The organism is Streptomyces sp. NPDC028419, from assembly GCF_055565515.1.
Genome location: NZ_JBVHUE010000023.1, coordinates 109082 through 149468, shown reverse-complemented (window position 1 = coordinate 149468; position 40387 = coordinate 109082). Strand labels below are relative to the sequence as shown.

Sequence of the window (40387 nt, the reverse complement as noted above, 5' to 3'; positions counted from 1 at the left end):
TACTCCCTTTCTTCCCCCCCCCTCTTTTCTTTGGTTGTGGTGTGGGGGCGACCCCCCAGGAACCCGGCTCCGCCGGGCACCGGGCTCCGCCCGGACCCGCGCCTCAAACGCCGGCGAGGCTGACTTTGGCCGGGCCGCTGGAATGGCGGGGCTGACTTCGGCCGGGCCGCTGGAATGGCGGGGCTGACCCTGGCGGAGCCGGGCGGCGGGGAGCGCGAGGCGCGGCCGGCCGGGCCAGGGGCCGGGACGGCTCAGACGCGCCAGGGGAGTTCCGCCGTCACCGTCGTGCCCCCGTCGACGGGGGAGTCGACGACCAGGACGCCGTCCACCGCGTCCAGCCGCTCCGCGAGCCCCGCGAGCCCACCCCCCACGGCCGTACTGGCCCCCCCGCACCCGTCATCCGCGACCTGGATCAGCAGCCGATCCCCGGACTTCCACACGTCCACGCTGGCCACACCGGCCCCCGCGTGCTTGCTCACGTTCTGCAGCAGCTCGGAGACCGTGAAGTACGCGATCCCCTCGACCGCGGCCACGGGCCGCCCCGGCAGCTCCACCTGCACCCGCACCGGCACGGCACACCGCGAGGCCACCGAGGACAGGGCCGCGTCGAGCCCGCGGTCGGTGAGCACGGCCGGATGGATCCCCCGGGCGAGGTCCCGCAGCTCCTGGAGGGCGATCTTCACCTCGCCGTGCGCCTCGTCCACCATGCGGGCGGCGGCCTTCGGGTCCTCCAGCAGCTTCTCCTTGGCCAGGCCGAGGTCCATCGCCAGCGCGACCAGCCGGGCCTGCGCACCGTCGTGCAGGTCCCGTTCGATGCGCCGCAGATCGGCGGCCGCGGTGTCCACGACCACCCCGCGGTCCGACTCCAGCTCGATGACCCGGTGGTCCAGCCGGGACGGGCCGAGCAGCCCGCCGATCAGCACCCGGTCGACGGTCGCCAGGGCGTGGATCACCCACGGGGTGCCCAGGGTGAAGCCGAGCCCCACCACTGAGGCGAGGGCGATCAGCAGCGGCGAGTCCAGGTAGAAGGTGTAGTGGTCGCCGTTCGTGAAGAGCTGCAGGCCGGGCTCGTCGGTGAAGGTGGGGAAGACCCAGAACCAGAGCGGGTAGAGCAGCATCGACCAGCCGTAGGTCCACAGGGTCAGCGCCAGGGTGAAGCTGAAGATCGCCCACGGGAAGTGGATCACCGAGTACAGGGCGTGCCGCCAGGCGCTCCCGCTCTTGAGCACCGCGCCGGTGGCGGCCAGCACGCCGCCGCCCTCCTTGACCCGCACCGGCGCCGGGTCGCCGATGTCCATCCCGAGCAGGACCCGCGCCCGGGACCGCTCCAGGTGCCCGAACTGGCGGGCCATGGCCAGTACGCCCGCCAGCACGGGCACGCCGATGAAGGTGACCAGCAGCCCGGCCCCCAGCGAGATGCCGGTGATGACGAGCGAGAAGTACAGGGTGCTCAGCGGCAGCCCGAGCAACAGGTGCCCGAACTCGCGCCAGGTCCGCCCCGCGAAGGGCGCCGTGAGCAGCGAGGGCGCCCGCGTCGCCGCACCGTTGCCGCTCGTGCCGTAGCCCGTGCCGTAGCCGATCGCCATGATCCCGTCCCGTCCCGTCCCTGTGCCTGCCTACTTCCCCCACCCTGTCGCGTCCGGCCCCGCGCGACCATCCGGTACGTCGGCCTCCCCACCGGGGGGTTATCCCCCCTTCGGCGCAGCCGGCCCCGGCACGCCGAAAGGGCCTCCCGCCGCGGCGGAAGGCCCCGTTGACGTGCCGGGCGGTGCGTCAGACGCCCCGCGGCCGCCAGGGCAGTTCCGCCGTGACCACGGTTCCGTCGCCCTCCGGGGACTCCACGACGAACAGGCCGTCCACGGCCCCCAGCCGCTCCGCGAGCCCGGCCATGCCGGTGCCGCCGCCGCTGATCCTCGCCCCGCCGATCCCGTCGTCCGAGACCCGGATCATCAGCCGGTTCCCGGACCGCCACACCTCCACGCTCGCGAGCCGCGCCCGCGCGTGCTTGCTGACGTTCTGGAGCAGCTCGGAGACCGTGAAGTACGCGATCCCCTCGATCGCCTCCGCCGGGCGCTCGGCGAGGTCGACGTCCACCTTGACCGGCACCAGGCACCGCGAGGCCACCGAGGACAGGGCCGCGTCCAGTCCGCGGTCGGTGAGCACGGCCGGATGGATGCCGCGGGCGAGGTCCCGCAGCTCCTGGAGGGCGATCTTCACCTCGCCGTGCGCCTCGTCCACCATCGCGGCCGCGGCATGCGGGTCCTCCAGCAGCTTCTCCTTGGCCAGGCCCAGCCCCATCGCCAGCGCGACCAGTCGGGCCTGCGCGCCGTCGTGCAGGTCCCGTTCGATGCGCCGCAGGTCGGCGGCCGCGGTGTCCACGACCACCCCGCGGTCCGACTCCAGCTCGGCGATGCGCCGCTCCAGCTCGTCCACGGGCGAGAGCAGGCCCCGTACCATCGCGCGGTCCAGCTGGGTCATGGCGCGCGTCAGGTACGGGAGCACGGGCCACAGCACGAAGAGGCCGATCAGCGTGATCGAGAAGGTCAGCACCCCCCACGGCAGCCGGATCAGCCCGTACAGCGAGGTCCGCCAGCCCACCGGGTCCTTGAGGCTCGACCACAGCCAGGGGAAGAACCCCCCGGAGCGCTTCGGACCGGGGATCGGGGTCGGTTCCTCCACCCGCGTGCCCAGCAGGGCCCGCGCCCGGGCGCGTTCGGTGCGCCCCAGCGCGCGCGAGCCGATCAGGCCGCAGGCGAGCAGCGGCAGTCCCATCGCGGTGACCGCCAGACCGCCGCCCATGGACACCATGAACACCGTGTAAACAAATCCGACGATCGTCGTCGGCAGGTTCAGCAGGAGGTACGCGACCTCCCCCCAGGTCTCGCGTCCGAACGCGGGGCGGACCGGCGGAGGGCGGTCTTCGTCGGCGGCTGGAGTGGTGCGGGTGTTCGCGGTCATGCCCCACAGCGTGTCAAGCGCGGCCCGCCGGTGCCATGGGGGGACCGGGGGGAGTGAACGGGGGATAACCCCACCCTGTGAAGCCAGGCCCTAGACTCCCGTGCGTAACAGATCATCGACAGTGACCGGGAGCGAGGAGCGGACGTGCCCGAACCCGCTGTACCGACGGCCGTGACCGTGCTCGCAGCCGACTATTTCCGGAGTTATTCGGTCGTCGGGCTGCTCGCCGCCCTGGGCGTGCTCTTCGTGGCCGTCGCCTTCGGCGCGGGCCGACTGCTGCGCCCCTCCGTGCCGACCCCGGAAAAGCTGCTGACGTACGAGTGCGGCGTGGACCCCGTCGGCGAGGGCTGGGCGCACACCCAGGTCCGCTACTACGTCTACGCGTTCCTCTACGTCATCTTCGCCGTCGACTCGATCTTCCTCTTCCCCTGGGCGACCGTGTTCGCCGCCGCGGGTTACGGGGCCACGACGCTCGTGGAGATGTTCGTCTTCCTGGGCTTCCTGGCCGTCGGCCTGCTCTACGCGTACAAGAAGGGCGTCCTCGAATGGACGTGACACCGGCCGAGCCCCAGCTGCTCCCGGAACCGAAGCGCCTGGGCGTGCTCTCCCGCCTGGCACCCGAGCCGATGAAGGTGGTCCTGAACTGGGGCCGCCGCTACAGCCTGTGGGTCTTCAACTTCGGACTGGCCTGCTGCGCGATCGAATTCATCGCCGCGTCCATGGCGCGCCACGACTTCATCCGGCTGGGCGTGATCCCCTTCGCGCCCGGCCCCCGTCAGGCCGACCTGATGATCGTATCGGGCACGGTGACGGACAAGATGGCCCCGGCCGTGAAGCGGCTGTACGAGCAGATGCCGGAGCCGAAGTACGTCATCTCCTTCGGTGCCTGCTCCAACTGCGGCGGGCCGTACTGGGACTCGTACTCCGTGACGAAGGGCGTGGACCAGATCATTCCGGTCGACGTGTACGTACCCGGTTGCCCGCCCCGGCCCGAGGCGCTGCTGCAGGGCATCCTCAAGCTCCAGGAGAAGATCGCCCGCGAATCGCTCGCGGAGCGCTATGCGCAGGGGCCGTCCGTGGCCCAGCTGACGAGCGGTCTGGTCACGCCGCCGGTCCTCCCGACGGAGGAGAGCCGCGCATGAACCTCTACGAGACCCTCCCCGAGGGCGCCCCGCAGGTCTTCGGCGAGGAGGCCCTCGGGTCCTACGCCTACGACGTCCTGACGGTCGACGTGCCCGTCGGCAGCTGGATCTCCGCGCTGGAGATCGCGCGCGACAAACTGGGCTGCACCTACTTCGACTGGCTGAGCGCCGTCGACGAGCCGGGCACCGGCTTCCGGATCTGCGCGCACGTCGTGGCGTTGGAGAACCACCGCGTACGTCGCCTGCTGCTGCGCACCACGGTCCCGCACGCGGCGGCTTCGCTGCCGTCCGCGGTCGCGGTGTACGCGGGTGCGGCGTGGCACGAGCGCGAGACGTTCGAGATGTTCGGCGTGACCTTCACGGACCACCCGAACCTGATCCCGCTGCTCCTCCCCGAGAACTTCGAGGGCCACCCGCTGCGCAAGGACTTCGTCCTGGCCGCGCGGGTCGCCAAGGCCTGGCCCGGGGCCAAGGAACCGGGCGAGGGCGCGGACCCCGACGGTCCCAAGCGCCGCCAGATGCTTCCCCCGGGCGTGCCGGACCCGAACGAGTGGGGCCCCCTCAAGGGCCAGCTCCCCCCGGCCCCCACCCGCCCGGCCCGCACCCCCCGCGCGGCCGGCGAGGGCGCCCCGGTGCGCCGAGCGCGCTCGGTGTCGGACGGCTCGACGAGCCAGACGACCCCCGAGCCCCCGCGCCCGCCCCGCCGCACCCGCTCGGTCTCGGACGGCTCGGCGAGCCAGACCCCGCCGGAGTCCACCCCCGAGCCCCCGGTGCGCCGCACCCGCTCGGTGTCGGACGGCTCGACGAGCCAGACCCCGCCGGAGTCCACCCCCGAGCCCCCGGTGCGCCGCACCCGCTCGGTGTCGGACGGCTCGACGAGCCAGAGCCCGGCAGACGCCCCGGCCCCCGCCCCGCGCAGCCCGGACGCCCCCTGGCACGACCCCAAGCCCGCCTTCACCCCCGCCCCCACGCCCCCAGCGACGCCGACCGGGACGTCGGCCGAGCCGACCTCGCCTTCCCCGGCCACGCCGGCTCCGGCCGAGCCGACTTCGGCCACGCCGACCACGGCCCCGGGCGGGCCGACTCCGGCCACGACTCCGGCCGAGCCGACTCCGGCCGCACCGGCCCCGACGCCGGCCGCACCCGAGCCGGGCCCCGCCGCCCCCGCCGGAGGCGAATCCGGCCGGGCGGAGTCGGCCGGGGCCGCGCCGACCCCGGCCCCGGATCCCACTGAGCCCTCCGCAGGAGGTCCCGCGTGAACGACGTCCTCGACGTCGCCCTGCGACTGATCGTCGTCTTCGTCTGCTTCCTGGTCCTGCCCCTCGTCGTCGGGCAGGCCGAGCACAAGGTGATGGCCCACATGCAGGGCCGCCTCGGCCCCATGTACGCGGGCGGCTTCCACGGCTGGGCCCAGCTCGTCGCCGACGGCGTGAAGTTCGCGCAGAAGGAGGACATCGTCCCGGCCAACGCCGACCGGCGGATCTTCCAGCTCGCGCCCGCCGTCGCGCTGCTGCCCTACCTCCTCGTCCTCCTCGCCATCCCCATCGGCCCGGGCGACGGCGCGGTCGGCCAGGTCATCGACGCGGGGGTCTTCTTCGCGCTCGCGGTCATGGGCATCGGCGTGCTCGGCAGCCTCATGGCCGGCTGGGCCTCCGCCAACAAGTTCTCGCTGCTCGGCGGCCTGCGCACGGCCGCCCAGCTGCTCGCCTACGAGCTGCCGATGCTGCTCGCCGCCGCCTCCGTCGCGATGGCCGCCGGAACCGTGTCCCTCACCGGGATCGTCGGCGCCTTCGAGTGGTGGTGGCTGCCCTGGCAGATCGTCGGCGCCGTGGTCTTCTTCACCGCCGGCCTCGCCGAACTCCAACGGCCGCCGTTCGACATGCCCGTCGCCGACTCCGAGATCATCTTCGGCGCGTACACGGAGTACACCGGACTGCGCTTCGCCCTCTTCCTCCTCTCCGAGTACGCGGGCATCGTCGTCCTGTGCGGACTGACCACCGTCCTCTTCCTCGGCGGCTGGCACGGCCCCTTCGGCGGTGACGACCTCGGCTGGGTCTGGACCCTGCTCAAGGTCGCCGTCCTCGCCTTCGTCGTGATCTGGCTGCGCGTGACCTACCCACGGCTGCGCGAGGACCAGCTCCAGAAGCTCGCCTGGACCGTACTCATCCCGCTCGCGCTCGCCCAGATCGCGCTCACCGGCATCGTGAAGGTGGCGATCCAGTAATGCCTCCCGTCCCCGGATCCGGCCTCGCCAAGGGCCTCGCCGTCACGCTGCGCACGATGGTCAAGCGCTCGCACACGGCCCAGTACCCCGAGGTCCAGCCCGCACTGCCGCCGCGCTCGCGCGGGGTCATCGGGCTCTTCGAGGAGAACTGCACCGTCTGCATGCTGTGCGCCCGCGAGTGCCCCGACTGGTGCATCTACATCGACTCGCACAAGGAGACGGTCCCCGCGGCCGCCCCCGGCGGACGCGAGCGCAGCCGCAACGTCCTCGACCGCTTCGCGATCGACTTCTCGCTCTGCATGTACTGCGGCATCTGCATCGAGGTGTGCCCCTTCGACGCCCTCTTCTGGTCGCCGGAGTTCGAGTACGCGGAAACGGACATCCACGAACTCACCCACGAGCGCGACAAGCTGCGCGAGTGGATGTGGACCGTCCCGGCCCCGCCCGCGCTCGACCCCGCGGCCGAGGAGCCCAAGGAGATCGCGGCCGCCCGCAAGGCCGTCGAGAAGGCCGAGGCGGCCGCGGCGGCAGCGGCCGCCGCCGCCGCGACGCCGCCCGAGACCACCCCGGAGACAGACGCGTGAGCCCCGCCGCCACCCTGGCCGCCACCACCGCGGCAGGACCCGGATTCCTCTCCCCGACCGGCGTCGAGATCGCCTTCGTCCTGGTCGGCCTCGCCACCCTCGGCGCGGCCCTCATCACGGTCACGACCAAGCAGCTCGTGCACGCCGCCCTCTGGCTGGTCGTCGCCCTCGGCGGGATCGCCGTGGAGTACCTGCTGCTCACCGCCGAGTTCATCGCCTGGGTCCAGGTCCTGATCTACGTCGGTTCCGTCGTCGTCCTCCTGCTCTTCGGGCTGATGCTCACCAAGGCGCCCATCGGCCGTTCCCCGGACGCCGACTCCGGCAACCGCTGGGTCGCGCTCGGGGTCGCCGTGGCCGCCGCCGCGTGCCTCGTGTGGGTCGTCGTCGACGCCTTCCGCACCACCTGGATCGACCTCGACGGCCCGGCCCAGGGCTCCACCGCGGTGACGGGCGGCTTCCTCTTCCAGCACTGGGTGCTGCCCTTCGAGGCGCTGTCGGTCCTGCTGCTGGCCGCCCTGGTCGGCGCGATCGTGCTCTCCCGGAAGTCCGACCCGGCCGCGGACCCTGCCGCGGACCGGGCGTCCGGACCGGCCGGCGGCACCGAAGACAAGGAGCGGCAGCGCTGATGCACCTCGCCTATCCCGCCGTACTGGCGGCGCTCCTCTTCTGCACCGGCCTGTACGGAGTGCTGGCCCGGCGCAACGCCATCCTGGTCCTGATGTCCGTCGAGCTGATGCTCAACGCGGTCAACCTCAACCTGGTCGCCTTCGACGTCTGGCTGCGCGACAGCCTGCACGCCGGGCAGGCGCTCACCCTCTTCACCATCGCCGTCGCCGCCGCCGAGATCGGCATCGGCCTGGCCATCGTGCTGATGGTCTACCGCAACCGCGGCACCGCGGACGTCGACCGGCTGCGCGACACCGCGGAGCCGACGGCCGCCCACGACGCCCGGACCGCACCCGGCGCCCCGAACAGCCAGAGCGAGGTCACCGCGTGAGCACCACGACCCTCGCCGTCCTCGTCCCGCTGCTGCCCTTCCTGGGCGCGCTGGCCGGACTGCTCCTCGGCCGCAAGGCGCCCGGATTCGTCCGCCCGCTCGCCGTCCTGCCGACGCTGGCCGCCGCCGTACTGGCCGTCCTCGTCGCCGTCCGGCACGGCGGCGGGCAGGCCATCGACGCCGCGACGGAGCTGACGCCGACCGGCTCCGTGCCGATCGAACTGGCGCTCCACCTGGACGGCTTCGCCGTCCTGGCGGCCGTCCTCGTCGGTGTCGTCGCCACCTGCGTGCAGATCTTCTCGACGGCGTACCTGCGCGAGGACCCGCGCTACCCCTCCTACGCCGGTCTGGTCTCGCTGTTCACCTCCGCCATGCTGCTCGTCGTCTACTCCGGCGACCTGATGGTGCTGCTGGTGGGCTGGGAGATCATGGGCATCTGCTCGTACTTCCTGGTCGGCCACTACTGGGAGACCGAGGCCGCCCGGGCCGCCTCCCTCAAGGCCTTCCTCGTCACCAAGCTCGGTGACGTGCCCTTCCTGATCGGCCTGTTCGCGCTCGCCGCCGACGCAGGTTCCTTCCGGATCACCAAGATCCTCGGGGCCGTCACGGCGGGCGGGCTCGACCACCCGACCCTGATCGCGCTGCTCCTGCTCGCCGGAGTCGCGGGCAAGTCCGCGCAGTTCCCGCTGCACACCTGGCTGCCCGACGCGATGGCCGGTCCCACCCCCGTCTCCGCGCTGATCCACGCGGCGACCATGGTCGCCGCCGGCATCTACTTCATCGCGCGCCTGCTGCCCGTCTTCACGGCCTCCCGGGCCGCGATGGTGGTCATGGCCGTGATGGCGGCCGTGACGATGGTCGGCTCCGCGCTGGCCGCCCTCGCGCAGGACGACATCAAACGGGTCCTCGCCTACTCCACGATCGGCCAGCTCGGCTACATGACCGGGGCCCTGGCCGTCGGCGACCGCGGGGCCGCCGTCTTCCACCTCCTGTCGCACGGCGCCTTCAAGGCGCTGCTGTTCCTGGGCGCGGGCGTGATCATCCACGCCGCCGGTACGAACTCCCTGGCCGCCATGGCCCGGATGGACGGCCTGGCCCAGCGCATCCCGGACGCCTTCTGGACGATGACGATCGCGCTGCTGGCGCTCGCCGCCGTGCCGCCCTTCGCCGGGTTCTTCTCGAAGGAGACCGTGCTGGTCGCCGCCGAGGAGGCGGCCGCCGGGCACGCCGCCGCCGCCCCGACGACGGCCGGCTGGCTGGTCCTGGTCGCGGGCGTGCTGACGGCCCTGCTCACCGCCGCCTACGCCACGCGGCTCTGGCTGCTGGCCTTCCGCGGCCGGGGCGAAGCCGCCCCCGAGCACCACAAGGACCCGCTCGGCATGACCGGCGTGCTGTGGCTGCTCGCCCTCCCCTCGCTCGCCTTCGGCCTGGCCGCGTGGGCGCTCCCCGACTGGTTCGACGGCGGGGAGTTGAAGCCGACCCTGCTCACCGTGGTCCTCGGTACGGGCGCGGCGGTCATCGGCGCGCTGCTCACCTACGGCCTGTGGCAGCGCGGCCGCTCCCTCGCACCGGCCGGCGCACCCGCCGCCGATCCCGGCAAGGCGCTCCTGGGCCCCCTGCACCGCCACGCGGCCGCCGGCTTCCACCTGGACGCCGTCTACGAAGCGCTGTTCGTCCGCCCCGTCCGGGGCGCCGCGAGCCTCGTCCGCTTCCTGGACCGCGAGGTCGTCGACACCTACGTCCGGGGCGCGGGCAGTGCCCCCCGGCTGCTCGGCACCCTCGTACGCCGCGCCCAGACCGGCAACGTGCAGAGCTACCTGAGCGCCCTGCTCGCCGGCGCCGTGGTCCTGGCGCTCGCCACCGCCGTCCTCGCCAACGTCAACGCCGGATCGTGAGCCGTGAGTCAGCCGTGATTGATATCAGCGCATCCGTGATGCAGTTCCTTCTGGCGTTCATCGTGGCCGCACCGCTCCTCGGTGCCGTGGCGGCGCTGCTCCCGGCCCCGCCCGGTCTCAGGGGGCGCGGCCCCGAACAGGCCGTGCTGCGCCACGGCGTGACCGTGACCGGCGTGATCCTCGCCGCGGCGATCGCCCTCACCCTGGGCTTCGACCACGACGCCCCGTCGCGCTTCCAGGCGACGACGGACATCAGCTGGATCCAGGCCCTGAACGTCCGGATCCACCTCGGCATCGACGGCATCTCGCTCCCCCTCCTCCTGATGACCGCGCTGCTGTTCTTCCTCTGCGCGCTCTACAGCTACTTCAAGCTCCCCGCGGGCCCCTCGCCGAAGGCCTTCGTCGCGCTGCTGCTCGTCCTGGAGTCCGGCACCCTCGCCACCTTCGCCGTCCTGGACCTGCTGCTGTTCTTCCTCGCCTTCGAGATGGTCCTCATCCCGATGTACTTCCTCATCGCCCGCTGGGGCGGGGCGCAGCGGCAGGCCGCCGCCTGGAAGTTCATCCTCTACACGCTGCTCGGCTCCGTGGTCATGCTCCTCGGACTGCTGCTGATCGGGCTCGACAGCGGCACCTTCGACATGGTGGCGCTGGCCTCCGACAACGGCCGCGGGCTCTCCCACACCACCCAGCTGATCGCCGTCCTCACGATCGGCATCGGGCTCGCCGTGAAGACCCCGATGTGGCCGCTGCACAGCTGGCTCCCGGACGCCCACACGGCCGCCCCGACCGTCGGCTCCGTGCTGCTGGCCGGCGTCATGCTGAAGATGGGCACCTACGGGTTCGTCCGGATCCTGTTGCCCGTCGCCCCCGACGGCATGCACACCTTCGCGCCCTACCTGGCCGCCTTCGCCGTCATCGGCATCGTCTACGGATCGCTGGCCTGCCTCGCGCTGGCCCGCAAGGGCGCCAAGGGCGACCTCAAGCGCCTGATCGCCTACTCCTCGGTCGGCCACATGGGCTTCGTGCTCCTCGGCATCGCGACGATGACGCCGACGGGGGTCAACGGCGCGCTCTTCGCGAACATCGCCCACGGCCTGATCACCGGCCTCCTCTTCTTCCTCGTCGGCGCGCTCAAGGACCGCTACGGCACGAGCGACCTCGACACCCTCGCCGGAGCCACCGGCGCGGCCCTCTACGGCCGCGCCCCCCGCTTCGGCGCGCTCCTGGCCTTCGCCGCCGTGGCCTCCCTCGGGCTGCCCGGCCTCGCCGGGTTCTGGGGCGAGATGCTGACCCTGTTCGGAGCCTTCGACCCGGCCGCGGGGCTGTCCCGGCCCGCCTTCCTCACCTTCATGGCGATCGGCGCCTTCGGCACCCTGCTCACCGCCGCCTACATGCTGGTCGTCGTACGGCGCATCTGCATGGGCGACCCGCTGGCCCGCCCCGCGGACCAGGCCCCGCTCGCCGTGGCCGACATCCAGCGCTACGAGTTCGCGGCCTGGACCCCGCTCGCCGCCCTCACCGTCCTTGCCGGCCTGTGGCCCGCAGTCCTCCTCGGCCTCACCGACCCGGCCGTCCAGAAGCTCCTCGCAGGAGGCAACTCATGACGGCCCTGTACGCGGCCACCGTGGCCACCGCGGCCGCCGCCCCGCAGCCGGGCGCGCCCAGTGTGGTCCAGTCCGTCGACTGGCTCGCGATCGCGCCGGTGGTCATCGCGGCCGCCGTCGGGCTCGTCATCCTGGTCGCCGACCTCTTCGTGCCCGAGCGGAAGAAGTCGCTCCTGGGCTGGAGCGCCGTCGCCGGCCTGGCCGTCGCCACCCTCGCCCTGCTGCCGCTGCGCGCCGGGGACCGGTCCACCTTCTGCCTCGTCGGCGACGCGGGCGCCTGCAGCTACACCGCCGACCACTTCACGCTGGTCGTGCAGTTCCTGGTGCTCGGCGGCGCCCTGGTCACCGCCCTGCTGTCGGTCACGGCCGTCGAGGAGGGCCGGCTGCCCGCCGGGGAGTTCTGGTTCCTGCTGCTCTCCTCCGCCGCGGGCGCGGCCCTGTTGCCCGCGGCCCGTGACCTGGCGACCCTGATCATCGCCCTGGAAGTCGCCTCGCTGCCCGCCTTCGCGCTGGTCGGCATGCGCCGGGGCGACCGGCTCTCCTCCGAGGCCGCCCTCAAGTTCTTCCTGTCCTCGGTGACGGCCACCGCCGTCTCCCTGCTCGGCGTCAGCTTCGTCTACGCCGCCACGGGCAGCCTGCACCTGAACCGGGTCGCCGACGGCCTCCAGCACGTCCCCGGCCAACTCGACACCCTGGCGATGGCGGGCGTCGCGCTCACCCTCGTCGGCTTCGCCTTCAAGACGGCCGCCGTGCCCTTCCACTTCTGGGTGCCCGACACCTATGTCGGCGCCCCGCTGCCCATCGCCGCCTACCTCTCGGTCATCGGCAAGGCGGTCGGCTTCACCGGCCTCATCCTCGTCACCGTGATCGCCTTCCCGGCGTACTCCGACGTCTGGGGCCCGGCCCTGGCGGTGCTGGCCGCGCTCACCATGACCCTGGGCAACGCCGCCGCGCTGCGCCAGGCCAAGGACCGCGCGCACAGCGCCGTCCGCCTGCTGGCCTGGTCCTCGGTCGGCCAGGCCGGCTACCTGCTGGTCCCCATCGCGGCCGCGGCACACGCGGGCCGGGAGCAGATCGGCTCCACCGTCGCCTACGCCCTGATGTACGCCGCCGTGAACCTGGGCGCCTTCGCCGTGGCCGCCCTGGTGGCCCGTACGAGCCCGCTGGGCCGGATCAGCGACTACCGCGGCCTCTACGCGACGCGGCCCTTCGCCGCCCTGTCGCTGGCCTTCTTCCTGCTGTGCCTGGCGGGCCTGCCCCCGGGCATCATCGGCCTCTTCGCCAAGGTCACCGTCTTCCGCTCGGCCGTGGACGCCGGGCTGGGCTGGCTCGCGGTCGTCATGGCGGTGAACGTCGTCGTGGCGCTCTACTACTACCTCCAGTGGACGGCGCTGCTCTTCCGCTCCCCGGACGCGGACTCCGCGCCGGCCCCGGCGACCCCGGCGACATCCCGCCCCAAGGCCCCGCTGCCCGTCGTCGCGGCCATCGCCCTCACCGCTGCTGTCGCTCTTGTGTTGTCGGGCGCCCCTCAGCTGGTACTACGTTTCGCATCCACCGCACTGTTCCCGCAGTAACCCGTACGGAGTAACGCCCGCCCGGCGTCCCGCCCCCGCCCGCCGCCCGGCCCGCCCCCGCCCCCGCCCGGGGCCGCGGCGGGAACCCGTCGCGCCCGCCTGGCGTTGACCAGGGAGGAAGGGTCCACTGGACCGGAGACCCTCGGATCCGCCGATCCAAAAGATCCACGACTCACAGATCCACAGCTCACAGATCCATCGATCCACCGATCCTGGACGGGTCCCCTGCCGCACCACTTGGAGGGCGTACCGTGCACCGCCGGCACAACGGGCTGAAGACCGCCGTACTCCTCGGCGGGCTGTCGGCACTCATCATCGTCATCGGTAGTTTCTTCGGCCGGACCGGCCTCGTCGTGGCCGTCGTCGTCGCCCTCGGGACCAACGCGTACGCGTACTGGAACAGCGACAAGCTGGCTCTACGCGCGATGCGCGCCCGCCCCGTCAGCGAGTTCGAGGCGCCCGAGCTCTACCGGATGGTGCGCGAGCTCTCGACCTCCGCGCGCCAGCCCATGCCCCGCCTCTACATCTCCCCGACCGAGGCCCCCAACGCCTTCGCCACCGGCCGCAACCCGCGCAACGCCGCCGTGTGCTGCACCGAGGGCATCCTGCGCATCCTCGACGAGCGCGAGCTGCGCGGGGTCATCGGCCACGAGCTGAGTCACGTCTACAACCGGGACATCCTGATCTCCTCGGTCGCCGGAGCCCTCGCCTCCGTGATCATGTTCCTGGTGAACTTCGCCTGGCTGATCCCGGTCGGCCGGTCCAACGACAACGAGGGCCCGGGCCTGATCGGCATGTTGCTGATCATGATCCTCGGCCCGGTCGCCGCGTCCGTGATCCAGCTGGCCATCAGCCGCTCCCGCGAGTACGAGGCGGACGCCTCCGGGGCCCAGCTCACCGGTGATCCGCTGGCCCTCGCGAGCGCCCTGCGCAAGCTCGACGCGGGGACCAAGCAGCTGCCGCTGCCCCCCGAGCCCCGGCTGGAGACCGCGAGCCACATGATGATCGCGAACCCCTTCCGCCCGGGCGAAGGAATGTCGAAGATGTTCTCGACCCACCCCCCGATGGCCGAGCGCATCGCCCGGCTCGAACAGATGGCAGGCCGTCAGCAGTGAAAACCATCCTGAACATCATCTGGCTCGTGCTGAGCGGCTTCTGGCTCTGCATGGGCTACGCCCTGGCGGGTCTGATCCTCTGCATCACGATCATCGGCATCCCCTTCGGCATAGCCGCCTTCCGGATCGCGATCTACGCCCTGTGGCCCTTCGGGTACACCACGGTCGAGCGTCGGGACGCGGGCGCCCCGTCCTGCATCGGCAACGTCCTGTGGCTGGTCCTCGCGGGCTGGTGGCTCGCGCTGAGCCACATCGTCACCGGCCTCGCGCTGTGCATCACGATCATCGGCATCCCGTTCGGCATCGCGAACTTCAAGATGGTCCCGCTCGCCCTGCTCCCGCTAGGCCGCGAGATCGTCCCGACCGACGCCCCCTTCGCCTCGCGCTGAGCCCACCCCACCCGCCCCCATACCGAAAAGGGCCGGCCCACCGCCACAGCGGTGGGCCGGCCCTTTCGTTCGCCCGTGGAGGGGGAACGGCTCAACACATCAACGAATCTTGTAGATCGCGATCCGGTCGTTGTCGAAGACCCGGTCGGCCAGCTTCGCCAGGCCGCCCGACTCGGCTCCCGCCTTGCGGTTGACGAAGAGGAACCGCACACCGTGCCGGTCGCGCAGCTCGTTCAGCAGGGCGGGCGTGGGTGTGTAGAAGGCGGCGTCGTTCTTCTTGAGCAGGTCCTGGTCCCAGAATTCGGGGGTGCCCGCCGCCATGACCCGTGGTGCGAAGGCCCAGCCCTCGACCAGCACCGACCGCTCCGAGTAACCGCTGACGGCGAAGGTCCGGTAGTCCGTGCAGGAGGCCTTGGGGTCCTTGAAGTCGTCCGGCGACCAGCAGTGCTCATTGGTCGCGACGACGTCGGAGGGGTCGCTGTGCGCGCGCAGCCAGCGGGCCGCCTCGATCTTTCCGGCGGGGAGCGGGAAGGATCCCCAGACGGTGGCGTCCCACTTCGGCGTCCGCAGGTCCCAGACCAGCGTCGGCGCACCCGCCAGCAGCGCGGCGCTCAGCAGGACGACCGTGCCGCGCTGCCGCAGGAACGAGAAGCGGCGGGCCGCCAGCCACCACAGGAGAGCGCCGACGGCCGCGAGGAGGACCAGTACGAGCCCTGCGGCGACCATCGGCGCCAGCGCGGCCGCGGGCCCCATCCCGGAGGCCGAGGTGGCGAAGGCGCCCAGGAGCGAGTCCGTGCCCGGGTGCCGGGTCGAGAGCGCGTGCGTGACCCGGTGCTCCCAGCCGGTTCCGTGGACGACGAACACCCAGACGAGGGCGAGGGTGAAGAGCGCCGACGCGGCGGCCAGGGCCCAGCGGCCGCGTGCGGACAGCTTCGCCCGCTCGAAGGCCTCGGCGTAGCCCCAACCGGACAGGAGCACCCCGAAGGTGAGTCCGGCGTGGGTGAAGTAGCTGGAGTTCCAGCCGTTGAGGAGCAAGTAGACGGCCGGCCCGGCGATCGTGCCGCCGAGCAGGAACCACTGGACGGAGTCGAGCTTCAGCTTCCCCCGCCACAGCAGCGGCAGCGCGCCCGCCAGCCGCAGCTGGGTGTTGAGGAGGAAGGCGAACCACACCAGGGCGACCAGCACGAACTGACCGAGCCCGGACCGGAGGTCCATCGGGTCGGCCCACAGCGCCTGGATGTTGGACAGCGGGGCGACTTCCAGGCCGTAGCTCTTGAAGTTGAAGATCACTGCGGTGGAGAACAGCTGGGCCGCGCCCACCGCACCGCCCATGACGACGATCAGCCAGGGGATCCGGCGCGTCCGGACGAGAACCACCAACCCGGCCAGCGCGAGTCCGGCCAGCGTCACCGGTACGGACGTGGCCTTCGCGGCGCAGGAAGCCACGGCGAACAGCGCGACGAGCGTGACGACGGCGGTACGGCCCAGGGCGGGCACGGGATCGTCCGCCGACCGCTCGCGCAGTCCTTCGCCGACCGCGCCGATCAGTGCCAGCAGCAGCGGGATGCTGTAGGTCATCGAGATGCTCGCCCACACCATCAGCGTGGTCTGGGGCGAACCGAACGGGGTCCAGGCCGGGCCCCCGTTGAACTCGCCGACGAGGAAGATCAGCAGGGCGGCGACCGGGCCGGCCCAGGCCTTGCCGGACAGGCGCCAGGCGACGACCGCGGTGATGACGACGGTGAGGGCGACGAGCGCGGGGATCATCAGCCGCAGCTGGACGACCGGCAGGTCGATGTGGCCGACCATGCTGGTCATGGCCTCGTGGACGAAGGCGAACCAGTGGTACTCGAGCGGCTCGCCGGAGACCTGGGGGAGCGTCAGCGGGAAGTTGTGCTTCGCGTTGCCCGCCAGGGACATCTGGTAGGAGATGTCGACGAACTGCCGGGTCTGGTCGGTGAGCGGAAGGACCGGGTTGCGGTCCATGTAGGCCCGGTAGAGGTAGCCGGTGGTGGCGGCGACCATGGCCGCGATCGACCAGGACCACCCCATCGGCACCGGCGTGTAGCCGCGTACCCGCCAGTGCCGTCGCAACCGGGGCACGAGGGCGAAGGGGATCACGACCGCCAGCGGCCACAGGGTCACCGCGGACTGGAGTCCGAGGGCCATGAAAACGGCCCAGGCGGCCAGTTCGAGGGCAAGACCGGTGACGGCGCCGAAGGCGAGGTCCTCGACCAGGGTGTGGGGGCGGCGCCGCAGCGAGCGGTAGACCAGGGTGCCGGGGAGCAGCACGCCCCACAGGACGTAGAAGGCGTACCTGCCGATGTCGCCGACCGAGGTGTCCGAGGCGAGCAGGGCCGCGACGAACACGGCTACGGCGGCGAGGGCGGGCAGGGACCGCAGGAGCAGCGTCCGGGGTCCGGCCGCGGTGCCGGAGTCCTGCCCGGGCCCCGCATGGGGACCCTCACCGGTCGTCGCACCGGAACCGGGCCCGGTCCCGGGTATGGGGGGGCTGCTGTGAATCGTGCCCATCAGACGCTCTGCTCCTGTTGTCTCGCCGACTGGATGCCTGTCATGAACATCCCGCCGGCCGGCAGGGGCGTCACACGTACAGCCGCCAAGCGCGCGGCAGTGACAAGAGCGTGGGCGGAGGGCAGGTCGCCGCACTGGGCTGCCGCGGAGCTGCGTACCAGCCATGGCATCGCAAAGGACCCAGGGGCGCATGAAAGCTGTCAGGCTAACGAAAGGCTATCAGCCGGCTCGTCGTCGCCGCCTGCCTCACGGGGCGGCCCGCTTCGGGGCAGGAGAGGGCAAGGTGCCCCTTTGTACTATGATTCGCTGTTGATACCCAGGCACCATCAGGTCACACCACGGGCAGGATTACCCATGTCGGAAGCGTCGTCCACGACGACCCTGTCGGTTGTCGTTCCGATGTACAACGAGGAGGAAGCCCTCCCCGCGCTGGTGGAACGCCTGCGGCCCGCCCTCGACGGTACGGGTGTCAGCTACGAGGTCGTCGCCGTCGACGACGGCAGTGCCGACCGCACCGCCGAGCTGCTGGAGGAGTTCCGGCAGACCTGGCCCGAGCTGCGCATCGTCAAGCTGCGCGGCAACTCCGGCCACCAGGCCGCGCTGACCGCCGGTCTGCACAGCTCCAAGGGCGCGTACGTCGCGAGCATCGACGCCGACCTCCAGGACCCGCCGGAGAAGATCCCGGAGATGCTCGACCTGGCCGTCGCCGAGGGCCTCGACATCGTCTACGGCGTCCGCAGCGACCGCAGCACCGACACCGGCTTCAAGCGCCGCACCGCGGGCCTCTACTACTGGCTGATGCGCCGCATCGTCGGCAAGCAGGTCCCCTCGCAGGCCGGCGACTTCCGCCTGCTCAGCCGCGAGGCCGTCGAAGCGCTCAAGGCGCTGCCGGACCAGCACCAGGTGTACCGCCTGCTCGTGCCGTGGCTCGGCTTCCCCAGCGGCGAGGTCACCTACCACCGCGACGAGCGCGTGGCGGGCGAGACCAAGTACCCGCTGAGCAAGATGATCCGGCTCGCGGTCGACAGCATCACCAACTTCTCCGCCGCCCCGCTGCGGCTGGCGACCTGGCTCGGCGTCTTCAGCTTCTTCTCCTGCTTCGTGCTGATGGCCGTGACCTTCGTCATCTGGCTCATCGGGCACACCGTCCCGGGCTGGACCTCGCTCTTCGTGGCGATGCTCTTCCTCGGCGGCGTCCAGTTGATATGCGTCGGACTGCTCGGCGAGTACATCGGGCGCATCTACACCGCCGTGCAGCGCCGTCCCACGTTCTTCATCGGCTACGACTCCGACACCGCCCCCGCCAAGGGTTCCGGTGCCAAGGGCCGGGAGAACGCGGGCGTCTGATCGGACCGTCCCCTCCCGCGCGGCTACCTCGCCGGCCCGGATCCCGCAGGGGGTCCGGGCCGTCGTCGTACGCCGACGCCGTACAGCAGCGCGCCCAGCGCCAGCACCCCCGCGCCCGCCACCACCGAGGCCGGCGGCAGCGCGCAGGCCAGCGCCACGCACCCGGCCAGCCCCGCGGCCGCCACCACCCGCCCACCGCGGTCCACCCCGCGACCGCCCGCGCCGGGCCCCTCACTTCCGCCGAGCGTCCACGCCGAGGCGTTGGCGATCGCGTAGTACACGAGCACCCCGAAGGACGAGAAGCCGATCGCCCCCCGCAGGTCCACGGTCGCGGCCAGCACCGCGACCACCGCCCCCACCGCGGCCTCCGCCCGGTGCGGCGTCCCGTGGCGAGGGTGCACGGCCGCCAGCGCGCGCGGCAGGTGACCGTCCCGGGCCATCGCCAGCGCGGTCCGCGACACCCCCAGCACCAGCGCCAGCAGCGAGCCCAGGGCCGCCAGTACCGCCCCGGCCCGCACCACGGGCGTCAGCCCGCTCCACCCCGCGGCCCGGACCGCGTCGGACAGCGGCGCCGCCGACCCGGCCAGCCCCTCGACCCCCAGCACCGACAGCACGGCCACCGCCACCGCCGCGTAGACCGCCAGCGCGATGCCCAGCGCCAGCGGCACGGCGCGCGGGATGGTCCGCCGCGGATCGCGGACCTCCTCGCCCAGCGTGGTGATCCGGGCGTAACCGGCGAAGGCGAAGAACAGCAGCCCGGCCGCCCCCAGCACCCCCCGCACGCCCCCGGAGCCGTCAGGACCCGACCCGCCCCGCCCGAACGCCCCGGCGACGTCGGCCGCGCCGGAGGTCAGGCAGGCCGCCACGACCCCGGCGAGCACCGCCAGTACGACCGCCACGATCACCCGGGCGATCCGGGCCGACTTCTGCACGCCGCCGTACCCCGCGGCGGCCAGCGCCACCACGGCGACCACGGCCACCACGTGCTCCCGCCCGGGCCACAGGTACGCGCCCACCGTCAGCGCCATCGCCGCGCACGAGGCGGTCTTGCCGATGACGAAGGCCCACCCCGCCAGGTACCCCCAGAACGGCCCGAGCCGCTCGCGCCCGTACACGTACGTCCCCCCGGACGCCGGATGGCGGGCGGCCAGCCGGGCCGAGGACCAGGCGTTGCAGGAGGCCACCACGGCGGCCACGGCGAGCGCGGTGAGCAGGGCGCCGCCCGCCGCCCGGGCCGCCGGGGCCAACGCGGCGAAGATGCCCGCCCCGACCATCGCGCCCAGGCCGACGACGACCGCGTCACCCACCCCGAGACCGCGCTTGAGCCCGCCGGTCGCCGCGCCCGCCGACCCGCCGTTCGTTCCACCCTCTGTGCTCGTCACGGCCGGGACACTAACCGAGCCCGGTGACGCCCCCGTGACCAGGAGCCGAAGCGACGCGCTTCGCCCGCTGCGCCTGCCACCCGTCCAGCGCGGTCAGACACGCGTGGTCGAGGTGGCGCAGCCCGCTCAGGTCGAAGCGCACGGCCCGGTCGCCGGGCAGCGCGTCGAGCACGTCGAGCAGCCGCGGCAGCCGCAGGAAGCTGGCGTTGCCCGCCACCCGCAGGCACAGCACGTCCCCCTCCCACACCTCCTCCACGTGCACGCTGGAGGTCTCCCAGGCCGCCTTGGCGACCGCGAGGACCAGCCCCACCAGCACCCCCTCGAAGAGGTTGGTCGCCACGATCGCCCCCGCCGTCGCCAGCAGCACCACCGCCTCCCCGCGGTGCGAGCGCCACAGCGCCGCCACCCCGCGCACCGGCAGCAGCTTCCACCCCGCGTGCAGCAGTACGCCGGCCAGCGCGGCCAGCGGTACGACGGCCAGCGCGTGCGGCAGCAGCACGGCGAAGAGCAGCAGCCACGCCCCGTGCAGCACCCGCGAGGCCCGGGTGCGCGCCCCCGCCTCGACGTTGGCGGCGCTGCGCACGATCACGGCGGTCATCGGGAGCGCGCCGAGCAGCCCGCAGACCGTGTTGCCGGCGCCCTGGGCGATGAGTTCGCGGTCGTAGTCGGTGCGCGGCCCGTGGTGCATCCGGTCCACGGCGGCCGCGCTGAAGAGGGTTTCGGCGGAGGCGATCAGCGCGAAGGCCGCCACCGTCCCCAGGGCGCCCGCGGAGCCCAGTACGGCGAACTGCCCCCAGCCCGGCGTCGATACGGCGTCCAGCACCCCCGTGACCTCCACCGTGGCCACCGGCAGCCGCAGCGCCGCGGTGGCCCCGGTCGCCGCCGCGACCGCGACGAGGGCTCCCGGCACCACCCGGACCTGCGCCGGCAGCCGCCGCCAGCCCACCATCACCAGCACGGTGGCCACCCCGAGCGCGATGGCGGCCCAGTCGGCCTCCGCCAGCAGCCGCGCGAGCCCCGCGAACTTCGCCAGCGTCCGCGCGGGCGCGTCCACCCCGGCCACGGCGTACAACTGCCCGGCGATCAGCACCAGCCCGATCCCGGCGAGCATCCCCTGGACGACGGCCACCGAGATCGCCCGGAACCACCGCCCCAGGCGCAGCGCCCCCATCGCCAGCTGGAGCAGCCCGGCGGCGAGGACCAGCACCCCGAGCGCGGCCACGCCGTACGTCCGCACCGCCTCGAAGACCAGCACGGTGAGCCCCGCCGCCGGACCGCTGACCTGGAGCGAACTCCCGCGGAACCAGCCGGTGACCAGCCCGCCCACCACCCCGGTGACGATCCCCAGCTCGGCGGGCACCCCGGAGGCCACCGCCACTCCTACGCACAGCGGCAGCGCCACCAGCGCCACCACGACGGACGCTCCCACGTCCTGACGGAAAGTGCCGTCCCCTGGCATTCGGGTCCCCCTGCCCACGCGGTGTATGGATGGCGCCCAGCCTGGTGGGGCGCATCCCGCCGGGCCCAGTCCGCACCGAAGCCCCCCGGGGCCCGCGCGCCGCACGCGCCCCGCGCACACCCCGCCGAGCGCCGCCCCCACCGGGCGCCGCCCCCCGAACGCCCGCCCGAACGGCCGAGGGCGCAACGGGAGGATCCCCATTGCGCCCTCGGCGGCCGTACCCGGTTGCCCGTGGGTCAGCGGTAGTTCACGAACTGGATCGCGAAGTCCAGGTCCTTGCCCTTGAGCAGGGCCTGGACTTCCTGGAGGTCGTCGCGGCTCTTCGAGGTGACGCGCAGCTCCTCGCCCTGGACCTGGGCCTTGACGGCCTTGGGGCCCTCGTCCCGGATGATCTTCGCGACCTTCTTGGCGTTCTCCTGGGAGATGCCTTCCTCGATCGTGGCGAAGATCTTGTACTCCTTGCCGGACAGCTGCGGCTCGCCGGCGTCGAGCGCCTTGAGCGAGATGCCCCGCTTGACCAGCTTGGTCTCGAACACGTCGAGGACGGCCTTGACGCGGTCCTCGGAGTTCGCCTCCATGACGATCTTCTCGCCGGACCAGGCGATCGTGGCGCCGGTGCCCTTGAAGTCGTAGCGCTGCGAGAGTTCCTTGCCGGTCTGGTTGAGGGCGTTGTCGACCTCCTGCCGCTCGACCTTCGAGACGATGTCGAAACTGGAGTCGGCCATGTGCTGTGGCTCCTTGAAGTCGGCTGTGATGGCCCACAGGGGCACGCGCCGGACGTTCCCCGGCCGCGCCGTCAAGCCTAGGCCCTGTCTCCCGGATCGGACCGGACAGCCCGGGCGTCGGTGTCCGATCCGCCACCCGCACGCACCCGCGGACCCCCTGCGGAGCACGTCACCGGCCGGGCGGCGGAATCGGGTGGCGAAGCACCCCTGTCCATCGGGTATCGTTTACGTCGTTGCCAGAGAGCACCGCCGCAAGGCGGAAATCAAAGGCTTCCTCCCATGGCGGTGTGCCCGAGTGGCCAATGGGAACGGACTGTAAATCCGTCGGCTTAGCCTACCCAGGTTCGAATCCTGGCGCCGCCACGTGGTAAAGAAGTCCCCCTGATCAGCGGAAACGCAGATCAGGGGGACTTCTTCGTGTTCCGGGGGCGCCGGGGTCAGATGACGTCCCGGCGGGTCTCCTCCACGACGGGGATCGCGCCCGCGGCGCGGCGACGCTTGTAGATGCTCGTGTACACGGCGAGGCCGATCGCACCCACCGCCATCATGATCAGACCGACCAGGGGGAGGTTGACGCTCTCCAGCTTCCAGTCGGTGGCGAAGGTGAGGATGGCGCCCACCACGATCAGGATGATGCATCCGCCGATTCCCATGAGTTGCCTCCGCTGTTGGGTTGCCTGACGGCGCGGCTACCCGGCTTCGGCGGGTGAAAACGCCCCGGGGGCCCGGTGGTCGGGGTCCCGCGGCGGCCGTCGGGCGCTTCGGCCGGATGCCACGCGCGGGGCGCGGCGGCCGCAACGTCGCGGGCCGACGGTCGTTCACCCGGCGTGATGTGGACTACTGACACCCGCGGGAAGGTCGGCGGCGGGGTGCTGCTCGCCCTGCTCGGAGCGGGCATCCCGGCCCTGGTCGGGGCCGCGCTGCAAGGGCACACGGGCGATCCCTACCGCGAGACCCGGCTCTACTTCGGCACCGCGCGCCCCGGCGGGGCGCCCCCGGTCGCGGAGCGGGAGTTCGACCGCTTCCTCGACCGGGAGGTCACCCCGGCCTTCCCCGATGGGCTGACCGTGCAGCCGGGCCACGGGCAGTGGCGCGGGCCCGACGGCAAGGTCGTCCGCGAGGCCTCCTACGAGGTCGTCCTGCTCTATCCGGAGAAGGGCGCGGACGAGCGCGGCGCGAGCATCGAACGGATCCGCCGGGCGTACGAGAAGCAGTTCGCGCAGGACTCCGTGCTGCGCTCCGACGACCAGGTGAACGCCGACTTCTGACGGTCCGACGGTCCGACGCTCCGACGGCCCGCCGGCTCGGCGGGCCCGGTGGCCTCCCGGGCCGGCCGTCAGTTGCCGGCGACCGCCTTGACGGCCACCGCGACCGGCGTCGTGCCCGACACCAGCTCCAGGGTCAGTCCGGCCGTCGCGGGCGTCTCCACCAGCTCGGCCAGCACCGCCGCCACGTCGTCGCGGGAGACCGGCCCGCGGCCCGTCGTCGCCTCCAGGCGGACCAGGCCGGTCCCCGCCTCGTCGGTGAGCGCCCCGGGCCGCAGGACCGTCCACTCCAGGCCCAGCCGGGTCCGTACGTGGTCGTCGGCCTCGCCCTTGGCGCGCAGGTAGACGTCGAAGACGTCGTCGCCCGGGTGGTTCGCGTCCGCCCGGATCGAAGACACCATCAGGAACCGCGGTACGCGCGCCCTTTCGGCCGCGTCGGCGAACAGCACCGCCGCGCCCCGGTCCACGGTGTCCTTGCGGCCGACGCCGCTGCCCGGGCCCGCGCCGGCCGCGAACACCGCGACCTGGGCGCCCTGCAGGATGCCCGCGACGTGCTCGACGGTCGCCGACTCCAGGTCGCACAGGACGGGTTCGGCACCGGCCGCCCGGAGATCGTCGCCCTGTGCCGGATCACGGATGATCCCGGCGACCTCGTATCCGCGTGCGGCGAGCAGGCGCTCCAGCCGCAGCGCGATCTGACCGTGTCCACCAGCGATGACAATGCGCATGAGTCGACCGTACGTCGACGCGCGCGCCCCCGCGCCCGAAGTCGGCGCCGACGCTCAGGGACCGGGCTCCGTACGGCCCTGTCGGGGCAGGTCCAGGGCGACCGCGACCGCCGAGTCGCAGTACTCGCGCACGGCGCTGGTACGGGCCACCACCCGCCCGCGGTGGATCACGATCCGGCTGTAGGCGAGGGACAGCACCGCCGAGATCCGCTCGCCGCGCACGGCGAGCAGCTCCGCCGGGAAGCCGGCCTCCACGCGGACCTCCGGCAGGCCCATCGCCTCCCGGGCCGCCGTGCTCACCGCGTGGTAGGCCTCCGCCGCCCGCAACCCGCCCTGCGAGGCCAGCAGGTACGCGGCCTCCAGGGGGTCCCCGCGACCGACCGGGTTCCCGGCGTCCCGCAGGGCCCCGCTGCCCGCCGCGACCCGCACCCCGGCCGAGCGCAGCAGCCGTACGGGCGCCGTGCGCAGCCCGCGCCGCTCCAGGGCCGCGCAATCCCCCTGGGGCAGGCAGGTGACCCGTACGCCCGCCGCGGCCAGTTGGTCGGCGGCGCGGGAGGCCAGGTCCAGGGGGAGCCGGGAGAGGCCGCCGCAGGGGCCGATGGTGACGCCGGGGCGCAGCCCGCCGGCCATGGCCGCGAGCCGGGCGAGGCGGGCGGGATCGTCACCGTCCGTGTGCAGGTCCACCGGGCAGCCGTGCTCACCGGCCAGCTCCAGGACGGCCTCGACGAAGCCGGTCGGGTCCGGGTCGAGGTCCGGGCAGCCACCGACGACGGCCGCGCCCATCTTGACCGCGTCGCGCAGCATCGCCAGCCCCTCGGCCCCCGCGATCCCGGTCAGCCGGCGGGGCACGGCGACCGCCGTGAGGTCGGCGAGCCCGCGCAGCGAGCGGCGGGCCTGGAGCACCGCCTCCATCGGGCCGAGGCCGTGCCCGTCGGTGATGCGGACGTGCGAGCGGATGGCGGTGGCGCCGTGGCCGAGCTGGAGCAGCGCCGCCTCGGTGGCCCGGCGCTGGACCTCGTCGGCCGTGTGGGACACGGGTCCTTCGCCGTCGGCGGTGAGCGCGGTGTCGCCGTGGGCGTGCGGTTCGGCGGGGGCGGGGAGCAGCAGGTAGCCGGTCAGGTCGACCCGCGAGGGGGTGGGGGAGTGCAGGCTCCCGGCGGCGGCGACGGCCTGGATGCGACCGCCGCCGAGCCGTACGTCGACCGTGCGCCCGTCGAGGAGGCGGGCGCCGGCCAGCAGCAGGGTGGTGGTGTCGGCGGGGGTGGGAGCGGGGCCCTGGCCGCCGCCCTCGCCGCGGCCGCCGCGCGGGGAATGGGACGGCTGCGGCGGCTGGCTGTCGGACATCGCGCTCCTGCGGGGGGCTCGGGCGGTTCCTGGGCCCCGTGGCCGCGGCCCGCGGCCCAAGATCACGCAGCGTGTTCAGAGCCTAGGGCGCGCCGAGCCCCCCTGCGGGGAGCCCCGCAATAGTCGTACCGGCGTGGTGCCTCCCCCGCCGGTACGGGCCGGGCAGAGCCGAAGCCGGCCTCGCGCGAGCCGCTCCAGCCCGACTGGACGGAGCCAAACCTCGCCGGGACCGAGCCGAAGTCAGCCTCGCCGGGGCCAAACCCAGCCTCGCCGGAGCCGCTCCAGCCCGGCTGGGCGGAGCCAAACCCAGCCTCGCCGGAGCCGCTCCAGCCCGGCTGGGCGGAGCCAAACCCAGCCTCGCCGGAGCCGAGCCGAAGTCAGCCTCGCCGGAGCCAAACCCAGCCTCGCCGGCGTTTGAGGCGCGGGTCCGGGCGGAGCCCGGGGCGGCCCGCCAGGGCCGTTGTCCCCTGCGGGGCTCCTGGGGCTCCGCCCCAGACCCCGCGCCTCAAACGCCGGCGAGGCTGAGGGTGGCGCCGATGGCCCTGGTGGGGCCGGGTTGACCCCGGCGAGGCTGTAATGGCGCCGGTGGCGCCGGTGGGGCCGGGTTGACCCCGGTGGGCGGCTGTGATTTCGGTCCGATCCGGGCGCGGTCCGAGTTCTGGATCACGGCCCGAGGCCAGGCGCCGCAAAGGATTTGGGCGATCGGCGGGCAACCGTGTAATGTCTTCATCGCTCGCCCCAATAGCTCAGTCGGTAGAGCGTCTCCATGGTAAGGAGAAGGTCTGCGGTTCGATTCCGCATTGGGGCTCTGGTGAGAAAGCCCCCCCACCTGCTTTAGGGTGGGGGAGCAATCAACACCAAAGCGGCGTAGCTCAGTCGGTAGAGCAAGCGGCTCATAATCGCTGTGTCACCGGTTCAAGTCCGGTCGCCGCTACACACAGTAGCCGATTGCGGGGTCGGTCTCCCGGTCGGCTACTCTTGTATGCGTTCATCCGTCCAAATTTCCGTCAAGGAGCACTCACGTGGCTGCCACCGACGTCCGCCCGAAGATCACGCTGGCCTGCGTGGAGTGCAAGGAGCGGAACTACATCACCAAGAAGAACCGGCGTAACAACCCGGACCGTCTTGAGATGAAGAAGCACTGCCCGCGCTGCAACTCGCACACCGCGCACCGCGAGACCCGCTGACCCCAGCGGTTTCTCGAATACAGGCTCCGTCATAAGGTCGTCCCCTGCAAGGGGGGCGGCCTTGTGTCGTTTCTGCGTGTCCTTTCGTATCCAACACAGGAGGTAGTGAGCCATGGCGCTCGACCAGTCCTTCGTGGGGCGGAGCTACCCGCCCACCGATCCGTACGAGGTCGGCCGGGAGAAGATCCGCGAATTCGCGGAGGCGGTGGGCGACGCCAATCCTGCCTACACCGACCCCGAAGCGGCCAAGACGCTGGGTCACCTCGACGTGATCGCGCCTCCGACTTTTGTGTTTGCCATCACGTTCAAGGCGGCCGGTCAGGTCATCGAGGACCCGCAGCTCGGCCTGGACTACAGCCGTGTGGTGCACGGCGACCAGAAGTTCGCCTACACCCGGCCCGTGCGGGCGGGCGACCGGCTGCTGGTGACGTCCACCATCGAGGCCGTGAAGTCCCTCGCGGGCAACGACATCATCGACATCCGCGGTGAGGTCCACGACGAGACCGGCGAGCACGTGGTGACGGCCTGGACGAAGCTGGTGTCCCGGGCCCCCGCCGAACCGGCCGCCGTCACCGAGGAGGTCTGACATGGCTGCGCTGATCCAGTACGCGGACGTGGAGGTCGGTACCGAGCTGCCGGCCGCGAGCTTCCCGGTGCAGCGGGCCACCCTGGTCCGTTACGCGGGGGCGTCGGGTGACTTCAACCCGATCCACTGGAACGAGAAGTTCGCCAAGGAGGTCGGGCTGCCGGACGTGATCGCGCACGGCATGTTCACCATGGCCGAGGCGATCCGGGTGGTCACGGACTGGGTGGGCGACCCGGGTGCGGTGGTCGAGTACGGGGTGCGCTTCACCAAGCCGGTCGTGGTGCCGAACGACGATCTGGGCGCGGTGATCGAGGTCACGGCCAAGGTCGCGGCGAAGCTGGACGACCACCGGGTCCGGGTGGACCTGACGGCCACCAGCGCCGGCCTGAAGATCCTGGGCATGTCCCGCGCGGTGGTCCAGCTGGCCTGACGGGCCGGCCCTGCCGCGGCCCTGCCCCGGGCCGGCCCTGCCGCGGCCCTGCCCCGGGCCGGCCCTGCCGCGGCCCTGCCCCGGTCCGGCCCCGCCCTCGGGCCTGGCCGGGTCGGGGCGGTGGGCGGTGGACGGTGTGGGTGGGCGGTGTGGCCCGGCCGGGGATTGTCGTGGGGGCGACTGCTGGTTGACGTAGTTAGTGATTGGCCACTAACTTAAGAGCATGGTCAGGATGAGCGCGGACGAGCGGCGAGAGAGCGTCATTCGCGCGGCGATGCACGAATTCGCCCGCGGTGGTTACTACGGGACCTCCACCGAGGCGATCGCCAAACGCGTCGGCGTCTCCCAGCCCTACCTCTTCCGTCTCTTCCCCAACAAGCAGGCCATCTTCCTCGCCGCGGCCGCCCGCTGCGTGCAGGACATCCGCGTCGTCTTCGAGGACTCCTCCAAGGGGTTGCGGGGCGAGGAGGCCCTCGATTCGATGGCCGCGGCCTACATGCGGCTGATCGCGGAGCACCCCGACAAGCTCCAGATGCAGCTCCAGCTCTACGTCACCGTCGCCGCCGCCGAGGCGGCCGGGGAGCCCGCCTTTGGCGAGATGGTCCGCAGCGGCTGGATGGAGCTCTGGGAGACCGTCGAGGCGGCCCTCGGCGACGGCCCCGGCGGGGTGACGGAGTTCATGGCCTGCGGCATGTTGATCAACACCCTGGCCGCCATGGGGTTTCCGTCCGGCCACCGGGTCTGGGAGGGGTGCTACCCGTCCGCCCGCTCGGACCGCCCCGAGGCGTGAGGGTCGGGAGGTGCGCGTTCCCGTGCATCTCCCTTTTTTTGGGCACGAAAGTTAGTAATTGATAACTAACGTTCCAGGGGGAACCGTGAACACTCCAGTCCAGCCCGCCACCGACACCCGGCTGCGCGGCCCCGCCGTCTGGGCCCTCGTCCTCACCGGCGTCGCCAGCTTCATGGCCGCCCTCGACAACCTGGTCGTCACCACCGCCCTCCCCGCCATCCGCACGGATCTCGGCGGCGCGCTGGAGGACCTCGAATGGACGGTGAACGCCTACACCCTCACCTTCGCCGTCCTGCTGATGTTCGGCTCCGCCCTCGGTGACCGGTTCGGCCGCCGCAAGCTCTTCATCGCCGGCCTCACCGTCTTCACCGGCGCGTCCGCCGCGGCCGCCCTCTCGCCCGGCATCGACGCCCTCATCGCCGCCCGCGCCATCCAGGGCATCGGCGCCGCGGTCATGATGCCGCTCACGCTCACCCTGCTCACCGCCGCCGTCCCGGCCGCCCGCCGCGGCATGGCCCTCGGCATCTACGGAGCCGTCACCGGCCTCGCCGTGGCCAGTGGTCCGCTCATCGGCGGCAGCCTCACCGAGCACATCTCCTGGCAGTGGATCTTCTGGCTGAACGTGCCGATCGGCCTCGCCCTGATCCCCCTCGCCCGGCTCCGCCTGGCCGAGTCCACCGCGCCCGACGCGCGCCTGGACATCCCCGGCACCCTGCTGATCAGCGCCGGCCTCTTCGGCATCGTCTACGCCCTGGTCAACGCCAACGCCGACGGCTGGACCAGCCCCCCGGTCCTGACCGGCCTGATCGTCGGCGGCCTGCTCGTCGCCGGCTTCGTCCACCACGGCTCCGGCAACCCCCGGGCGATGCTCCCGATGCGGCTCTTCCGCGACCGCGGCTTCCTCGGGATCAACCTGGCCAGCCTGCTGATGTTCCTCGGGATGTTCGGCTCGATCTTCCTGCTCAGCCAGTTCCTCCAGGGCGCCGCCGGCTACTCGCCCACCGAGGCGGGCCTGCGCATGCTGCCCTGGACCGGGATGCCGATGATCGTCGCCCCGATCGCCGGAATCCTCTCCGACCGGATCGGCGGCCGCCCGGTCGTCGCCGCGGGCCTCGCCTTCCAGGCGCTCGGGCTCGGCTGGTTCGCCGCGGTGCTCAGCGCCGACGTGACGTACGCCGCCCAGCTCCCCGCGCTGATCCTCAGCGGCATCGGCATGGCCCTGTACTTCGCCCCCGCCTCCAACGTCCTGATGTCCACCGTGAGCGTCGCCGACCAGGGCAGGGCCTCCGGAGCCAACAGCGCCCTGCGCGAGCTGGGCGGCGCCCTCGGTGTCGCGGTCCTGGCCTCGGTCTTCGCCTCCCAGGGCGGCTACGAGACGCCCCAGACCTTCACCGACGGCACCGTCCCGGCCCTGTGGATCGGCGCGAGCGCCGTCGCACTGGCCGCCCTGCTGGCCCTGCTGCTGCCCCGCAAGCCCAAGCAGCCGCAGGAGCCGCAGCAGTCGGGGCCGTCCCCCGTCGCGGCCATGGCGACCGACCGGACCGGTCTCGCCGCCGCGCCCGAGAAGGTGTCGACCCACTGACCCGCCCCACCCCGCACCCGCCCCGGATCCGCCGAAGCCCGGTCCACGCCCCACCGGGCGGAGCCCGACGCCGAGGAGAAGCGGAACCACCCGAGCGGAGCGCGTACGGTCCGTGGCCCCGCATCGACAGGGGGACGCGGACCGTACTCTTGTCCACGTGCAGGAACTCCACGATGCCCCCCTCGCCCCGCTGACCACCTTCCGCCTCGGCGGCCCGGCGACCCGGCTGGTCACCGCGACCACCGACGCCGAGGTCACCGCCGCCGTGCGCGCCGCCGACGAGAGCGGTACGCCGCTCCTCCTCATCGGCGGCGGCAGCAACCTGGTCATCGGCGACCGGGGCTTCGACGGCACCGCCCTGCGCATCGCGACCACCGGCTTCGCCCTCGACGGCACCACCCTCGAACTCGCGGCCGGCGAGAACTGGAGCGACGCCGTCGCCCGCACCGTCGAAGCCGGCCTCGCGGGCATCGAATGCCTTGCCGGAATCCCCGGCTCCGCCGGTGCCACCCCGGTCCAGAACGTCGGGGCGTACGGCCAGGAGGTCTCCAGCACCATCACCGAGGTCGTCGCCTACGACCGCACCCTCGGCGAGACGGTCACCCTCTCCAACGCCGAGTGCGCGTTCTCGTACCGCCACAGCACCTTCAAGGAGCACCCGGAGCGCTACGTCGTCCTGCGCGTCCGCTTCGCCCTGGAGGCCGCCGGCGGGCTCTCCGCGCCGATCAAGTACCCGGAGACCGCCCGCGCCCTCGGCGTCGAGGCGGGCGACCGGGTCCCCGCCGCCACCGCCCGCGAGACCGTCCTGCGGCTGCGCGCCGGCAAGGGCATGGTGCTCGACCCCGCGGACCACGACACCTGGTCGGCCGGGTCCTTCTTCACCAACCCGGTCCTGACCGAGGAGGCCTTCGCCGACTTCCTCGCCCGCGTCCACGACCGGCTCGGCCCCGACACCGCCCCGCCCGCCTACCCGGCCGCCGACGGCGGTACGAAGACCAGCGCGGCCTGGCTGATCGACAAGGCGGGCTTCACCAAGGGCTACGGCACCGGCCCCGCCCGCATCTCCACCAAGCACACCCTCGCGCTCACCAACCGCGGTGGAGCCACCACCGAGGACCTGCTCGCCCTGGCCCGCGAGGTCGTCGCGGGCGTCCACGCTGCCTTCGGCGTCACCCTGGTCAACGAACCGGTGACGGTCGGCGTCAGCATCTGAGGAGCCCCGGCCGCCCATGCTCTGTCCCCTGCACGGGGCCGGTATCGACCCCACCCGGCTCGTGGGGCGCGCGATCAGCAGCGTCGTCGCGTCCTGGCACGTCTACGAGGGCGAACGCTCCGAGGCCCCGCTCGACGTCTGGTTGATCGACAGCGAGGGCGACTGCACCCGGATCACCACCGGCTCCGACTGGTGCCTCATCGTCGAGTCGGCCCGGCCGCACGAGCCGTACGACATGGGGGAGTGGGGCCGCATCGAAGTCGGCGACGACCTCGGCGACCACCCCTTCCTGCGGCACCTCGGCGACACCGTGGCGACCGTGGCCGAGTTCGCCGTGCCCGAGCAGGGCCGCACCCACCTGGAGATCGGCTTCACCGACGGCTACCGGGTGCGGGCCGACTGCTGGGAAGGCGACCTGCGCCTCACCCGCTGAGGGCCGCCGGGCCGGTCCTCACCCGGTCAGCCAGTGGTCGATCCCGGCCAGCAGCTTGGCCTGGACGTCCTCGGGCGCGGCCGAACCGCGCACCGACTGGCGGGCCAGCTCGGCCAGCTCCTCGTCCGTGAAGGCGTGGTGGCGGCGGGCGATCTCGTACTGCGCCGCCAGCCGCGAGCCGAAGAGCAGCGGGTCGTCGGCGCCCAGCGCCAACGGGACCCCGGCCTCGAAGAGGGTCCGCAGCGGGACGTCCTCGGGGCGTTCGTAGACCCCCAGCGCCACGTTGGACGCCGGACACACCTCGCAGGTGATCTGGCGGTCCGCCAGTCGCTGGAGGAGCCGCGGGTCCTCGGCGGCCCGGACGCCGTGCCCGATGCGGGCGGCGCGCAGGTCGTCCAGGCAGTCCCGGACGGAGGAGGGGCCGCTGAGTTCGCCGCCGTGCGGGGCCGCGAGCAGACCGCCCTCCCGGGCGATGGCGAAGGCCCGGTCGAAGTCGCGGGCCATGCCGCGGCGCTCGTCGTTGGAGAGCCCGAAGCCGACGATGCCGCGGTCGGCGTAGCGGACGGCGAGCCGGGCCAGGGTGCGGGCGTCCAGCGGGTGCTTCATGCGGTTCGCGGCGATGACCACGCGCATGCCGAGGCCGGTCTCGCGGGAGGCGGCGTCCACGGCGTCCAGGATGATCTCGACGGCCGGGATCATCCCGCCGAGGAGCGGGGCGTAGGAGGTGGGATCCACCTGGATCTCCAGCCATCCGCTGCCGTCCCGGACGTCCTCCTCCGCGGCCTCGCGCACCAGGCGCCGGATGTCGTCGGGCTCGCGCAGGCAGGAGCGGGCGGCGTCGTAGAGCCGCTGGAAGCGGAACCAGCCGCGCTCGTCGGTGGCCCGCAGCTTGGGTGGCTCCCCGCCGGTCAGCGCGTCGGGCAGCCGCACGCCGTACTTGTCGGCCAGCTCCAGCAGGGTCGACGGGCGCATGGACCCCGTGAAGTGCAGGTGGAGGTGGGCTTTCGGCAGAAGCGTGAGATCGCGTACGTGCTCCATCCGGTGATCCTGCCGTACCGCGGCGCTCGGCGGGAGGGGGTTTATCGATCGGGGGCCTGCCCGAACGCGCGCGCGGGGCCGGTGGAGGGTGCGGGGGGCCGCTGCGCGGGGCTTCCCGGGCTCTGCCCTGACCCGGTCCTCAAACGCCGGACGGGCTGAAAATCCAGCCCCGCCGGCGTTTGAGGCGCGGGTCAGGGCAGAGCCCGGGGAACGGTGGAAGGGCGGGTAGGGGACAAGCCCCGCGCAGCGGCAGGCCCGGGTCCGGGCAGGAAACGCCCGAGCGGCGGCTCCCCGAGGGGAACCGCCGCTCGGACCTGGCTGCAGCCCGCCCTAGGGCTAGGCCTTCGCCTCGGCCAGGAGGTTCTGGATCCGGGTCACGCCCTCCACCAGGTCCTCGTCACCGAGGGCGTACGACAGGCGCAGGTAGCCCGGGGTACCGAAAGCCTCGCCCGGGACGACCGCGACCTCGGCCTCGTCCAGGATCAGGGCCGCCAGCTCGACCGAGGTCTGCGGGCGCTGGCCGCGGATCTCCTTGCCGAGCAGCTCCTTGACCGAGGGGTACGCGTAGAACGCGCCCTCCGGGGTCGGGCAGAAGACGCCGTCGATCTCGTTCAGCATCTTGACCATGGTCTGGCGGCGGCGGTCGAAGGCCTTGCGCATCTCGGCGACCGCGTCCAGGTTCCCGGACACCGCGGCCAGCGCGGCCACCTGCGCCACGTTGGAGACGTTGGAGGTGGCGTGCGACTGGAGGTTCGTCGCGGCCTTGATGACGTCCTTGGGGCCCACGACCCACCCGACGCGCCAGCCGGTCATGGCGTACGTCTTGGCCACGCCGTTGACGACGATGCAGCGGTCGGCGAGCGCGGGCACCAGCACCGGCAGCGAGGTGAACTTCGCGTCCCCGTAGACCAGGTGCTCGTAGATCTCGTCCGTCAGGACCCACAGGCCGTGCTCGGCGGCCCACTCGCCGATGGCGCGGGCGTCGGCCTCGGAGTACACGGAACCGGTCGGGTTCGAGGGGGAGACGAAGAGCACGACCTTCGTACGGTCGGTGCGCGCGGCTTCCAGCTGCTCCACGGAGACCCGGTAACCGGTGGTCTCGTCGGCGACGACGTCCACCGGGACACCGCCCGCGAGGCGGATCGACTCGGGGTAGGTGGTCCAGTACGGGGCCGGGACGATGACCTCGTCGCCCGGGTCGAGGATCGCGGCGAAGGCCTCGTAGATGGCCTGCTTGCCACCGTTGGTCACGAGGATCTGGGCCGGGTCGACGGCGTAGCCCGAGTCGCGCAGCGTCTTCTCCGCGATGGCCTTCTTCAGCTCCGGCAGGCCGCCGGCCGGCGTGTAGCGGTGGTACTTCGGGTTGCGGCAGGCCTCGACCGCCGCCTCGACGATGTACTCGGGGGTCGGGAAGTCGGGCTCACCGGCGCCGAAGCCGATCACCGGACGGCCCGCGGCCTTGAGGGCCTTGGCCTTGGCGTCGACGGCGAGGGTGGCGGACTCGGAAATGGCGCCGATACGGGCGGACACCCGGCGCTCGGAAGAAGGCGTTGCAGAGGTCATGCGGCCAATCGTCCCAGACTGCAAACCGGCGCCGCACAACGTTTCAGGTACCGGACGGAGCAGCTCCGACGGCTTCTGTTCGACGTCGGCGCCGCGACCACGTATGCTCACCTGTCGTTGGACCTCACCAACCGCCCCAAAACGCGTGCACTCCGTGCACTCGTCCGGATGCGGTAGGTTGGGGGACGCAAAGGGTCGTAGCTCAATTGGTAGAGCACTGGTCTCCAAAACCAGCGGTTGGGGGTTCGAGTCCCTCCGGCCCTGCTCCACACTCCTTCGCCGGATGTGTGCGCAGGTACCTACATCTATGCACCGCCGTGCGGCTCAACCGGGGCGCGGCACGGCCATGACCCGGATTCAGGTGAGAGACGTGACGGACGCCGTGGGCTCCATCGACATGCCTGACGCCGAGGACGAGACCCGCGAGAAGAAGGCCCGAAAGGGCGGCAAGCGCGGCAAGAAGGGCCCTCTGGGTCGTCTCGCGCTCTTCTACCGGCAGATCGTCGCGGAACTCCGCAAGGTCGTATGGCCGACTCGCAACCAGCTGAGCACCTACACCACTGTGGTGATCGTGTTCGTGGTCATCATGATCGGTCTGGTTACCGTGATTGACTATGGCTTCAACGCGGCCATCAAGTTCGTCTTCGGCTAGTCCCCGCGGGGGGCGGCACCTTGATGGGTGCCGCCCGTTTTCGCATGTTCCACCCCATTTTGTATCCAGGAAGAAGCAGCCACCGTGTCTGACCCGAACCTGAACGCGAGCCCCGACTCCGTCGAGTCCGTCGAGGACGCGCTCGACATCGTCGAGGCGGCGGACGCTGCGAACCCTGACGAGGCCGAGATCGCGGACGCCGACGCCGGCGTCGCCGCCGAAGAGGCTGCTGTGCACGTCGTAGAGGCCGACGAGATCGACGCCGACGATGAGGCCGTTGAGCTCGACGACGCCGACGAGGCCGACGAGATCGACGCCGACGAGGCCGACGAAGACGCTGTCGAGGACGACGCCGAGGTCGAGGACGAGGCCGCCGACGAGGACGAAGAGCCCGCCGAGCCGGTCGACCCGATCCAGGCGCTGCGCGACGAACTCCGTCTGCTGCCCGGCGAGTGGTACGTGATCCACACCTACGCGGGCTACGAGAAGCGCGTGAAGGCCAACCTGGAGCAGCGCGCCGTCTCGCTGAACGTCGAGGAGTTCATCTACCAGGCCGAGGTGCCCGAGGAAGAGATCGTCCAGATCAAGAACGGCGAGCGCAAGAACGTCCGGCAGAACAAGCTGCCCGGTTACGTTCTCGTCCGCATGGATCTGACGAACGAGTCCTGGGGCGTCGTCCGCAACACCCCCGGCGTCACCGGCTTCGTGGGCAACGCCTACGACCCGTACCCGCTGACCCTCGACGAGATCGTCAAGATGCTCGCCCCCGAGGCGCAGGAGAAGGCCGCCAAGCTGGCCGCGGAAGAGGCCGGCCTGCCCGCGCCCGCCGTCAAGCGCACCATCGAGGTCCTGGACTTCGAGGTCGGCGACTCGGTCACCGTCACCGACGGCCCGTTCGCGACGCTCCAGGCGACCATCAACGAGATCAACCCGGACTCGAAGAAGGTCAAGGGTCTCGTCGAGATCTTCGGCCGCGAGACCCCGGTCGAGCTCAGCTTCGACCAGATCCAGAAGAACTGATCCAGCAGAGCTGATCCAGCGGGTCTGGATCCGTCCTTCTGACACACGCTTCCGGCCAGGTCAGATCGCCCCGAAAAGGGTGGTCTGACCTGCTGGGTTTTATGCCCCGCCCTGATACCCGTTATCGTGGTGCGGTATGCCTCCATCCGGATGACCGGTTGGCGGCGAAACACTCTCACAGGACCCGGAGAGAGCAATGCCTCCCAAGAAGAAGAAGATCACGGGGCTCATCAAGCTCCAGATCAAGGCCGGTGCGGCCAACCCGGCGCCGCCGGTCGGCCCCGCGCTCGGTCAGCACGGCGTCAACATCATGGAGTTCTGCAAGGCCTACAACGCCGCGACCGAGTCGCAGCGTGGCATGGTCGTGCCGGTGGAGATCACGGTCTACGACGACCGCTCCTTCACCTTCGTGACGAAGACCCCCCCGGCCGCGCGCCTCATCCTCAAGCACGCGGGTGTGGAGAAGGGCTCGGGCGAGCCGCACAAGACCAAGGTCGCCAAGCTCACCGGCGCCCAGGTCCGCGAGATCGCCACGCTGAAGATGCCCGACCTGAACGCCAACGACCTGGCGGCCGCCGAGAAGATCATCGCCGGCACCGCTCGTTCGATGGGCATCACGGTCGAGGGCTGATCCAGCCCCTCGCATGCCCCCAGTGGTAGGGCCAGCGCTGGCCCGCACCACGACTCCACACCCTGCCACGCGGCGGAAGCCGCATGGTGTTATCTGCAAACAGGAGCAGAAGTGAAGCGCAGCAAGACTCTCCGCGCTGCGGACGCCAAGGTCGACCGGGCCAAGCTCTACGCCCCGCTCGAGGCCGTCCGTCTCGCCAAGGAGACCTCCGCGACCAAGTTCGACAGCACCGTCGAGGTCGCCTTCCGCCTGGGTGTCGACCCGCGCAAGGCCGACCAGATGGTCCGTGGCACCGTGAACCTCCCGCACGGCACCGGCAAGACCGCCCGGGTCCTGGTCTTCGCGACCGGTGACCGTGCAGCGGCCGCGGAAGCCGCCGGCGCCGACATTGTCGGCAACGACGAGCTGATCGACGAGATCGCGAAGGGCAACCGCCTCAACGAGTTCGACGCCGTTGTCGCCACCCCGGACCTCATGGGCAAGGTCGGCCGCCTCGGCCGCGTGCTCGGTCCCCGTGGCCTCATGCCGAACCCGAAGACCGGCACCGTCACCATGGACGTCGCCAAGGCTGTCACCGAGATCAAGGGTGGCAAGATCGAGTTCCGCGTCGACAAGCACTCGAACCTGCACTTCATCATCGGCAAGGTCTCCTTCACCGATGAGCAGCTGGTCGAGAACTACGGCGCCGCGCTGGACGAGATCCTTCGTCTGAAGCCGTCCGCCGCGAAGGGCCGCTACATCAAGAAGGCCGCCCTGAGCACCACGATGGGCCCCGGCATCATCCTGGACCAGAACCGCACCCGGAACCTCCTCGTCGAGGAAGACCCGGCCGCGGTCTGATCCGGCAGGGCCTCCGGGCCCACCGGCAGCATCTCGGCGGGCCCTCCGCCTCCCTCACGGGAGGTGGGGGGCCCGTTTTCGTTCCCCGGCGCCGCGGAGCCCCTCCGGGCCCGGCAGGCTCCCCGGGTCCGTAGGGAGCGTCCGGGCCCGTACGGCGCCCCCAGGGGCCCGCACGGGGCGCGGAGGGGCACAGGGGGGCGATTTGCTCCGGGGCGGGATGTTCGCGTACGCTTCGTGAGAAGCCAAAGACCGCTGGTCGTTGCCGTGCTCGAAAGAGGACGGTGGCCGAAGGATTCGCTAGCTGCGAACGACCTGCGCAGGTGTTCAGTGGAAAGCTCCCGGACTCGTTCCGGTTGAGCTCTGCCCCGAGCGCCCGCGCCGGGGCGTTTTTGTTTGTCTAGCCCCTTCTGAGCGGTCCTCATCACCCGGAAGGAGGCCGAAGCACTATGCCGACGCCCAACAAGGCTGCCGCGGTAGCCGAGCTCACGGACCAGTTCCGCGACTCGAACGCCGCCGTGCTGACCGAGTACCGGGGCCTCACCGTGGCGCAGCTCAAGACGCTGCGTCGTTCCCTCGGTGAGAACGCCCAGTACGCCGTGGTGAAGAACACGCTGACCAAGATTGCGGCCAACCAGGCCGGGATCACCGCGCTGGACGAGCACTTCGCTGGTCCCACCGCGGTCGCCTTCATCACCGGTGACCCGGTGGAGTCGGCGAAGAGCCTGCGTGACTTCGCCAAGGAAAACCCGAACCTCATCATCAAGGCGGGTGTCCTTGATGGTAAGGCGCTCACCGCCGATGAGATCAAGAAGCTCGCGGACCTCGAGTCCCGCGAGGTTCTGCTCAGCAAGCTGGCCGGCGCGTTCAAGGGCAAGCAGTCTCAGGCTGCCTCGCTCTTCCAGGCGCTGCCGTCGAAGTTCGTCCGCACCGCGGAAGCGCTTCGCGTCAAGCTCGCCGAGCAGGGCGGTGCCGAGTAATTCGGCTCGCGCATTGATCCACGCCGCCTAGTGCGTGGGTCGTAGCGGGCCGTCACGCCCGCCTCTATATACATCCGGCACCTGCCGATTTAGTGGAAGGATCGCCCATCATGGCGAAGCTCACCCAGGACGAACTCCTCGCCCAGTTCGAGGAGCTCACCCTCATCGAGCTCTCCGAGTTCGTGAAGGCGTTCGAGGAGAAGTTCGACGTCACCGCCGCCGCGGCCGTCGCCGTTGCCGGTCCGGGCGCCCCCGTCGCCACCGAGGCCGTCGAGGAGCAGGACGAGTTCGACGTCATCCTCACCGGCGCCGGCGAGAAGAAGATCCAGGTCATCAAGGTCGTGCGCGAGCTGACCTCCCTGGGTCTGAAGGAGGCCAAGGACCTCGTCGACGGCACCCCGAAGCCGGTCCTCGAGAAGGTCGCCAAGGAGGCCGCTGAGAAGGCTGCCGAGTCCCTCAAGGCCGCTGGCGCCTCGGTCGAGGTCAAGTAACACCTCTGAGGCCCTCACAGGGCCTCTCCAAGGGCGATCACCCGTAAGGGTGGTCGCCCTTTGGCGTACCCGCAGTGCCTGACTTGCCCTGCTCTCGTTGGGGAGTAGGGTGATCATCGTTGCTCCGAGACTGGGCCCGGTGATGATCCGCTCGGAGCAGGGGGCCTTGACGAACGGCACGCGGCGCGCAATTCTCAGTCCCGTTGCCACATGAAGCAGGCCGATCCGGATCCCGAGGCATGGATCGGTTACAAAGAGGGCAGTACTGATACGCGCTCTGTGTGCGAGCGCCGCAGCGTTCAACAACAAGGGGAAGGCCTGTTGCCGGACTCCAGAAATCTGGTCTGGACATCAGTGAGCCAAGTGGCTACACTGACCCTTTGCGCTGCCTGTTAGCTGCCCCCTGCCCGTCGCCAGGGGCATACCTACGCTGAAGCACACCTGATCGAACACCCTGACCTGGTCCTTTGGGCCGGATAGGGGAAGTTCCTCTTCTGTGTCAGCTGGGACCGGTACGCGCGTAGTGAGTCCGAGCCCTCGGAAGGACCCCCTCTTGGCCGCCTCGCGCAACGCCTCGACCAATACGAACAACGGTGCCAGCACCGCCCCGCTGCGCATCTCCTTTGCAAAGATCAAGGAGCCTCTCGAGGTTCCGAACCTCCTGGCGCTGCAGACCGAGAGCTTTGACTGGCTGCTCGGTAACGCCGCCTGGAAGTCTCGCGTCGAGTCGGCTCTGGAGAGCGGACAGGACGTCCCCACCAAGTCCGGTCTGGAAGAGATCTTCGAGGAGATCTCGCCGATCGAGGACTTCTCCGGGTCGATGTCGCTGACCTTCCGCGACCACCGCTTCGAGCCCGCGAAGAACTCGGTCGACGAGTGCAAGGACCGCGACTTCACCTTCGCGGCGCCGCTGTTCGTCACGGCCGAGTTCACCAACAACGAGACCGGTGAGATCAAGTCCCAGACGGTCTTCATGGGCGATTTCCCGCTCATGACGAACAAGGGCACCTTCGTCATCAACGGCACCGAGCGTGTCGTGGTGTCGCAGCTGGTCCGTTCCCCCGGTGTCTACTTCGACTCCTCCATCGACAAGACGTCCGACAAGGACATCTTCTCCGCCAAGATCATCCCGTCCCGGGGTGCCTGGCTGGAGATGGAGGTCGACAAGCGCGACATGGTCGGTGTCCGCATCGACCGCAAGCGCAAGCAGTCCGTCACCGTTCTCCTGAAGGCTCTCGGTTGGACCACCGAGCAGATCCTGGAGGAGTTCGGCGAGTACGAGTCCATGCGCGCCACCCTGGAGAAGGACCACACCCAGGGTCAGGACGACGCGCTGCTCGACATCTACCGCAAGCTGCGTCCGGGCGAACCGCCGACCCGTGAGGCCGCGCAGACGCTGCTCGAGAACCTCTACTTCAACCCGAAGCGCTACGACCTCGCGAAGGTCGGTCGCTACAAGGTCAACAAGAAGCTCGGCGCGGACGAGCCCCTCGACGCCGGTGTGCTGACGACGGACGACGTCATCGCCACCATCCGTTACCTGGTCAAGCTGCACGCCGGCGAGACCGAGACGGTGGGCGAGTCGGGCCGGCCGATCGTCGTCGAGACCGACGACATCGACCACTTCGGCAACCGTCGTCTGCGCAACGTCGGCGAGCTCATCCAGAACCAGGTCCGCACGGGTCTGGCT

The 40387-nt window shown here is 71.5% G+C and carries 39 protein-coding genes and 4 tRNA genes (1 of these 43 only partly in view); 32 read left to right on the top strand and 11 right to left on the bottom strand.

The window, feature by feature from the left end:
- Positions 1–251 precede the first annotated feature (251 nt).
- Together ACZ4UB_RS25915 and ACZ4UB_RS25910 are read right to left on the bottom strand one after the other, a co-directional pair.
- Positions 252–1586 (bottom strand): sensor histidine kinase, encoded by a 1335-nt coding sequence (locus tag ACZ4UB_RS25915; RefSeq protein ID WP_468073551.1) that lies wholly within the window; start codon positions 1584–1586, stop codon positions 252–254.
- A gap of 187 nt (positions 1587–1773) precedes the next feature.
- Positions 1774–2958 (bottom strand): sensor histidine kinase, encoded by a 1185-nt coding sequence (locus ACZ4UB_RS25910; protein ID WP_468073549.1) that lies wholly within the window; start codon positions 2956–2958, stop codon positions 1774–1776.
- 144 nt (positions 2959–3102) lie between these two features.
- Between ACZ4UB_RS25910 and ACZ4UB_RS25905 the strand changes: the two genes are divergently transcribed.
- From ACZ4UB_RS25905 to ACZ4UB_RS25850, 12 genes are all read left to right on the top strand, one after another.
- Positions 3103–3513, top strand: a complete 411-nt coding sequence (locus ACZ4UB_RS25905) for an NADH-quinone oxidoreductase subunit A (protein ID WP_351045286.1) — start codon at positions 3103–3105, stop codon at positions 3511–3513.
- Positions 3504–4100 carry an NADH-quinone oxidoreductase subunit B gene (locus ACZ4UB_RS25900; RefSeq protein WP_354382715.1) on the top strand — a complete coding sequence of 199 codons (597 nt, stop codon included), beginning with the start codon at positions 3504–3506 and terminating at the stop codon, positions 4098–4100. The genes ACZ4UB_RS25905 and ACZ4UB_RS25900 overlap by 10 nt, the downstream gene beginning before the upstream one ends.
- Entirely contained in the window at positions 4097–5359 is a 1263-nt protein-coding gene (locus tag ACZ4UB_RS25895; RefSeq protein WP_468073546.1) for an NADH-quinone oxidoreductase subunit C, read from the top strand. The genes ACZ4UB_RS25900 and ACZ4UB_RS25895 overlap by 4 nt, the downstream gene beginning before the upstream one ends.
- Complete coding sequence (locus ACZ4UB_RS25890; protein ID WP_354382717.1) at positions 5356–6324, top strand: complex I subunit 1/NuoH family protein; 969 nt, start codon at positions 5356–5358, stop codon at positions 6322–6324. Before ACZ4UB_RS25895 ends, ACZ4UB_RS25890 begins: the two co-directional genes overlap by 4 nt.
- On the top strand, positions 6324–6908 hold the full coding sequence (locus ACZ4UB_RS25885; RefSeq protein ID WP_354382718.1) for a NuoI/complex I 23 kDa subunit family protein: 585 nt from the start codon (positions 6324–6326) through the stop codon (positions 6906–6908). The genes ACZ4UB_RS25890 and ACZ4UB_RS25885 overlap by 1 nt, the downstream gene beginning before the upstream one ends.
- Positions 6905–7534, top strand: coding sequence for an NADH-quinone oxidoreductase subunit J family protein (locus tag ACZ4UB_RS25880; RefSeq protein WP_468073543.1), 630 nt, complete (start codon positions 6905–6907; stop codon positions 7532–7534). The genes ACZ4UB_RS25885 and ACZ4UB_RS25880 overlap by 4 nt, the downstream gene beginning before the upstream one ends.
- Positions 7534–7905 carry an NADH-quinone oxidoreductase subunit NuoK gene (gene nuoK / locus ACZ4UB_RS25875; protein ID WP_404016813.1) on the top strand — a complete coding sequence of 124 codons (372 nt, stop codon included), beginning with the start codon at positions 7534–7536 and terminating at the stop codon, positions 7903–7905. The genes ACZ4UB_RS25880 and nuoK overlap by 1 nt, the downstream gene beginning before the upstream one ends.
- Positions 7902–9800 (top strand): NADH-quinone oxidoreductase subunit 5 family protein, encoded by a 1899-nt coding sequence (locus ACZ4UB_RS25870; RefSeq protein WP_468073541.1) that lies wholly within the window; start codon positions 7902–7904, stop codon positions 9798–9800. The genes nuoK and ACZ4UB_RS25870 overlap by 4 nt, the downstream gene beginning before the upstream one ends.
- Positions 9801–9838: 38 nt before the next feature.
- The gene (locus ACZ4UB_RS25865) at positions 9839–11404 is read left to right on the top strand and encodes a complex I subunit 4 family protein (RefSeq protein WP_354382775.1); all 1566 of its coding nucleotides are present in this window, start codon (positions 9839–9841) and stop codon (positions 11402–11404) included.
- Positions 11401–12978: an NADH-quinone oxidoreductase subunit N gene (locus ACZ4UB_RS25860; RefSeq protein ID WP_468073539.1), complete on the top strand. Its 1578-nt coding sequence runs from the start codon at positions 11401–11403 to the stop codon at positions 12976–12978. The genes ACZ4UB_RS25865 and ACZ4UB_RS25860 overlap by 4 nt, the downstream gene beginning before the upstream one ends.
- Before the next feature lie 251 nt (positions 12979–13229).
- A complete protein-coding gene (gene htpX / locus ACZ4UB_RS25855; RefSeq protein ID WP_354382722.1) occupies positions 13230–14093 on the top strand; it encodes a zinc metalloprotease HtpX in 864 nt (287 codons plus the stop codon).
- On the top strand, positions 14090–14482 hold the full coding sequence (locus ACZ4UB_RS25850; RefSeq protein WP_468073537.1) for a YccF domain-containing protein: 393 nt from the start codon (positions 14090–14092) through the stop codon (positions 14480–14482). The genes htpX and ACZ4UB_RS25850 overlap by 4 nt, the downstream gene beginning before the upstream one ends.
- A 99-nt stretch (positions 14483–14581) precedes the next feature.
- On the opposite strand, the gene ACZ4UB_RS25845 is transcribed toward ACZ4UB_RS25850, so the two are convergent.
- Entirely contained in the window at positions 14582–17014 is a 2433-nt protein-coding gene (locus ACZ4UB_RS25845; RefSeq protein WP_468073535.1) for a hypothetical protein, read from the bottom strand.
- Between the two features lie 354 nt (positions 17015–17368).
- Here ACZ4UB_RS25845 and ACZ4UB_RS25840 point away from each other — a divergent pair, with 354 nt between their 5' ends.
- Positions 17369–18361 carry a glycosyltransferase family 2 protein gene (locus ACZ4UB_RS25840; protein WP_354382725.1) on the top strand — a complete coding sequence of 331 codons (993 nt, stop codon included), beginning with the start codon at positions 17369–17371 and terminating at the stop codon, positions 18359–18361.
- Positions 18362–18384: 23 nt separating this feature from the next.
- Here the strand turns inward: ACZ4UB_RS25840 and ACZ4UB_RS25835 are convergent, their stop codons facing one another.
- From ACZ4UB_RS25835 to ACZ4UB_RS25825, 3 genes are all read right to left on the bottom strand, one after another.
- A complete protein-coding gene (locus tag ACZ4UB_RS25835) occupies positions 18385–19743 on the bottom strand; it encodes an APC family permease (protein ID WP_468073532.1) in 1359 nt (452 codons plus the stop codon).
- Positions 19744–19753: 10 nt separating this feature from the next.
- On the bottom strand, positions 19754–21202 hold the full coding sequence (locus ACZ4UB_RS25830) for a SulP family inorganic anion transporter (protein ID WP_468073530.1): 1449 nt from the start codon (positions 21200–21202) through the stop codon (positions 19754–19756).
- A 236-nt stretch (positions 21203–21438) separates the two neighbouring features.
- Positions 21439–21927: a YajQ family cyclic di-GMP-binding protein gene (locus tag ACZ4UB_RS25825; RefSeq protein ID WP_468073528.1), complete on the bottom strand. Its 489-nt coding sequence runs from the start codon at positions 21925–21927 to the stop codon at positions 21439–21441.
- A 281-nt stretch (positions 21928–22208) separates the two neighbouring features.
- Here ACZ4UB_RS25825 and ACZ4UB_RS25820 point away from each other — a divergent pair.
- Positions 22209–22290: transfer RNA gene (locus tag ACZ4UB_RS25820), tRNA-Tyr, on the top strand.
- Between the two features lie 74 nt (positions 22291–22364).
- Here ACZ4UB_RS25820 and ACZ4UB_RS25815 read toward each other — a convergent pair.
- Positions 22365–22580 carry a DUF6458 family protein gene (locus ACZ4UB_RS25815; RefSeq protein WP_354382729.1) on the bottom strand — a complete coding sequence of 72 codons (216 nt, stop codon included), beginning with the start codon at positions 22578–22580 and terminating at the stop codon, positions 22365–22367.
- A 177-nt stretch (positions 22581–22757) separates the two neighbouring features.
- On the opposite strand from ACZ4UB_RS25815, the gene ACZ4UB_RS25810 reads away from it, so the two are divergent.
- Entirely contained in the window at positions 22758–23195 is a 438-nt protein-coding gene (locus tag ACZ4UB_RS25810) for a DUF3574 domain-containing protein (protein WP_354382730.1), read from the top strand.
- Between the two features lie 68 nt (positions 23196–23263).
- On the opposite strand, the gene ACZ4UB_RS25805 is transcribed toward ACZ4UB_RS25810, so the two are convergent.
- Together ACZ4UB_RS25805 and ACZ4UB_RS25800 are read right to left on the bottom strand one after the other, a co-directional pair.
- Positions 23264–23920 (bottom strand): SDR family oxidoreductase, encoded by a 657-nt coding sequence (locus tag ACZ4UB_RS25805; RefSeq protein WP_354382731.1) that lies wholly within the window; start codon positions 23918–23920, stop codon positions 23264–23266.
- 54 nt (positions 23921–23974) lie between these two features.
- Positions 23975–25264 (bottom strand): amidohydrolase family protein, encoded by a 1290-nt coding sequence (locus tag ACZ4UB_RS25800; RefSeq protein ID WP_468073526.1) that lies wholly within the window; start codon positions 25262–25264, stop codon positions 23975–23977.
- Between the two features lie 735 nt (positions 25265–25999).
- On the opposite strand from ACZ4UB_RS25800, the gene ACZ4UB_RS25795 reads away from it, so the two are divergent.
- From ACZ4UB_RS25795 to ACZ4UB_RS25755, 9 genes are all read left to right on the top strand, one after another.
- Positions 26000–26072, top strand: a tRNA-Thr gene (locus ACZ4UB_RS25795).
- 53 nt (positions 26073–26125) lie between these two features.
- Positions 26126–26198: transfer RNA gene (locus tag ACZ4UB_RS25790), tRNA-Met, on the top strand.
- 88 nt (positions 26199–26286) lie between these two features.
- The gene (gene rpmG / locus ACZ4UB_RS25785) at positions 26287–26451 is read left to right on the top strand and encodes a 50S ribosomal protein L33 (protein WP_003956487.1); all 165 of its coding nucleotides are present in this window, start codon (positions 26287–26289) and stop codon (positions 26449–26451) included.
- A gap of 112 nt (positions 26452–26563) precedes the next feature.
- Entirely contained in the window at positions 26564–27037 is a 474-nt protein-coding gene (locus ACZ4UB_RS25780; RefSeq protein WP_354382733.1) for a MaoC family dehydratase N-terminal domain-containing protein, read from the top strand.
- A gap of 1 nt (position 27038) precedes the next feature.
- The gene (locus tag ACZ4UB_RS25775; RefSeq protein WP_468073523.1) at positions 27039–27467 is read left to right on the top strand and encodes a MaoC family dehydratase; all 429 of its coding nucleotides are present in this window, start codon (positions 27039–27041) and stop codon (positions 27465–27467) included.
- Between the two features lie 223 nt (positions 27468–27690).
- Positions 27691–28257, top strand: coding sequence for a TetR/AcrR family transcriptional regulator (locus ACZ4UB_RS25770; protein WP_468073521.1), 567 nt, complete (start codon positions 27691–27693; stop codon positions 28255–28257).
- An 85-nt stretch (positions 28258–28342) separates the two neighbouring features.
- Complete coding sequence (locus tag ACZ4UB_RS25765; protein WP_468073519.1) at positions 28343–29839, top strand: MFS transporter; 1497 nt, start codon at positions 28343–28345, stop codon at positions 29837–29839.
- 157 nt (positions 29840–29996) lie between these two features.
- On the top strand, positions 29997–31052 hold the full coding sequence (locus ACZ4UB_RS25760; protein WP_468073517.1) for a UDP-N-acetylmuramate dehydrogenase: 1056 nt from the start codon (positions 29997–29999) through the stop codon (positions 31050–31052).
- Between the two features lie 16 nt (positions 31053–31068).
- Complete coding sequence (locus tag ACZ4UB_RS25755; RefSeq protein WP_354382738.1) at positions 31069–31485, top strand: hypothetical protein; 417 nt, start codon at positions 31069–31071, stop codon at positions 31483–31485.
- 18 nt (positions 31486–31503) lie between these two features.
- On the opposite strand, the gene ACZ4UB_RS25750 is transcribed toward ACZ4UB_RS25755, so the two are convergent.
- Both ACZ4UB_RS25750 and ACZ4UB_RS25745 read right to left on the bottom strand, forming a co-directional pair.
- Positions 31504–32523, bottom strand: coding sequence for an adenosine deaminase (locus ACZ4UB_RS25750; RefSeq protein WP_468073515.1), 1020 nt, complete (start codon positions 32521–32523; stop codon positions 31504–31506).
- Between the two features lie 336 nt (positions 32524–32859).
- Positions 32860–34086 carry a pyridoxal phosphate-dependent aminotransferase gene (locus ACZ4UB_RS25745; protein ID WP_354382740.1) on the bottom strand — a complete coding sequence of 409 codons (1227 nt, stop codon included), beginning with the start codon at positions 34084–34086 and terminating at the stop codon, positions 32860–32862.
- Between the two features lie 191 nt (positions 34087–34277).
- Between ACZ4UB_RS25745 and ACZ4UB_RS25740 the strand changes: the two genes are divergently transcribed.
- The 8 genes from ACZ4UB_RS25740 to rpoB all read left to right on the top strand — a co-directional run.
- Positions 34278–34350, top strand: a tRNA-Trp gene (locus ACZ4UB_RS25740).
- 106 nt (positions 34351–34456) lie between these two features.
- Positions 34457–34738 carry a preprotein translocase subunit SecE gene (gene secE, locus ACZ4UB_RS25735; protein WP_351045363.1) on the top strand — a complete coding sequence of 94 codons (282 nt, stop codon included), beginning with the start codon at positions 34457–34459 and terminating at the stop codon, positions 34736–34738.
- 84 nt (positions 34739–34822) lie between these two features.
- The gene (gene nusG, locus ACZ4UB_RS25730; protein WP_468073513.1) at positions 34823–35758 is read left to right on the top strand and encodes a transcription termination/antitermination protein NusG; all 936 of its coding nucleotides are present in this window, start codon (positions 34823–34825) and stop codon (positions 35756–35758) included.
- A 196-nt stretch (positions 35759–35954) separates the two neighbouring features.
- Complete coding sequence (gene rplK, locus ACZ4UB_RS25725; RefSeq protein ID WP_283452383.1) at positions 35955–36389, top strand: 50S ribosomal protein L11; 435 nt, start codon at positions 35955–35957, stop codon at positions 36387–36389.
- Between the two features lie 111 nt (positions 36390–36500).
- Entirely contained in the window at positions 36501–37229 is a 729-nt protein-coding gene (gene rplA, locus ACZ4UB_RS25720; protein ID WP_467965852.1) for a 50S ribosomal protein L1, read from the top strand.
- A 446-nt stretch (positions 37230–37675) separates the two neighbouring features.
- The gene (gene rplJ / locus ACZ4UB_RS25715; protein ID WP_215023401.1) at positions 37676–38206 is read left to right on the top strand and encodes a 50S ribosomal protein L10; all 531 of its coding nucleotides are present in this window, start codon (positions 37676–37678) and stop codon (positions 38204–38206) included.
- Positions 38207–38316: 110 nt separating this feature from the next.
- Complete coding sequence (rplL, locus tag ACZ4UB_RS25710) at positions 38317–38697, top strand: 50S ribosomal protein L7/L12 (RefSeq protein WP_467965853.1); 381 nt, start codon at positions 38317–38319, stop codon at positions 38695–38697.
- A 553-nt stretch (positions 38698–39250) separates the two neighbouring features.
- Positions 39251–40387 carry the 5' end (the start) of a DNA-directed RNA polymerase subunit beta gene (rpoB, locus tag ACZ4UB_RS25705; protein ID WP_468073511.1) on the top strand. It continues 2346 nt past the right edge of the window, so only the first 1137 of its 3483 coding nucleotides appear in the window; its start codon is at positions 39251–39253; its stop codon lies off the right edge, out of view.

What these genes read in the sequence shown, in the direction of transcription:
- ACZ4UB_RS25915 (WP_468073551.1), bottom strand. Translation starts at nt 1,586, where the DNA reads ATGGCGATCGGCTACGGCACGGGCTACGGCACGAGCGGCAACGGTGCG.
- ACZ4UB_RS25910 (WP_468073549.1), bottom strand. Translation starts at nt 2,958, where the DNA reads ATGACCGCGAACACCCGCACCACTCCAGCCGCCGACGAAGACCGCCCT.
- ACZ4UB_RS25900 (WP_354382715.1), top strand. Translation starts at nt 3,504, where the DNA reads ATGGACGTGACACCGGCCGAGCCCCAGCTGCTCCCGGAACCGAAGCGC.
- ACZ4UB_RS25895 (WP_468073546.1), top strand. Translation starts at nt 4,097, where the DNA reads ATGAACCTCTACGAGACCCTCCCCGAGGGCGCCCCGCAGGTCTTCGGC.
- ACZ4UB_RS25885 (WP_354382718.1), top strand. Translation starts at nt 6,324, where the DNA reads ATGCCTCCCGTCCCCGGATCCGGCCTCGCCAAGGGCCTCGCCGTCACG.
- nuoK (WP_404016813.1), top strand. Translation starts at nt 7,534, where the DNA reads ATGCACCTCGCCTATCCCGCCGTACTGGCGGCGCTCCTCTTCTGCACC.
- ACZ4UB_RS25865 (WP_354382775.1), top strand. Translation starts at nt 9,839, where the DNA reads ATGCAGTTCCTTCTGGCGTTCATCGTGGCCGCACCGCTCCTCGGTGCC.
- ACZ4UB_RS25860 (WP_468073539.1), top strand. Translation starts at nt 11,401, where the DNA reads ATGACGGCCCTGTACGCGGCCACCGTGGCCACCGCGGCCGCCGCCCCG.
- ACZ4UB_RS25845 (WP_468073535.1), bottom strand. Translation starts at nt 17,014, where the DNA reads ATGGGCACGATTCACAGCAGCCCCCCCATACCCGGGACCGGGCCCGGT.
- ACZ4UB_RS25840 (WP_354382725.1), top strand. Translation starts at nt 17,369, where the DNA reads ATGTCGGAAGCGTCGTCCACGACGACCCTGTCGGTTGTCGTTCCGATG.
- ACZ4UB_RS25830 (WP_468073530.1), bottom strand. Translation starts at nt 21,202, where the DNA reads ATGCCAGGGGACGGCACTTTCCGTCAGGACGTGGGAGCGTCCGTCGTG.
- ACZ4UB_RS25825 (WP_468073528.1), bottom strand. Translation starts at nt 21,927, where the DNA reads ATGGCCGACTCCAGTTTCGACATCGTCTCGAAGGTCGAGCGGCAGGAG.
- ACZ4UB_RS25815 (WP_354382729.1), bottom strand. Translation starts at nt 22,580, where the DNA reads ATGGGAATCGGCGGATGCATCATCCTGATCGTGGTGGGCGCCATCCTC.
- ACZ4UB_RS25810 (WP_354382730.1), top strand. Translation starts at nt 22,758, where the DNA reads ATGTGGACTACTGACACCCGCGGGAAGGTCGGCGGCGGGGTGCTGCTC.
- ACZ4UB_RS25805 (WP_354382731.1), bottom strand. Translation starts at nt 23,920, where the DNA reads ATGCGCATTGTCATCGCTGGTGGACACGGTCAGATCGCGCTGCGGCTG.
- ACZ4UB_RS25800 (WP_468073526.1), bottom strand. Translation starts at nt 25,264, where the DNA reads ATGTCCGACAGCCAGCCGCCGCAGCCGTCCCATTCCCCGCGCGGCGGC.
- ACZ4UB_RS25780 (WP_354382733.1), top strand. Translation starts at nt 26,564, where the DNA reads ATGGCGCTCGACCAGTCCTTCGTGGGGCGGAGCTACCCGCCCACCGAT.
- ACZ4UB_RS25775 (WP_468073523.1), top strand. Translation starts at nt 27,039, where the DNA reads ATGGCTGCGCTGATCCAGTACGCGGACGTGGAGGTCGGTACCGAGCTG.
- ACZ4UB_RS25770 (WP_468073521.1), top strand. Translation starts at nt 27,691, where the DNA reads ATGGTCAGGATGAGCGCGGACGAGCGGCGAGAGAGCGTCATTCGCGCG.
- ACZ4UB_RS25755 (WP_354382738.1), top strand. Translation starts at nt 31,069, where the DNA reads ATGCTCTGTCCCCTGCACGGGGCCGGTATCGACCCCACCCGGCTCGTG.
- ACZ4UB_RS25750 (WP_468073515.1), bottom strand. Translation starts at nt 32,523, where the DNA reads ATGGAGCACGTACGCGATCTCACGCTTCTGCCGAAAGCCCACCTCCAC.
- ACZ4UB_RS25745 (WP_354382740.1), bottom strand. Translation starts at nt 34,086, where the DNA reads ATGACCTCTGCAACGCCTTCTTCCGAGCGCCGGGTGTCCGCCCGTATC.
- rplK (WP_283452383.1), top strand. Translation starts at nt 35,955, where the DNA reads ATGCCTCCCAAGAAGAAGAAGATCACGGGGCTCATCAAGCTCCAGATC.
- rplJ (WP_215023401.1), top strand. Translation starts at nt 37,676, where the DNA reads ATGCCGACGCCCAACAAGGCTGCCGCGGTAGCCGAGCTCACGGACCAG.
- rplL (WP_467965853.1), top strand. Translation starts at nt 38,317, where the DNA reads ATGGCGAAGCTCACCCAGGACGAACTCCTCGCCCAGTTCGAGGAGCTC.